Origin of the sequence: Phytohabitans houttuyneae (genome assembly GCF_011764425.1) — a bacterium.
GTDB classification, from domain to species: domain Bacteria; phylum Actinomycetota; class Actinomycetes; order Mycobacteriales; family Micromonosporaceae; genus Phytohabitans; species Phytohabitans houttuyneae.
In genome coordinates, this window is record NZ_BLPF01000005.1 from 113,946 (window position 1) to 171,616 (window position 57,671).

45 protein-coding genes and 5 pseudogenes (2 of these 50 cut by a window edge) are annotated in these 57,671 nt (G+C 72.0%); 28 read left to right on the forward strand and 22 right to left on the reverse strand.

From position 1 onward, the window contains the following. Positions 1-192 carry the final stretch of a triose-phosphate isomerase gene (tpiA, locus tag Phou_RS49280; protein ID WP_173071771.1) on the forward strand. Its footprint begins 600 nt before the window's first position, so only the last 192 of its 792 coding nucleotides appear in the window; its start codon lies off the left edge, out of view; the stop codon is at positions 190-192. A 24-nt stretch (positions 193-216) separates the two neighbouring features. On the opposite strand, the gene Phou_RS49285 is transcribed toward tpiA, so the two are convergent. Further along, a complete protein-coding gene (locus Phou_RS49285; protein ID WP_173071773.1) occupies positions 217-3,258 on the reverse strand; it encodes a BTAD domain-containing putative transcriptional regulator in 3,042 nt (1,013 codons plus the stop codon). A 351-nt stretch (positions 3,259-3,609) separates the two neighbouring features. Here Phou_RS49285 and secG point away from each other — a divergent pair, with 351 nt between their 5' ends. Further along, positions 3,610-3,864 carry a preprotein translocase subunit SecG gene (secG, locus tag Phou_RS49290; protein WP_173038233.1) on the forward strand — a complete coding sequence of 85 codons (255 nt, stop codon included), beginning with the start codon at positions 3,610-3,612 and terminating at the stop codon, positions 3,862-3,864. Positions 3,865-3,968: 104 nt separating this feature from the next. Further along, positions 3,969-4,313, forward strand: coding sequence for an RNA polymerase-binding protein RbpA (locus tag Phou_RS49295; protein ID WP_173071775.1), 345 nt, complete (start codon positions 3,969-3,971; stop codon positions 4,311-4,313). A 620-nt stretch (positions 4,314-4,933) separates the two neighbouring features. On the opposite strand, the gene pgl is transcribed toward Phou_RS49295, so the two are convergent. The 6 genes and pseudogenes from pgl to tkt form a co-directional block, all read right to left on the reverse strand. After that, complete coding sequence (gene pgl / locus Phou_RS49300) at positions 4,934-5,704, reverse strand: 6-phosphogluconolactonase (protein ID WP_173071777.1); 771 nt, start codon at positions 5,702-5,704, stop codon at positions 4,934-4,936. A 244-nt stretch (positions 5,705-5,948) separates the two neighbouring features. Continuing rightward, positions 5,949-6,916: pseudogene (locus Phou_RS49305) on the reverse strand (glucose-6-phosphate dehydrogenase assembly protein OpcA); the annotation flags it as partial. A 64-nt stretch (positions 6,917-6,980) separates the two neighbouring features. After that, entirely contained in the window at positions 6,981-8,498 is a 1,518-nt protein-coding gene (gene zwf / locus Phou_RS49310) for a glucose-6-phosphate dehydrogenase (RefSeq protein ID WP_173071780.1), read from the reverse strand. Positions 8,499-8,510: 12 nt separating this feature from the next. Then, on the reverse strand, positions 8,511-10,124 hold the full coding sequence (locus Phou_RS49315) for a phosphoglucose isomerase-related protein (protein WP_246274860.1): 1,614 nt from the start codon (positions 10,122-10,124) through the stop codon (positions 8,511-8,513). Continuing rightward, positions 10,117-11,228 (reverse strand): annotated as a pseudogene (gene tal, locus Phou_RS49320) (transaldolase). Before tal ends, Phou_RS49315 begins: the two are co-directional and overlap by 8 nt. A 15-nt stretch (positions 11,229-11,243) precedes the next feature. Beyond that, entirely contained in the window at positions 11,244-13,376 is a 2,133-nt protein-coding gene (tkt, locus tag Phou_RS49325) for a transketolase (RefSeq protein ID WP_173071784.1), read from the reverse strand. Between the two features lie 377 nt (positions 13,377-13,753). Here tkt and Phou_RS49330 point away from each other — a divergent pair. The 13 genes and pseudogenes from Phou_RS49330 to Phou_RS49390 all read left to right on the forward strand — a co-directional run. Continuing rightward, a pseudogene (locus Phou_RS49330) lies at positions 13,754-14,628 on the forward strand (heme o synthase); the annotation flags it as partial. A 219-nt stretch (positions 14,629-14,847) separates the two neighbouring features. Then, positions 14,848-15,183, forward strand: a complete 336-nt coding sequence (locus Phou_RS49335; RefSeq protein WP_173071786.1) for a hypothetical protein — start codon at positions 14,848-14,850, stop codon at positions 15,181-15,183. A gap of 8 nt (positions 15,184-15,191) precedes the next feature. Then, complete coding sequence (locus tag Phou_RS49340; protein WP_173071788.1) at positions 15,192-16,097, forward strand: ATP-grasp domain-containing protein; 906 nt, start codon at positions 15,192-15,194, stop codon at positions 16,095-16,097. A gap of 52 nt (positions 16,098-16,149) precedes the next feature. After that, positions 16,150-19,341, forward strand: coding sequence for a S8 family serine peptidase (locus tag Phou_RS49345; protein WP_173071790.1), 3,192 nt, complete (start codon positions 16,150-16,152; stop codon positions 19,339-19,341). 25 nt (positions 19,342-19,366) lie between these two features. Then, positions 19,367-20,281 carry a COX15/CtaA family protein gene (locus Phou_RS49350; RefSeq protein WP_173072165.1) on the forward strand — a complete coding sequence of 305 codons (915 nt, stop codon included), beginning with the start codon at positions 19,367-19,369 and terminating at the stop codon, positions 20,279-20,281. 283 nt (positions 20,282-20,564) lie between these two features. After that, positions 20,565-21,260: a helix-turn-helix transcriptional regulator gene (locus tag Phou_RS49355; RefSeq protein ID WP_173071792.1), complete on the forward strand. Its 696-nt coding sequence runs from the start codon at positions 20,565-20,567 to the stop codon at positions 21,258-21,260. Beyond that, positions 21,261-22,679 (forward strand): Fe-S cluster assembly protein SufB, encoded by a 1,419-nt coding sequence (gene sufB / locus Phou_RS49360; RefSeq protein WP_173071794.1) that lies wholly within the window; start codon positions 21,261-21,263, stop codon positions 22,677-22,679. Further along, positions 22,680-23,834 (forward strand): Fe-S cluster assembly protein SufD, encoded by a 1,155-nt coding sequence (gene sufD, locus Phou_RS49365; RefSeq protein ID WP_173071795.1) that lies wholly within the window; start codon positions 22,680-22,682, stop codon positions 23,832-23,834. Further along, positions 23,831-24,178 (forward strand): bifunctional 3-phenylpropionate/cinnamic acid dioxygenase ferredoxin subunit, encoded by a 348-nt coding sequence (locus tag Phou_RS49370; RefSeq protein ID WP_173071797.1) that lies wholly within the window; start codon positions 23,831-23,833, stop codon positions 24,176-24,178. The genes sufD and Phou_RS49370 overlap by 4 nt, the downstream gene beginning before the upstream one ends. Continuing rightward, positions 24,175-24,948, forward strand: a complete 774-nt coding sequence (gene sufC / locus Phou_RS49375) for a Fe-S cluster assembly ATPase SufC (protein ID WP_173071799.1) — start codon at positions 24,175-24,177, stop codon at positions 24,946-24,948. The genes Phou_RS49370 and sufC overlap by 4 nt, the downstream gene beginning before the upstream one ends. Before the next feature lie 84 nt (positions 24,949-25,032). Next, positions 25,033-26,325 (forward strand): cysteine desulfurase, encoded by a 1,293-nt coding sequence (locus Phou_RS49380; protein WP_173072167.1) that lies wholly within the window; start codon positions 25,033-25,035, stop codon positions 26,323-26,325. Continuing rightward, positions 26,325-26,816 carry a Fe-S cluster assembly sulfur transfer protein SufU gene (gene sufU, locus Phou_RS49385; RefSeq protein ID WP_173071801.1) on the forward strand — a complete coding sequence of 164 codons (492 nt, stop codon included), beginning with the start codon at positions 26,325-26,327 and terminating at the stop codon, positions 26,814-26,816. Before Phou_RS49380 ends, sufU begins: the two co-directional genes overlap by 1 nt. Positions 26,817-26,827: 11 nt before the next feature. Further along, a pseudogene (locus tag Phou_RS49390) lies at positions 26,828-27,151 on the forward strand (metal-sulfur cluster assembly factor); the annotation flags it as partial. A 192-nt stretch (positions 27,152-27,343) separates the two neighbouring features. Here the strand turns inward: Phou_RS49390 and Phou_RS49395 are convergent. Next, positions 27,344-30,250, reverse strand: coding sequence for an AfsR/SARP family transcriptional regulator (locus tag Phou_RS49395; RefSeq protein ID WP_173071803.1), 2,907 nt, complete (start codon positions 30,248-30,250; stop codon positions 27,344-27,346). Between the two features lie 224 nt (positions 30,251-30,474). On the opposite strand from Phou_RS49395, the gene Phou_RS49400 reads away from it, so the two are divergent. Further along, a complete protein-coding gene (locus tag Phou_RS49400; protein WP_173071805.1) occupies positions 30,475-31,101 on the forward strand; it encodes a LysE/ArgO family amino acid transporter in 627 nt (208 codons plus the stop codon). Here Phou_RS49400 and Phou_RS49405 read toward each other — a convergent pair. Both Phou_RS49405 and Phou_RS49410 read right to left on the reverse strand, forming a co-directional pair. Next, positions 31,093-34,224, reverse strand: coding sequence for a penicillin acylase family protein (locus Phou_RS49405; protein WP_173071807.1), 3,132 nt, complete (start codon positions 34,222-34,224; stop codon positions 31,093-31,095). The two genes, Phou_RS49400 and Phou_RS49405, sit on opposite strands and share 9 nt — an antisense overlap. A gap of 73 nt (positions 34,225-34,297) precedes the next feature. Further along, a complete protein-coding gene (locus Phou_RS49410; RefSeq protein WP_218579665.1) occupies positions 34,298-34,972 on the reverse strand; it encodes a DNA alkylation repair protein in 675 nt (224 codons plus the stop codon). A gap of 28 nt (positions 34,973-35,000) precedes the next feature. Here Phou_RS49410 and Phou_RS49415 point away from each other — a divergent pair, with 28 nt between their 5' ends. After that, the gene (locus Phou_RS49415; RefSeq protein WP_173071811.1) at positions 35,001-35,645 is read left to right on the forward strand and encodes an acVLRF1 family peptidyl-tRNA hydrolase; all 645 of its coding nucleotides are present in this window, start codon (positions 35,001-35,003) and stop codon (positions 35,643-35,645) included. 1,406 nt (positions 35,646-37,051) lie between these two features. On the opposite strand, the gene Phou_RS49420 is transcribed toward Phou_RS49415, so the two are convergent. Genes Phou_RS49420 through Phou_RS49435 form a run of 5 tightly spaced genes read right to left on the reverse strand, consistent with a single transcriptional unit; the run spans position 37,052 to position 41,390 of the window. Then, positions 37,052-38,260, reverse strand: a complete 1,209-nt coding sequence (locus tag Phou_RS49420; protein ID WP_173071813.1) for a cytochrome P450 — start codon at positions 38,258-38,260, stop codon at positions 37,052-37,054. 16 nt (positions 38,261-38,276) lie between these two features. Beyond that, positions 38,277-39,296 (reverse strand): LacI family DNA-binding transcriptional regulator, encoded by a 1,020-nt coding sequence (locus tag Phou_RS49425; RefSeq protein WP_218579666.1) that lies wholly within the window; start codon positions 39,294-39,296, stop codon positions 38,277-38,279. A gap of 20 nt (positions 39,297-39,316) precedes the next feature. Then, positions 39,317-40,360: an MFS transporter gene (locus tag Phou_RS49430; RefSeq protein ID WP_218579667.1), complete on the reverse strand. Its 1,044-nt coding sequence runs from the start codon at positions 40,358-40,360 to the stop codon at positions 39,317-39,319. Continuing rightward, positions 40,276-40,476 (reverse strand): hypothetical protein, encoded by a 201-nt coding sequence (locus Phou_RS51975; protein ID WP_218579668.1) that lies wholly within the window; start codon positions 40,474-40,476, stop codon positions 40,276-40,278. Before Phou_RS51975 ends, Phou_RS49430 begins: the two co-directional genes overlap by 85 nt. Then, entirely contained in the window at positions 40,473-41,390 is a 918-nt protein-coding gene (locus Phou_RS49435) for an ABC transporter substrate-binding protein (protein WP_173071817.1), read from the reverse strand. Before Phou_RS49435 ends, Phou_RS51975 begins: the two co-directional genes overlap by 4 nt. A gap of 136 nt (positions 41,391-41,526) precedes the next feature. Here Phou_RS49435 and Phou_RS49440 point away from each other — a divergent pair, with 136 nt between their 5' ends. The 7 genes from Phou_RS49440 to Phou_RS49465 are packed head-to-tail and all read left to right on the forward strand — an operon-like array spanning position 41,527 to position 48,117. Next, complete coding sequence (locus tag Phou_RS49440; protein WP_173071819.1) at positions 41,527-42,750, forward strand: amino acid ABC transporter substrate-binding protein; 1,224 nt, start codon at positions 41,527-41,529, stop codon at positions 42,748-42,750. Between the two features lie 13 nt (positions 42,751-42,763). Continuing rightward, entirely contained in the window at positions 42,764-43,645 is an 882-nt protein-coding gene (locus Phou_RS49445) for a branched-chain amino acid ABC transporter permease (protein ID WP_173071821.1), read from the forward strand. After that, the gene (locus Phou_RS49450; RefSeq protein WP_173071823.1) at positions 43,642-45,396 is read left to right on the forward strand and encodes a branched-chain amino acid ABC transporter ATP-binding protein/permease; all 1,755 of its coding nucleotides are present in this window, start codon (positions 43,642-43,644) and stop codon (positions 45,394-45,396) included. Before Phou_RS49445 ends, Phou_RS49450 begins: the two co-directional genes overlap by 4 nt. Beyond that, positions 45,383-45,655: an ATP-binding cassette domain-containing protein gene (locus Phou_RS54860; RefSeq protein ID WP_281365211.1), complete on the forward strand. Its 273-nt coding sequence runs from the start codon at positions 45,383-45,385 to the stop codon at positions 45,653-45,655. The genes Phou_RS49450 and Phou_RS54860 overlap by 14 nt, the downstream gene beginning before the upstream one ends. Further along, positions 45,652-46,101, forward strand: a complete 450-nt coding sequence (locus Phou_RS54865; RefSeq protein ID WP_281365212.1) for an ATP-binding cassette domain-containing protein — start codon at positions 45,652-45,654, stop codon at positions 46,099-46,101. Before Phou_RS54860 ends, Phou_RS54865 begins: the two co-directional genes overlap by 4 nt. Further along, positions 46,094-47,206 carry an alpha/beta hydrolase family protein gene (locus Phou_RS49460; protein ID WP_218579669.1) on the forward strand — a complete coding sequence of 371 codons (1,113 nt, stop codon included), beginning with the start codon at positions 46,094-46,096 and terminating at the stop codon, positions 47,204-47,206. Before Phou_RS54865 ends, Phou_RS49460 begins: the two co-directional genes overlap by 8 nt. Positions 47,207-47,214: 8 nt before the next feature. Next, the gene (locus Phou_RS49465; protein WP_246274861.1) at positions 47,215-48,117 is read left to right on the forward strand and encodes an NAD(P)-dependent oxidoreductase; all 903 of its coding nucleotides are present in this window, start codon (positions 47,215-47,217) and stop codon (positions 48,115-48,117) included. A 21-nt stretch (positions 48,118-48,138) separates the two neighbouring features. On the opposite strand, the gene Phou_RS49470 is transcribed toward Phou_RS49465, so the two are convergent. The 6 genes and pseudogenes from Phou_RS49470 to ypfJ (Phou_RS49490) all read right to left on the reverse strand — a co-directional run bounded on the left by Phou_RS49470 (position 48,139) and on the right by ypfJ (Phou_RS49490) (position 53,431). Beyond that, the gene (locus Phou_RS49470; protein ID WP_173071829.1) at positions 48,139-48,999 is read right to left on the reverse strand and encodes a hypothetical protein; all 861 of its coding nucleotides are present in this window, start codon (positions 48,997-48,999) and stop codon (positions 48,139-48,141) included. Between the two features lie 47 nt (positions 49,000-49,046). Next, entirely contained in the window at positions 49,047-49,619 is a 573-nt protein-coding gene (locus Phou_RS55205) for a molybdopterin cofactor-binding domain-containing protein (protein WP_246274893.1), read from the reverse strand. A 311-nt stretch (positions 49,620-49,930) separates the two neighbouring features. Continuing rightward, a pseudogene (locus Phou_RS49475) lies at positions 49,931-51,055 on the reverse strand (molybdopterin cofactor-binding domain-containing protein); the annotation flags it as partial. Further along, positions 50,995-51,441, reverse strand: a complete 447-nt coding sequence (locus Phou_RS49480) for a (2Fe-2S)-binding protein (RefSeq protein ID WP_173072169.1) — start codon at positions 51,439-51,441, stop codon at positions 50,995-50,997. The pseudogene Phou_RS49475 and the gene Phou_RS49480, both read right to left, overlap by 61 nt. A gap of 15 nt (positions 51,442-51,456) precedes the next feature. After that, positions 51,457-52,473, reverse strand: a complete 1,017-nt coding sequence (gene ypfJ, locus Phou_RS49485) for a KPN_02809 family neutral zinc metallopeptidase (protein ID WP_173071831.1) — start codon at positions 52,471-52,473, stop codon at positions 51,457-51,459. Between the two features lie 49 nt (positions 52,474-52,522). Then, positions 52,523-53,431, reverse strand: coding sequence for a KPN_02809 family neutral zinc metallopeptidase (gene ypfJ, locus Phou_RS49490; RefSeq protein WP_173071833.1), 909 nt, complete (start codon positions 53,429-53,431; stop codon positions 52,523-52,525). Between the two features lie 181 nt (positions 53,432-53,612). Between ypfJ (Phou_RS49490) and Phou_RS49495 the strand changes: the two genes are divergently transcribed. After that, positions 53,613-55,211 (forward strand): ABC-F family ATP-binding cassette domain-containing protein, encoded by a 1,599-nt coding sequence (locus tag Phou_RS49495; protein WP_173071835.1) that lies wholly within the window; start codon positions 53,613-53,615, stop codon positions 55,209-55,211. A 471-nt stretch (positions 55,212-55,682) separates the two neighbouring features. Here Phou_RS49495 and Phou_RS49500 read toward each other — a convergent pair whose 3' ends face one another. Beyond that, entirely contained in the window at positions 55,683-56,495 is an 813-nt protein-coding gene (locus tag Phou_RS49500; RefSeq protein WP_246274862.1) for a hypothetical protein, read from the reverse strand. 502 nt (positions 56,496-56,997) lie between these two features. Between Phou_RS49500 and Phou_RS49505 the strand changes: the two genes are divergently transcribed. Both Phou_RS49505 and Phou_RS49510 read left to right on the forward strand, forming a co-directional pair. Then, on the forward strand, positions 56,998-57,225 hold the full coding sequence (locus tag Phou_RS49505; RefSeq protein WP_085066491.1) for a helix-turn-helix domain-containing protein: 228 nt from the start codon (positions 56,998-57,000) through the stop codon (positions 57,223-57,225). A 46-nt stretch (positions 57,226-57,271) separates the two neighbouring features. Continuing rightward, positions 57,272-57,671: the 5' portion of an enoyl-CoA hydratase/isomerase family protein gene (locus Phou_RS49510; RefSeq protein WP_173071839.1), read on the forward strand. 365 nt of this gene lie beyond the right edge of the window; the window shows 400 of its 765 coding nt (coding positions 1-400); it begins with the start codon at positions 57,272-57,274; its stop codon lies beyond the right edge, outside the window.

Below are 57,671 nucleotides of genomic sequence, written 5' to 3' on the forward strand. Positions count from 1 at the left end.
CGGATCGCGGAAAAGTTCGGTGCGTCCACGGCCGAGGTCGTGCGCGTGCTGTACGGCGGGTCCGTGAAGGCCAACAACGTGGCCAGCATCATGGCCCAGCCCGACGTCGACGGCGCACTCGTCGGCGGGGCGAGCATCGACGCCGAGGAGTTCGTGCAGATCTGCCGCTTCCCGGAGCACATCCAGCGTTGAGCGGGGGCGGGTCCCGGCCCGCCCTCAGCCAACGAGCCCGGCCAGCTTGCCGCGGACCTCGTCCGCCTCGGGCTGCTCCAGCTCGTCCAGCAGCACAAGGGCCTGTCGCCACGCGCGGCGGGCCTTTTCGCGTTCGCCGGCGGCCTGGTGCGCGTCGCCGAGGCGGGTGAGCGTGCCGGCCTCGTGGGACCGGTCGCCGGCCGCGCGGAACATCTCCAGCGCCTGCTGGAAGCTCGCCACCGCCTCGCGCTGGTTGCCCAGGTGGTGGTGCGCGTAGCCGATGCTGTCCAGCGTCGCCGCCACGCCGGGCCGGTGGTCGAGCTCCCGCAGCAGCGCGAGCGCCTGCTCGCAGTACTCCAGCGCCTCCCGGTGCTCGCCGTTCTGCGCGTGGTACCAGCCGACGTTGTTGAGCGCGTTCGCCTCGCCGACCCGGTGGTCGCCGGCCCGGTACAGGTCGAGCGCCTTGCGCGCGTGGTACAGCGCGTCCCGCTGGTGGCCCTGCGCGCCGCACATGAACGCGAGGTTGCGATGGGTGTTGGCCTCACCGAGCCAGTCGCCGATCTCGCCGAAGATGTCGAGGGCGCGCCAGTAGTGCACGTGCGCGTCGACGAAGCGCCCTACCCGCGCGTACGCCCGGGCCAGCCCGCGATGCGCGTCGGCCTCGTCGGCGCGGTGGCCGAGGCGGCGGGCGGCCGTGAGCGCGAACTCCTGCACCTGGGTCCAGTCGTGCCAGTGCCCCTGCCGGTCGAGGTACGTGGTGACCGCCCACGCCAGCTGCCACGTGTGCGTGTCCCAGCCGTCCGTGTCGGTGCGCTCGACGACCGCGAGCAGCGTGGTGTGCTCGGCCGCGAACCAGGCCAGCGCATGCCGCTGGGTGCCCATCTCGTCGATCGTGACGCCGGGCTGGGGCTTGGTGCGGGTGATCTGGTCGCGGTGCGGGTTGAGCTGGGCGTCCGCCGCGTACGCCGTGTGCAGGTAGTGGTCGAGCAGCCGCCGCACCGCCGCGTGCCGCTCCTCGGACTCGTGGGTCTGCGCCGCCAGCTCGGCCGCGTACGCGCGGAGCAGGTCGTGGAACGCGTACCGCCCCGGCGTGTGCTCGGCCAGCAGGCGGGCGCGTGCCAGCTCCGCGAGGTACGGCCGCACCTCCGCCGCCGGTAGGCCGGCGAGGCTGGCCGCGGCGGACGTGGACAGGTCGGCCGCGGGGTGGAGGCCGAGCAGCCGGAAGAGGCGGGCGGCCGGCTCGCTCAGCGACCGGTACGACCACGAGAAGACCGCGCGCACGTCGGTGGCCGGGTCGGTGCCGGAGAACGCGTCCAGCCCTCCGCGCGCCTGCCGCAGCTCCTCGGCGAGCGCGGCGAGGGAGAGGCCGGGCCGCGTCGCCGCGCGTGCGGCCACGATCACCAGGGCGAGGGGGAGGGCGGCGCAGGCGGTGACGATCGCGGCGACCGCCGCCGGCTCGGCCGCCACCCGGTCCGCGCCGAGGCGGCGTGCGAGGAGGCGCGCGGCCTCGTCGGGGTCCAGCAGATCCAGCGGTACGGGGTGCGCGCCCTCGGCCGCCACAAGTCCCGCGAGCTGGTTGCGGCTGGTCACGATCACGAGGCAGCCGGGTGAGCCGGGCAGCAGCGGGCGGACCTGGTCGGCGTCCAGCGCGTTGTCGAGCACCACGAGCATGCGACGGCCGGCCAGGAGGCTGCGGTACAGCGCGGACTGGGCGTCAAGCCCCACGGGTATCCGCTGCCCGGGGACGTGGAGGGCGTCCAGGAAGCCGCGGACGGCCTCGTCGGGCGGCACCGGGCCGGCGGGGTCGAAGCCGCGCAGGTTGACGTACAGCTGGCCGTCGGGGAAGCGGTCGGCGACCCGGTGCGCCCAGTGCACGGCCAGCGCGGTCTTGCCCACGCCGGCCGTGCCGTCGATCGCCGAGATCACCACCGCGGTGCCCTGGCTGGCGCCTTCGCGCGGGAGCAGCGCGTCCAACCGTTCCAGATGGGCGGCGCGGCCCGTGAAGCCCGGCACCGCCGCCGGCAGCTGACGGGGTCGCGGGTCGGCGCGGCGGACCACCTGCTCCTGCCGCAGGATGCGCAGGTGGATGTCGCGCAGCTCGGCGGAGGGCTCGACGCCGAGCTCGTCGGCGAGGCGGCGGCTCACCTCCGCGAACAGCGACAGCGCGGCCGCGCGCTCCCCGGAGCCGGCCAGCGCGACCATGAGCTTGGCGGTCACGCCCTCGTGCAGGGGCTCGTCGGGCACCAGCTCCTGCAGCCGGGCCACCGCGGCCTCGTGGAGGCCGAGGTCGGCGGCCAGGTCCGCGTAGGCCAGGGCGGCGCGCACCCGCTGCCGCGACGTCGCCACCGCCGCGGGGTGGGAGCGCAGCCGCGGGTTTACACCGGCGAGCACCGGGCCGCGCCAGCAACGCAGGGCCCGATCGAGCAGGTCGACAGCGGTCGGCGCATCGTGGGTACCGGTGCCCCGCTCGACGAGCTCCTGAAACTGCGCCAGGTCCAGCTCGGCCGGGCCGAGGTCGATCGCGTATCCGTCGCCGGCCAGCCGGATCACCTTGCCGGGGGAGCGCGGCTCGCGGTCGGGGTCGAGGCGGGCGCGGAGCCGTCCCACGTACGTCTGCACCATGCTCAGGCAGGTCTTCGGCGGCTCGTCGCCCCACAGCACGTCGACGATCTCGTCGCGGCTCACCACCCGGCCGGGCTGGAGGGCGAGCAGCGCGAGGAGGTCGCGCTGCGGGGTCGGGCCGAGGTCGACCGCCGCCGAACCGGCGCGTACCGACAGCGGACCCAGCACCTCGACGCGCAGCCGCCGGTCGCTGTCCGGCGCGGGGCGGGGGCCGGGCAGAGCGGCGAGGAGCCGGTCACGGTCGAACGCGGCGAGCCCGAGCGCCTCGGCCAGCCGGCGCAGCGACGGGGCGCGGGGCGCGTCGACCCGCTCGTGCTCGATGTCTCGGATCGTGCGTACGCTGACGGCGGCGCCGGTGGCCAGCTCCTGCTGGGAGAGTCCGGCGGCCAGGCGATATCGGCGGAGCAACGAGCCCACCGTCGACTCGGCGTTCTGGGGCGCCATATCCGACTTGTTCCTCGCAAGCGTCCGGGCCGGTACGCGGGCCATCCTGCCGCTTTCTGCCGGGCGAGCAAACCGGCTTTCCGGCTGGAAAGCGTTTCCGCCGGTCAACCAGGGTGGCAGCGCCCGCCCAGTCAGTTGTCGCACGTTGTGTCAACGGCGGGCGGCGGTTCATATGGTCATGCTGGCCGGTCGGGCCGGTTCGCACCGGATATGGGGGCGGTACGGGCCGGCCCGCCCGGATACGCTTCCGCTATCCTTGGTGGGCTTACGGTGTCCATCGTCGATGCGGCCCTACGGACGGTAGGGTTCGGCACGCCGGTGGGCTTAGCGTCGAGAGGACTGACCGCCACCATGCCGATCGCGTTCGCATACACGTTGATCGTGTTGCTCGTCATCACCAGCTTCCTGCTGATGCTGCTGATCCTGCTGCACCGCGGCAAGGGCGGCGGCCTGTCGAGCATGTTCGGCGGCGGTGTGAGCACCAGCCTCGCCGGTTCGTCCGTCGCGGAGAAAAACCTCGACCGCTACACCATTCTGGTGGGTATCGTCTGGTTTGCCTGCATTGTCGGCCTAGGCCTTTGGCTCAAACTCGCAATGAACTCTTAGGGCCCTCAGCACCGTACGTAGTCATAGACTCTCCGCGGTCTGATTTATCCCCTGGTTCCCCGTCGCGACGTCGAACCCTCACTCGACGACAGGAGCGAAGAGCCGTGCCACATGGCAGTGCCATTCGCGGCACCCGTGTCGGTTCGGGCCCCATCCGGCCCACCGAGCGGTGTGACCCCGCCCCCCGCCGGCCCGTGACGTACTGGTGCGCAAAGGGCCACTCGATCGAGGTCCTGCTTGCGGCCGAGGTCGCGCCGCCGGCCACGTGGGACTGTCCCCGCTGCGGCCAGCCGGGCGGCCTCGACCAGCTCAACCCGCCTGGCCCGTCGCGCGCCGAGCCTTACAAGTCGCACCTCGCGTATGTGAAGGAGCGCCGCTCGGAGGCCGACGGCGAGGCCTTGCTCGCCGAGGCGTTGGCCGCTTTGCGCCGCCGACGCGGCGAGAGCTGATTCGGTCTGCGCTTTAGCCCCTTGCACCGCGCTTGTGGGCCCGCACCGTTCTTATCCGCTGCGCGTCGCCCTCCAGCGTGGGTCGCCCTTTTGAGCGCTCTCGCTGCTCCGTGTCGTCGGCGGCTCTTCGGCGCTTTGCGATTTCGGCTCTCGGCGTTGCCAGCGGTTCCTGGCGCTCCCGTGATCAGCGTTGACACGTGATCAGCGGCTCCAACTCTCGCGCGGTCAGCGGGCCCCGCGCTCCGTGGATCAGCCGGTCAACAGGCCCCGCGCTCCGTGGGATCAGCGATTCATTGCCCGCGCCCTTCGCGTGGCCATGGTCCCACCCGCGTTGACCATGGCCTGCGCAACAGTTTTGGGCGGTTTGTTCCCGCAGAAAGGGCAGCTCGTGCTCACCCCCCCCCGCCCGCCCGACCTAGCCGGTGGGGTGGGTAGAGGCAACCCGACAGCGTGGTCAGCCTGCGCACCTACGTCAACTCCCGCTACGTGTGCGCCGCACGCCATGGTCACGCGGGTGAGGGGCCTAGGTGCGCGCGCTGCGAGCGGCCGGGCGCGCGCCGCAGGTGGAGCTGGGCGCGCGCCGCTCCGTGTGGACCGCGCGTGGCTAGAAGCGGGCCGGGCTAGCGGAGGCTTCGGAGCCTCGGCGCTACCGCGGCCGCCGCGGCGCGGTCGAGTAGCCACAGGGTGCGCTCCACGCCGTGCACGCCGGACGCGGGCACCTGCACCGGGCCACCGCCGGCCATGGCCATGCCCACCGCGTCGGCCTTTTCCGGGCCGGCTGCCATCAGCCAGACCTCCTCGGCCGTGTTGATGGTCGGCAGCGTCAGGCTCACCCGGACCGGCGGGGGCTTGGGCGAGCCGCGCACCGCGCTGACCACGCGGGTCTCGTACGCGGCCGGGTGCTCCGGGAAGATCGACGCCACGTGCCCGTCCTCGCCCACGCCCAGCATCAGCACGTCGAAGTGCGGGAGCTGTGCGGTGCCCGGCTTGGCGGCGGTGGCCAGCGCCTTCGCGTAACGGGCTGCGGCCGCCTCCGGGTCGTTGCCGTCCGGGCCGTCGGAGGGCGGCATCGGGTGTACCCGGGCCGGGTCGAGCGGGAGCGCCTCCAGTAGCGCCTCGCGGGCCTGGGTCTCGTTGCGGTCCGGGTCGCCGGAGGGCAGGAAGCGCTCGTCGCCCCACCACACGTCGACCCGCGACCAGTCGACGGCGTCGCGGGCGGGCAGGTCGCGCACGGCCTCGTAGACCGCCGCGGCGATCCGGCCGCCCGTCAGCACGATCCCGGCGAAGCCGCGGGCCGCCTGCGCGTCGATGAGCTTGACGACGAGCCGGGCCGCGGCGGCCTGGGCGAGCACCTTCGCGTCCGCGTGGACGACGACGTTCGTCTCACCCATCGACGGAACCACCCTCCGGAGCGGAGCCCGACGCGCCGGAGCCCGAGACAGCGCCCGAGCCCGAAGCGCCCGAGCCCGAGACAGCACCCGAGCCCGAAGCAGGCGAGCCCGAAGCAGCCGAGCCTGAAACAGCGCCCGAACCCGAAACAGCGGCCGAGCCCGAAGCGGGCGAGTCCGAAACAGCGGCCGAGCCGGAAACAGCGGCCGGACCCGACGCCGGCGATACCGCGGCGGCGACCGGAGTGCGCGATGCGAGCACCGGGTCCTTCCAGATGTGCACCCGCTTGTGCGGGCGACTGTCCAACTCGGACACACGTGCCCACGCCCCAGCGCGTCGGCGTAGATCTGGTCCGAGTCCAGGCGGCGCAGCTCCTCCGCCAGCTCCTCGCCCGTGGGGCGGCGCACCAGCGGCAGGTTGCGGTCCGCGTGGCCGCTGCGCGAGAACGTCGCCATGCTGTCCTCGCGCGTCAGCGAGAGCACGTCGCCGCTGGCGCACTTGAGCGTGACCGAGCGCAGGCGCGGGAAGTCGTTGGTCGCCACCAGCTCGGGCTGGATGCCCAGCCGCGCGGTGAGCCAGCCGCTCATGAGCGCCGCGGTCGGGTCGGATGCCGGCGCCACGATCGTCGCGCCGGTGACCCTCGTGTCGAGCGTGTCGAACGCGCCGGCCAGCAGCGTGCGCCACGGCGTGATGCGGGTCCACGCCAGGTCCGTGTCGCCCGGCGCGTAGTCGCTGGCCCGCTGCCGCAGCGCCGCGATCCGGTCATCGGCCTGCCCGGTGTCGGTGATCCGCCGGTCGGCCACGACGCCGAGGAAGTCGTTGGCGATCAGCTCCGGCGGCTCGCCGTGCCACCACGTCACCACCGGTACGTCCGGCACGAGCAGTGGCATCACCACCGACTCGGCGTGCAGGGCGAGCCGGCCGTACATGCGCATGACCACCGCCTCGCACGGGCCCAGCCGGCCGCCGACCACGATCTCGGCGTCGAGGCGGTTGATGGGACGCTCGAAGTCGGAGCGGACCACCATCAGCAGGCGGCACGGGTGCTGCGACGCGGCGATCGTGGCGGCCGCCTCGGCCTCGCGGACGCGCTTTTCGTCCACGACGACGATCAGCGACAGCGCCATGCCGCTGGCGACGCCGCCAGCGCTGCGGCGCTCCGCGGCGAGCGCCTTGACGACCTCATTACCAGTGGTGTCCCACAAGCCGATCATGCCGTCACCTCGCTCCGCCCGGCGTCGCCCTGAAGTTGCCCGCTGGTTTGCTCGCTGCGCTCGCTCATGCACGCCTCCAGTGACGGCCCTCGCGGGCCAGCATCTCGTCCGACGCGCGCGGGCCCCACTCGCCGGAGCGGTACGGCTCGGGCTTGTGGCCCTTCCACGCGTCTTCCAGCGGATCGATCACTTGCCAGCTCTGCTCGACCTCGGCGGCGTCCGGGAAGAGCGTGCGGTCGCCGATCAACACGTCGAGCACCAGCCGCTCGTACGCCTCCGGGCTCTGCTCGGTGAACGCCTCGCCGTACTGGAAGTCCATCGCGATGTCGCGCAACTCCATCGTGGTGCCGGGCACCTTGGAGCCGAACTTGAGCACCACGCCCTCGTCGGGCTGTACCCGGATCACCAGCTGGTTGTGCCCCAGCGCCTCGACGTCGGTCGGGTTGAACGGCAAGTGGGGCGCCTTCTTGAACAGCACCGCCACCTCGGTCACCCGCCGCGGCAACCGCTTGCCCGCGCGGATGTAGAAGGGCACGCCGGCCCAGCGGCGGTTCTGGATGCCGAGCCGCACCGCCACGTACGTCTCCGTCGTCGAATCGGCGGGCACGCCGTCTTCGTCCAGGTACCCCTTGGCCCGCTCGCCGCCGACCCAACCCTGCAGGTACTGCCCGCGCACCGTGCCGTCGTGGATGTCCTTGGGCAGGCTGATCGCGCGCAGCACCTTCAGCTTTTCGGCGCGGATCTCGGAGGCGTCGAAGCTCGTCGGCTCCTCCATCGCGACCAGCGCGAGCAGCTGCAGCAGGTGGTTTTGCAGGACGTCGCGGGCGGTACCGGTGGCGTCGTAGAAGCCGGCCCGGGTGCCGATGCCGACGTCCTCGGCCATCGTGATCTGTACCGAGTCGACGTACTTGGAGTTCCACACCGGCTCGAACAGGGAGTTGGCGAAGCGCAGAGCCATGATGTTCTGCACGGTCTCTTTGCCCAGGTAGTGGTCGATGCGGAACACGTCGTGCCCGGTGAACACGTCGTCGACCAGGTCGTTGAGCGCCTTGGCCGAGGCCAGGTCGGTGCCGAACGGCTTCTCCACGACCACCCGTCGCCAGCCGCCGCACTTTTCGTTGTCGGCCATGCCGGTGCGGGCGAGCTGCTTGAGCACGGTGGGAAACGCCGACGGCGGGATGGAGAAGTAGAACGCGGCGTTGCCGCCGATGCCGTGCGTGTCGCGCAGCTCGTTGAGCGTGTCGTTGAGCCGGTCGAAAGCGGCGTCGTCGTCGAACGCGCCGCCGACGAACTTGATGTTGCCGGCGAGCCGCGCCCACACCTCCTCGCGCCACGGTGTCCGCGCGTGTGCCTTGGCGTTGTCGTACGCCACCTGCTCGAACGTGCCGTGGTCCCAGTCGCGGCGGGCGAAGCCGAGCACCACGAAGCTGGGCGGCAGGAGCCCGCGGTTGGCCAGGTCGTAAATGGCCGGAAGGAGCTTCTTGCGAGCCAGGTCGCCGGTCACCCCGAAGATCACCAGAGCGCAGGGCTCGGGGATCCGCGGCAGCCGCCGGTCCTGGGGATCGCGCAACGGATTACCCACGGGGCTATCCTTTCAGTTCCCTAGGGACCGGGCAGCGTCCAAAAGCTGAACGATGCCCGACGCCCGGTCCGTAAGGTGCAGGCGAACCACCGGGCGTCCGCGGCGCACCAGCGCCTGCCGATCGCCTGCGGCCTGCGCGGCCTGGAGCTGGCCAAACGTGTACTGCCGGCCGGGCACCGCCAGATCGGTGGTGACCGCGCCGGTGATCTGGAGGAACGCGCCGAGCGGCGGTCCGTCCTTGTGGTAGAGCGACGTGGAGTGCAGGAAGCGCGGCCCCCACCCGAAGGTCACCGGCCGGCGGGAGAGTCCGGCCAGGATGGGTCGCACCTGTGCGGCGTCGGCGTCGGCGTGCCGGTCGAGGTAGGCCATGACCGCCACGTAACCGTGCGGCCGCGCCTCCAGCAGGATGGCGCTGAGCGCCCCGGCCAGCGTGGACGTGCCGGTGCCGTAGACCTCCACGGCGCCCTCGACGAACGACGGCTCCTCCTCGGGCGGGCCCTCGGTGAGGATCCGCGCCATGTTGTCCTTGGACTCGCTTTTGCTGGGCATGCCGAGCGGGTCGATGCCGATCACGCGGCCGGCCAGTGCCGTGGCGAACTCCCAGGTCAGAAACTGGGCGCCGAGCGGGCCGTTGACCGCCACGTCGGGGCGTACGCCGCCGCCGGGCACCGCGCCGACCGGCAGCGAGCCGCCCAGCGTCACGGTGAGCACGTCGTTGCCCTCGATCGGCGCTCCCGGCGACTCGAGCACGACCGGCAGCATGCCGGTGCCCTCCTTGCCGGTCGACTCGGCGAGCAGCTGCTCCGCCCAGTCGTCGAGGCCGACGATGCCGGTGCCGTCCGGTACCAGCGCGATCTTGTCCTTGCCCGCGGTCGTCGCCGCCCCGAGCGCCGCGCCCAGCGCGAGCGCCGGGTTGTCGCCGCCGGTGGAAAGCGCGGGCAGCAGCTCCTCGGCCTGGTCGAGCAGCTCGGCCACGTCGACGCCGGCAAGCGCCGCGGGCACGAGGCCGAACGCGGTCAGCGCCGCGTACCGCCCGCCCACCTCGGGGTCGGCGAGCACCACGGTCGCGCCCATCTCCCGGGCCGCCTCCTCCAGGGGCGAGCCGGGATCGGTCACGATCACGAAGTGCCGCCCGGCCTCGGCGGGAGAGAGCCCGGCGTCGAGGAACGCGCCGAGGTACGCCCGGCGCACGCTGTCGGTCTCGATCGTGGTGCCCGACTTGCTGGACACGACCACTACCGTGCGTTCGAGCCGATCGGCGATGGCCCGCCCGATCTGGCCCGGGTCGGTGGTGTCGAGCACGGTCAGCGGCCGGCCGAGCGTACGCGCGATCACCTCGGCCGCGAACGACGAGCCGCCCATTCCGGCGAGCACCACGCGGTCGAGGTCGGCCAGCTCCTCCCTCAGCTCGGCGAGCAGAGGGAGCAGCTCACGGCTGCGCCGGTGGGTGTCGATCCAGCCCAGCCGGATCTTCGCTTCGGCCTCCGCGTCGGGGCCCCACAGCGTGGGGTCCTTCCGCGCGAGGAGCCCCGGGACCCCGTCTCTGACGAGGGCCGCCCGGGCCGCGGCGCCAATGGCATCCGCGCCCCAGACGGCGAGTCCCGCGGCCGCCTCGACTTCACGCATTGGTGGCATTGGAAAGCTGTGTCTCCACCGTCTGCAGCAGCTCCAGCCAGCTTGCCTCGAACTTTTCCACGCCCTCGCGCTCCAGCGTCTCGACCACGTCGTCGTACTCGATGCCGAGCTTGGCGAGGTCGTCGAGCACCTTGCGGGCGTCGTCGTAGGCGCCGGTCACCGTGTCACCCCGGGTCTCGCCGTGGTCGGCGTACGCGTGGATGGTCGGCTCGGGCATGGTGTTGACGACGCCGGGGGCGACCAGCTCCTCGACGTAAATGACGTCCCGGAAGTCCGGGTTCTTCGTCGAGGTGGATGCCCACAGTGGACGCTGCGGGTGCGCGCCCGCGTCGGCCAGCGCCTGCCAGCGCTCGGAGCTGAAGACCTCGGCGTACCGCTCGTACGCCAGCTGGGCGTTGGCGATCGCGGCCTTGCCCTTCAGCGCCTTCGCCTCGTCGCTGCCCACCTTGTCCAGGCGCTTGTCGACCTCGGTGTCGACCCGCGAGACGAAGAACGACGCCACCGAACCGATCTTCGTCAGGTCGTGGCCGTTGGCCTTCGCCTGCTCGAGCCCGGCCAGGAACGCGTCCATCACCTCGCTGTACCGCTGGAGCGAGAAGATCAGCGTGACGTTGACGCTGATGCCCTGCGCGAGCGTGGCGGTGATCGCCGGCAGGCCCGGCTGGGTCGCCGGGATCTTGATGAACAGGTTGGGCCGGTCGACAAGCCACCACAGCGACTTCGCCTCGGCGATGGTCTTCTCGGTCTCGTGCGCCAGGCGCGGGTCGACCTCGATCGACACCCGCCCGTCGACGCCCGCGGAGGCGTCGTACGCCGGTTTCATCACGTCACACGCCCACCGCACGTCGTACGTGGTCATCATGCGCACCGCCTCTTCGACGGTGATCCCCCGCAGGGCGAGGTCGCGCAGCTGGCCGTCGTACGCCGAGGCGTCGCTCAGCGCCTTCGCGAAGATGGTGGGGTTGGTGGTCACACCGACCACGTGCTTCTCACGGCGCAGCTGGTCGAGCCCCCGGACTCCAGCCGGACCCTGGACAGGTCGTCGATCCAAACTGCCACGCCGGCGGCGGACAGTTCACCAAGCCGGTCAGTCATGAGTACCAATCTCCCTCAGCTACCCGTTGTGAATCCTGTGATCTCGCCGACCTTGGCCAGCGACGCGTGCGCGGCGGCCACGACATGGTCGGCGGTGAAGCCAAACTGCTCGAACAGCACCTGATAGGGCGCGCTCGCGCCGTAGTGCTCGATGCTCACGACCTCGCCGCAGTCGCCGACCAGGTCGCGCCAGGACATCGCGATCGCGGCCTCGACGCTCACCCGTGCCTTTACCCCGCGGGGGAGGACCGACTCGCGGTAGGCGCTGTCCTGCTCGCGGAACCACTCCTGGCAGGGCATCGACACGACCCGGGTGGGCGTGCCGTCGGCCTCCAGCCGCTCCCGCGCGGTCACGGCGAGCTGCACCTCCGAGCCGGTGGCGATGATGATCACCTGGGGCTGGCCGCCGGACGCCTCGATCAGCGTGTACCCACCCCGGGCCACGCCCTCGACGCCGGCGACCTCGCTCCGGTCGAGGACCGGCAGCGCCTGCCGGGTCAGCGCCAGCGCGGTGGGCCGGTCGGTGTGCTCCAGCGCCAGCCGCCACGCCTCGGCGGTCTCGTTGGCGTCGGCCGGGCGCACCACGTCGAGGCCGGGGATCGCGCGCAGCGCGGACAGGTGCTCGATCGGCTGGTGCGTCGGGCCGTCCTCGCCGAGGCCGATGGAGTCGTGCGTCCAGACGTAGATGGCCGGCAGCTTCATCAGCGCGGCGAGCCGGACCGCCGGGCGCATGTAGTCGCTGAAGACCAGGAACGTGCCGCCGTACGGCCGCGTGCCGCCGTGCAGCAGGATGCCGTTGAGGATCGCGCCCATCGCGTGCTCGCGGATGCCGAAGTGCAGCGTGCGGCCGTAGATGTCGCCGGGAAACTCCTTGGTCGCGTGCTCCGGCGGCACGAAGGACGGCTCGCCCTTCATCGTGGTGTTGTTGCTCTCGGCGAGGTCGGCCGAGCCGCCCCACAGCTCGGGCAGCACCGGCGCGAGCGCCGAGAGGATTTTGCCGGAGGCGGCCCGGGTCGCGACGCCCTTGGGGTCCGCGGGAAACTCCGGCAGCGCGTCGGTCCAGCCATCCGGCAGCGAACGGGTGGCGAGCCGGTCGAACAGCGCCTTGCGCTCGGGGTTGGCGGCGGCCCAGGCGTCGAACTTCGACCGCCACTGGTCGTGTGCCGCGCGGCCGCGGTCGACCACCTCGCGGGCGTGGGCGAGCACCTTTTCATCCACGGCGAACGACTGCGCCGGGTCGAAGCCGAGCAGCTTCTTCGTGGCGCCGACCTCCTCGGCACCGAGCGCGGAGCCGTGCGCCTTGCCGGTGTTCTGCTTGTTGGGCGCCGGCCACGCGATGATCGTGCGGAGCGCGATGAACGAGGGGCGCTCGGTCTCCGCCTTGGCCGCCTCGAACGCGGCGAACAGCGCCTGCACGTCCTCGTGGTACTCACCCTCGTCGGCGTGGTGGCCGCCCCGCCAGTCGACGGTCTGCACGTGCCAGCCGTACGCCTCGTACCGCTTGGCGATGTCCTCGCTCTTCGCGATCCGGGTGTCGTCCTCGATCGAGATCTCGTTGTCGTCCCACAGAAGGATGAGGTTGCCCAGCTTCTGGTGGCCGGCGAGCGCGCTCGCCTCGTGGCTGATGCCCTCCTCGAGGTCGCCGTCCGAGGCGAAGGCCCAGATGTGGTGGTCGAACGGGGACTGGCCGGGCTCGCTCTCCGGGTCGAACAGGCCCCGCTCGCGCCGCGCCGCGAACGCCATGCCGACCGCGTTTCCGACGCCCTGGCCGAGCGGGCCGGTGGTCGTCTCGACACCCACCGTGTGCCCGTGCTCGGGGTGACCCGGGGTGAGGGATCCCCACTGCCGCAGCGACTTGAGGTCATCGAGGCTCAGCCCGTAGCCGGAGAGGTAGAGCTGTATGTAGAGGGTGAGGCTGGAGTGACCCATGGACAGCACGAAGCGGTCCCGACCCGGCCAATGTGGATCCGTCGGATCATGACGCATCAGCTTGTTGAACAGCAGGTACGCCGCCGGTGCCAGGCTCATCGCGGTGCCGGGGTGGCCGTTGCCGGCCTTCTCCACGGCGTCCATGGCCAGGACCCGTACGGTGTCGACCGCTTTGCGGTCGAGCTCGGACCAGGGTAGTTGGGCTTCGTTCGCGGTCACGATGTGCGCTCCTCGGCAATGCGGCAACCCTCTTGCGATGACCCTATCTACCCGTGCTAAACGTGCGCGGGGTGACCGGCCGACGCGTGGGACAACAAGCTGTGACCGGCGGCACGCTCCGTCTTAACTACGTGGGGTCTGTATTAACTACGTGGGGTCGTAGTAGGTGGCGTTTTTCCAGCGCGTACCCTGTCGGACGGTGCGTTGACCTTGTTGTCCGCGCTGTGCGTCACCCGCCCAACGCCCGGAAGGTGAACCGCCACGTGAGTACGATCACCGAGCGCCCCCACCCGCCGGCCACCGCCCGGCCGTTGGTGCCGGTCGCCCCGCGCGACCTGGTACCGCCCCGGCAGCGCGTGCGCGCGGGCGACGTGGTCGCCGTGATTAAGGCGTACGTGGCGCTGACCAAGCCGCGCATCGTCGAGCTGCTGCTGGTCACCACCGTGCCGGCGATGATGCTCGCGGCCGGCGGTATCCCCTCGCTGTGGCTGGTGGCCGTGGTGCTCGTCGGCGGCTCGCTCGCGGCCGGCGCGGCGAACGCGCTGAACTGCTACATCGACCGCGACATCGACCAGGTGATGAAGCGCACGTCGCGCCGCCCGCTCCCGGCGCACCGGGTCTCGCCGCGCAGCGCACTGGTCTTCGGCCTCGTCCTTGGCGTCGTGTCGGTGGCGCTGATGGCCGCCTTCACCAACTGGCTGGCGACCGGCCTCACCCTCGCGGCGATCGTCTACTACGACGTGGTCTACACCCTGTGGCTCAAGCGCAGCACCCCGGCGAACACGTTCTGGGGCGGTGTGTGCGGCGCGGCGCCGGTGCTCATCGGCTGGGCGGCGGTGACCGGTGGGCTCTCCGCCACCGCGTGGGGGCTGTTCGCCGTCGTGTTCTTCTGGCAGATGCCGCACTTCTACGCGCTCGCGATCCGGTTCAAGGCCGACTACGCCCGCGCCGGCATCCCGATGCTGCCGGTGGTCGCCTCGCAGCGCCGGGTCAACGTGGAGATCCTGCTCTTCAGCTGGCTGACCGTGGCCGCGTCGGTCGCCGTGTGGCCGCTGGGCCGCGGCGCGCTCGGCCTCAGCCCGATCTACGGGGTGACCGCTGTCGTCACCGGCGTGCTGCTGCTCCGCGAGGCGTACGCGCTGGTCGGTCGCGCCAAGCGGGGGAGCAGATGCGTCCCATGCGGCTGTTCCACTGGACGATCACGTACCTGACGATCCTCTTCGTCGCGGTGGCTGCTGACGCCCTCGTCTAATGTCCCTTTCGCTCGAATTAGACCCGGAATCGCCCGACCGCCTCGACCATCGATGAACGCTTGAAGTAGCGTCCCTTTTGTCCCGCCCCTTTGGACTGATTTAAGTCCATAAATCGGGCAAAACCACAGGGATACGGGGATTAAACGTCGGGTAATTGGCATCACAAAAAAACGTGAGAGGGCCGTCGCCGGTAGGTGCCTCTGCTTACGCTCGGTCGCATGGCAGATGGTTCCGATACCAACCTGATCGCCGGCCCGACGGCCACGGCGCAGGCCTCCAGCGGCCTCGTCGCGGGTCTCCGGGCATTCGCCGCCGGTCACGGCGGTGCAAAGGCGGTCATCGAGTACGTCGGCAAGCGTGGCGCCCGCATCGTCCTCGTCGGAGGCGACGGGGAGTGGGCTGACCAGTTCGCCGACGGCACCGACGTGGCGCGCCAGGCGTGCGTCAAGGCAGGCGTCGAGGTGGAAAACGAGTGGGAGCGCGAGCTCATGGACCAGATGCGCCCGAGCAACGACCTGTGGAGGTCGATGGGCCGGCGATCACTCGCTCGTTAGCCGTTGTGTTGAACGAAGTTTCTGTCCCAGCGACCCGGGAGCGATCCCGGGTCGCTCTCGTTACGTGTGACCGCATCCCCGAGCTGGACGCGGACGACCGGCTGGTCGTGCCGGCGTTGCGCGAGCGCGGCGTCGAGGTCGTCCCGGTCGCCTGGGACGCGGCCGTCGACTGGGCCTCCTTCGCCCTCGCCGTGATCCGCTCGCCGTGGGACTACGTGGCCCGGCGCGAGGAGTTCGTCGCCTGGGCCGCCAAGGTGCCCCGCCTGGCCAACCCGGCCGACGTCGTCAGCTGGAACACCGACAAGCGGTACCTGCGCGAGCTGGCCGCCGCTGGCGTGCCCGTCGTGCCCACCACCTGGGTCGAGCCGGGCGAGGCGTGGGAGCCGCCGCTGGTGGGCGAGTTCGTGGTCAAGCCGGCGGTGGGCGCGGGCAGCCTCGACTCCGGGCGGTACAACCTGGTCAAGGCCGAGCACCGCGAGCTCGCCGCCGCGCACGTCGCGCGGCTGCAGGCGGCCGGGCGCCTGGTCATGGTGCAGCCGTACCTGGTCGCCGTCGACACGTACGGGGAAACCGCGCTGCTCTTCTTCCCTGACGATGGCCAGTTCGTTTTCAGCCACGCGGTCCGCAAGGGCGCGATGCTCACCGGGCCGGACGAAAACGTCGAGGGCCTCTACAAGGAGGAGTCGATCCGGCCCCGCACGCCGCTCGACGCCGAGCTGGAGATCGCGCGCAAGGCGCTCGCGGCCGTCCCCGGGGGCGCCGACCGCCTGCTCTACGCGCGGGTCGACCTCATACCCGGCCCCGACGACCTGCCGGTGCTGGTCGAGCTGGAGCTCACCGAGCCGTCGCTGTTCCTCGGCACCGCCGCGGGCGCGCCCGAGCGATTCGCGGAGGCCATCACCTCGCGCCTCTGAGCCCATCCGCGTATAGTCGTCCATCGATGTCCGTTTCGGTGGAGGTGACATAGTGCGGCGGGTTATCGGGCGAGCGGCGGCATTGGTCATGCTGTGCGCTGCTGTTGGTGTTGCACCCGCTGCCGCGTCGGTCCTCGCACCGGCCACGGCCCCCGCCGACTCGCGGGGCGTCACGCTCGTCTCCGGCGACGTCGTGACGGTGACGGCCGGCGACAAGGCGTCCGTGCGGCCGGCACCCGGCCGCGAGGCGATGCCGTTCGTCACCCGCCGCGACGGCGACGGCCACATCCATGTGGTACCGGCGGACGCGCTGCCGCTGCTGCGCGCCGGCGACCTCGACCCCCGCCTGTTCGACGTGACGACGCTGCTGTCGTTCGGCTACGACGGGCGGATCGAGCTGCCGCTGATCGTGGCGTACGCGGGCGACGACGAGCGCGCCCGCGTCGGCGAGCGGGTGGCGGAGGTCGGCGCCCGGGTGACCCGCGAGCTGCCCACCGTCGACGCGCTCGCGGTGGCGGCGCAGTCGGCGCGGCTGGCGTCGTTCTGGGGCACGTTCACCGTCGGCGGGCCGGCCGAGCGGCGGCTCACCATCGGCGTCGACACGATCTGGCTCGACGGCCTGCGCCGGCCCTCGCTCGCGCAGAGCGTGCCGCAGGTGGGCGCGCCGCAGGCGTGGGCGGCCGGCTACGACGGGACCGGCGTCACCGTCGCGGTGCTCGACAGCGGCATCGATGCCGCCCACCCCGCGCTCGCCGACCGGGTGACCGCGCGGCAGAACTTCACCGAGGAGAACGAGGACAGCAAGGACCGCACCGGCCACGGCACGCACGTGGCCTCCACCGTGGCCGGTACCGCCGGTGTGGCGCCCGGCGCGCGCCTGCTCGACGGCAAGGTGTGCGTGGTCGGTGGCTGCGCCGAGTCGTGGATCCTCGCCGGCATGCAGTGGGCGGCCGACCAGGGCGCCAAGGTCGTCAACCTCAGCCTCGGAGGGCCGGACACGCCCGGTCTCGACCCGATCGAGGAGGCGGTCGGCACGCTGACCGCCGAGCACGGCACGCTGTTCGTGGTCGCGGCCGGCAACGTGCCCGGTACCGGAACGATCGCCTCCCCGGCCAGCGCGGACGCCGCGCTCGCGGTCGGCGCGGTGAGCAAGTCGGACGTCCTGGCCGCCTTCTCCAGCCGCGGCCCGCGCGTCGACGGCGCCATCAAGCCGGACATCACCGCGCCGGGCGTCGACATCGTCGCCGCCCGCGGCGCCGACTCCGGGCTGCCGGGGCAGGGCGAGACGGCCCTTTCGGGTACCTCGATGGCCGCGCCGCACGTCGCCGGTGCCGCCGCGATCCTCGCCCAGCAGCACCCCGACTGGACGCCGGCCCAGCTCAAGGGCGGGCTGATGAGCGCGGCGCGGCCGGTGCTCGGCGACGCGTTCGCCGAGGGGGCGGGGCGGCTCGACGTGGGTCGCGCGGTGGCCCAGTCGCTGACGGCGAGCCCCGCCAGCGTCAGCTTCGGCCGCCTGGCGTGGCCGCACGTCGACGACCAGCCGGTCACCCGGGTCGTCTCGCTGCGCAACGCCGGTGACGCCGCGGTGGACCTCGACGTATCCGTGGACGGGCCGCGGGTGTTCACCGTCGCTCCGGCCTCGGTGAGCGTTCCGGCCGGCGGGTCGGCCGAGGTGACGGTGACGGCGGATGGCACCGTCGACGGCGGCGAGGGCCTGCTCACCGGCCATCTTGTCGCCGGCGCGCTGCGGCTGCCGCTCGCCGTGGACCGCGAGGTGGAGAGCTACGACGTGACAGTCGCGCACGTGGGGCGGGACGGCGCGGCCGCCGACGGGTACGTGACAGTCCTCGCCTCCGCCGACGGCAAGATCGCACAGAGCCTGCCCGCCTCCGCCGGCACGGTCACCACCCGCGTGCCCAAGGGGCGGTACGCGGTGCTCAGCGCGATCACCGGGCCGGACGGCAACGGGTACGCCACCACGATCGTCGGCCAGCCCACCCTGGACGTGGCCGGCGCGACCACCGCGACCCTCGACGCGCGGCAGGGCGCGCCGATCTCCGTGACGCTGCCGAGGGCCGACGCGGTACAGGAGTTCGCCGAGGTGGCCGCGGTGTCGATCGCGCCCGGCCGCACGGTCGAGGTCGGCACGCTGGGCCGCACGTTCGGCGGGCTCTACACGGCGGGCATCGGCGGCACCGGGGCCGGCTTCGTCAACCGGGTCTCCGCGACGTACGGCTTCGACGGTGGCGCGTACCTGCTCGGCTGGCTCACCGAGGACCGCATGCCGACCGGCTTCGGGCGCACGCTCACCGCCGCCGACCTGGCCACCGTCCGCGCGGACCACGGCCACGAGGCATCGGGTACCACCGGGCAGAAGATGGCGTGGCCGGTGCTGCCCGACACCGTGATGGGCGGCTTCGCCTACGCGATGCCCGTCGCCCTGCCCTCGGCGCGCACCGAGTACTACAACGTCGAGGGGCGTGTGCGGTGGTTCCGCTCGTTCGACGAGATGACCACCGACCAGTACGTGACGTCCACCGTCGCGCCGCCCGTGGCGTACCGGGGCGGCCAGGCGTACCAGGAGCAGTGGAGCCGCGGCGTCTTCGGCCCGACGGTGGCCTCCCCGGCGTACGAGCACCAGTGGGTGACCCGCCGCGGCGACACGCTCCTGGTGCTCGCCCCGCTGTACGGCGACGGCGCAGGCCGGGCCGGCTACTCCTCGATCGCCGCCGGCCGGATCACGCTGTACCGCGCCTCGTCCGTCGTCGCGTCCGCCGACGAGCTGACGGCGGAGTTCGAGGTGCCGCCGGAGGCGGCCGACTACCGCCTGGAGATGAGCGCCGAGCGCAGCGGCCCGGCCACGCTCTCCACGCGGGTCAGCGTGGCTTGGACGTTCCGCTCGGCGCACGTCACCGGTGACGCGGCGGCGCGGCTGCCGCTGTCCACGGTGCGGTTCGCGCCGCGGGTCGACGAGGAGAACGCCGCGCCGTCCGGGCAGACCGTGACGGTACCGGTGAGCGTGGTGGCACAGCCCGACTCGGCGGCCGGCGCCAACCGCAGCCTGGCGGTCGAGGTCTCGTACGACGACGGCGCGACCTGGGCGCCCGCCCCGGTGGTGGCCGGCCAGGCGACGCTCACCCACCCGGCCCGCGACGGCTACGTCTCGCTCCGCGCGACCGCGGCGGACAGCGCCGGCAACACGGTGACGCAGACGGTGATCCGGGCGTACAAGCTGGCCGGGTGAGGGCGCTCCGGAGCTACTACGTACGATAGTTTCCGTGCTCCGCCGCCTCGCCCTCGCTTCCATCGTCGCCAACGTCGCCATCGTGGTGACGGGCGGCGCGGTGCGGCTGACCGACTCCGGGCTGGGCTGCCCCACGTGGCCGCGCTGTACCGACGAGTCGTACACGACGACCGCCGAGATGGGCGTCCACGGCGTCATCGAGTTCGGCAACCGCCTGCTGACCTTCGTGGTCGCCGCGGTCGCGGTCGCCGGCGTGGTGGCCGCCTGGCGCCACCGGGGCCGCCTGCGGTGGCTCTCGGTCGCCGTCTTCCTGGGCATCCCCGCGCAGGGCGTGATCGGCGGCTTCACGGTCCTCACCGACCTCAACCCGTGGGTGGTCGGCCTGCACTTTCTCGCGTCGATCGCCGTGATCGCCCTGGCGTACGCCTTCTGGCGCGCCACCGACCCACCCGAGCCCGCGACACCGGTCCCGCCCGCGCTGCGCCCGCTGGCCTGGGCCGTGGCCATCGCGAGCGCCGCCGTGCTGGTGGTCGGCACGTGGGTCACGGGCAGCGGCCCGCACTCCGGCGACCACGGTGCCGCCCGCAACGGCCTGGACCCCGAGACCATCTCCCAGGTACACGCCGACCTGGTGTTCCTGCTGATCGGCCTGACGGTGGCCGCGTGGATCACTCTGCGCGCGATGGGCCAGCGCACTGCCGCCCGCGCGGCGGCGGTGCTGCTCGCGGTCGAGCTCGGCCAGGGCCTGATCGGCTTCGTGCAGTACTTCACCGACCTGCCGGTCCTGCTGGTCGGCGCCCACATGCTCGGCGCCTGTTTGGTCTGGCTCGCCACGCTGTCGCTCGTCTGGTCCCTGCGCCCCGCGTCCACACCACCCGCCGCCCAGACCGACGCTCCGGCCCACACCCAGCCGGTCCCCATCCCCGCCCACGTCCCGTAGCTCCGTCCCACCGCACCGAGACCTCCGGACCACCGCGGACATCGCGGTAGCTCAAATCCTGGTCCTGAAGCGGGTCGGCGAGCGCCCCCGGCCGCGGAAGAGTGCCCAGCCGCGGCGGGGGGCCGGCGGCCACGTAGCATCGCAGTGCGGCGCGGTCCAGGCCGCCCACAATGGGGCGAAGCGGACGACTCGCACGATCGGGGGATTCTGGGCTCACCCCGGTGGGGTGGATCACGCCGACCCGGGTTTGCGGGCGCTCGCGGAAATACGTAACGTGGGCGTTGTGAAAAACGTGGCGGCGCTCCCTGAGCACCCGGCGGCGGTCGACGGGCGCACCCGTGACCGCGTTGCCCGGCTGCTCCTGGCGCACGGCTCGGCCACCGCGGCCGAGCTTGGCGCCGAGCTGGGGCTCAGCTCCGCCGCCATCCGCAAGCACCTTGACGCCATGCTGGCCGACGGGGCCGTCGTCTCGCGCGAGCGCCCGGTTCGGGGCCACCGAGGCCGCGGGCGACCTGCCCGCGTGTTCGTGCTGACGGACGCCGGCAAGCAGGACTGCGGCACCCACTTCTACGACGGCATGGCCACCGCCGCGCTGCGCTGGATCTCCCGTAACAACGGGGCGGCAGCGGTGTCGGAGTTCGCCGCCGAGCAGGTGTCCGGGCTGGAGGCGCGCTGCCGCGCCGCGATGGAGGGGGCCGGTGAGGACCCGCTCGCGCGTGCCGAGGCGCTCGCCGACGCCCTGACCGCGGAGGGCTACGCTGCCAACGCGTCGACCATCGCGTCCGGCGGCCAGCTCTGCCAGCACCACTGCCCGGTGGCGCACGTGGCCGCCGAGTTTCCCCAGCTGTGCGAGGCCGAGACCGCGGTGATCTCCCGCCTGATCGGCACCCACGTGCAGCGCCTAGCCACCATCGCGCACGGCGACGGGGTGTGCACCACGCACATTCCGGCACAAACAATCACGGTGAGGACCGAATAGATGACCGAGCAGATGACCCAAGCGGAGCAGCTCGCCGTCCTCGGTAACTACGAGTACGGCTGGGCCGACTCGGACGTCGCCGGCGCCGCCGCACAGCGGGGTCTCAACGAGGCGGTCGTCCGCGACATCTCGGCGAAGAAGAACGAGCCGGAGTGGATGCTCGACCTGCGGCTCAAGGGCCTGCGGCTGTTCGGTCGCAAGCCGATGCCCGCCTGGGGCGCCGACCTCACCGGCATTGACTTCAACAACATCAAGTACTTCGTGCGCTCCACGGAGAAGCAGGCGGCCACCTGGGACGACCTGCCCGCCGACATCAAGAACACGTACGACAAGCTGGGCATCCCCGAGGCGGAGAAGCAGCGCCTCGTGGCGGGTGTCGCCGCGCAGTACGAGTCCGAGGTCGTCTACCACAAGATCCGTGAGGACCTTGAGGAGCAGGGCGTCGTCTTCCTCGACACCGACACCGCGCTCAAGGAGCACCCGGAGCTCTTCAAGGAGTACTTCGGCACGGTGATCCCGGTCGGCGACAACAAGTTCGCCGCGCTCAACACCGCGGTGTGGTCCGGTGGCTCGTTCATCTACGTGCCGAAGGGCGTAAACGTGGAGATCCCGCTCCAGGCCTACTTCCGGATCAACACGGAAAACATGGGCCAGTTCGAGCGGACCCTGATCATCGTCGACGAGGGTGCGTACGTGCACTACGTCGAGGGCTGCACCGCGCCGATCTACTCCTCCGACTCGCTGCACAGCGCGGTCGTCGAGATCATCGTGAAGAAGAACGCGCGCTGCCGGTACACGACGATCCAGAACTGGTCGAACAACGTCTACAACCTGGTCACCAAGCGCGCCGTGGCGCACGAGGGCGCGACCATGGAGTGGATCGACGGCAACATCGGCTCCAAGGTCACGATGAAGTACCCGGCCGTGTACATGACCGGCGACCACGCCAAGGGCGAGGTGCTCTCGGTCGCGATGGCCGGCGAGGGGCAGCACCAGGACGCCGGCGCCAAGATGGTGCACGCCGCGCCCAACACGTCCTCCACCATCATCAGCAAGTCGATCGCCCGTGGCGGCGGCCGCACCTCGTACCGGGGCCTGGTCCAGGTGCTCGAGGGCTCGCACCACAGCAAGAGCACGGTGAAGTGCGACGCGCTGCTGGTCGACACGATCTCGCGCTCCGACACGTACCCGTACGTGGACATCCGCGAGGACGACGTCTCGATGGGTCACGAGGCGACCGTCTCCAAGGTCAGTGAGGACCAGCTCTTCTACCTGATGAGCCGGGGCCTGACCGAGGACGAGGCGATGGCGATGATCGTGCGCGGCTTCATCGAGCCGATCGCCAAGGAGCTCCCGATGGAGTACGCGCTGGAGCTCAACCGCCTCATCGAACTGCAGATGGAAGGAGCCGTCGGCTAGATGACCGACACCCTGGCCGCAGGTGCACCGAAGACGCTGAGCCCACCCAAGAGCAAAGCGCAGGCGCTGCGGTCGTACGACGTCGCCGATTTCCCCGCCCTCACCGGCCTGGAGGAAGACTGGCGCTTCACGCCGCTCAAGCGCCTCCGCGGCCTGACCGGCGACGTGGTCGGTGGTCCCGCTCCCGCCATCGGGTACACGTCGCTTCCGGCCGGCGTCAGCGTGTCCACTGTGGACAAGACTGATGCGCGGATCGGTAGCGTGCTGACGCCGTTCGACCGGGTCAGCGCCCTCGCCTACGGCCGCGTGACCCAGGCGTCCGTGATCGCGGTCGACGCCGAGTCGGTGCTCGACGCGCCAGCCATCCTCAAGGTGGTCGGCGACGGCGCGGTGAGCTTCGGGCACACGTTCATCGAGGTCGGGCGGTTCGCCGAGGCCACGATCGTGCTGGAGCAGACCGGTTCGGTCACGCTCGCCGACAACGTCGAGGTCGCGATCGCCGACGGTGCGAAGCTCACTTTCGTCACCGTGGCCGACTGGGCCCCCGACGCCGTGCAGGCGCAGCACATCCGCTTCCGGCTCGGCCGCGACGCGCGGGTGACGCACGTGCAGGTGTCGCTCGGCGGTGACCTTGTGCGGCAGTACACAAGCGTCGACTACACCGGGCGCGGCGGCGAGGCCGAGCTCTACGGGCTGTACTTCGCCGACGCCGGCCAGCACCTCGAGCACCGCCAGCTCGTCGACCACAGCGTGCCGGACTGCCGCAGCTACGTCGGCTACCGCGGGGCGCTGCAGGGCGAGGGCGCGCACACCGTGTGGGTCGGCGATGTGCTGATCCAGGTGCAGGCGACCGGCACCGACACGTACGAGATCAACCGCAACCTCGTGCTGACGGACGGTGCGCGGGCGGACTCGGTACCCAATCTGGAGATCGAGACCGGCGAGGTGGCCGGCGCCGGCCACGCGAGCGCGACCGGCCGATTCGATGACGAGCAGCTTTTCTATCTGATGGCCCGGGGGATCCCGGAGTCCGAGGCGCGCAAGCTCGTCGTGCGCGGCTTCTTCGCCGAGCTGATCAACAAGATCCCCGTCGAGGAGCTGCGCGAGCGGCTCGGCGCCTCGATCGAGGAGCGCCTGCTGAAGGCGGGCACATGATCAAGGTCTGTTCCGTGGAGGACGTGCCCAAGGGCTCCTCAGTCGCCGCCGCCATCGACGGCGTCGAGGTCGCGCTGGTGCACGCCGAAGACGACAACTTCTACGCCATCCACGACATGTGCTCGCACGCCGAGGTGCCGCTCTCGGAGGGTGAGGTCGACGGCTGCACGCTCGAGTGCTGGCTGCACGGCTCCCGCTTCGACCTGCGCACCGGCCAGCCCACCGGCCTGCCGGCCACCGAGCCCGTCCCGATCTACCCGGTCGAGGTCCGCGACGGCGACGTCTATATCTCAGTTGACGAAAATGGCCGGCCCAAACCTAGCAATGGAGTACACCCGTCATGAGCACCCTGGAGATCCGCGACCTGCAGGTGTCGGTCAAGCTGCCCGAGGGTGAGCTGAAGCCGATCCTCGCCGGGGTCAACCTGACCGTCCGCGCTGGTGAGACGCACGCGATCATGGGGCCGAACGGGTCGGGCAAGTCCACCCTGGCGTACTCGATCGCCGGCCACCCCAAGTACCAGGTCACCGCCGGCACCGTCACCCTCGACGGCGCCGACGTGCTGTCCATGACCGTCGACGAGCGGGCCCGGGCGGGCCTCTTCCTCGCCATGCAGTACCCGGTGGAGGTCCCCGGCGTCTCGGTGGCCAACTTCCTGCGCACCGCCAAGACCGCGATCGACGGCGAGGCGCCGAAGCTGCGCACCTGGGCCGGTGAGCTGCGCGGCGCGATGGAGCGGCTGCACATGGACCCCGCCTTCGCCCAGCGCAACGTCAACGAGGGCTTCTCCGGCGGTGAGAAGAAGCGCCACGAGATCATGCAGCTCGAGCTGCTCAACCCGCGCGTGGCGATCCTCGACGAGACCGACTCCGGCCTCGACATCGACGCGCTGCGCGTGGTCAGCGAGGGCGTCAACCGCGTCCGCGCCACCGGCGAGACCGGCCTGCTGCTGATCACGCACTACACCCGGATCCTCCGGTACATCCAGCCCGACTTCGTGCACGTCTTCGTGGCCGGCCGGATCGTCGAGGAGGGCGGCCCGGAGCTCGCCGAAAAGCTCGAAGCCGAGGGCTACGAGCGCTACCTGGCAGGGGCCGGACCGGCCACCGCCTGAGGGGTTACACATGAGCGAGCTTGCGAGCGAATCATCCAACTCAGCGAATTCGTGGCCGCGGGCGGCGAGAAGCCGGGAGACCGGATCATGACCATCACGATCCCGGAGGGCATGCCGCAGTACGGCGACGTGCCTCGCTTCGACGTGGAGAAGGTGCGCGCCGACTTCCCGATCCTGGGTCGGGAGGTCAACGGCCACCCGATGGTGTACCTGGACAGCGGCAACACCTCGCAGAAGCCGCGCCAGGTGATCGACGCGATGACGGAGCACCTCGAGCGGCACAACGGCAACGTGGCCCGCTCGGTGCACCAGGTCGGCACCGAGGCGACGGAGGCGTACGAGGGGGCCCGCGCCAAGGTGGCCCACTTCGTCAACGCCGCGCGCCCCGAGGAGATCGTCTTCGTCAAGAACGCGACCGAGGCGATCAACCTCGTGGCGTACGCGATCTCCAACTCGCCGAAGGGCTCGCGGCTCGCGATCGGCCCCGGCGACGAGATCGTGATCTCCGAGATGGAGCACCACTCCAACATCGTGCCGTGGCAGCTGCTGTGCGAGCGCACCGGCGCGACGCTGCGGTGGTTCCGGGTGACCGACGCCGGCCGCCTCGACCTCGAAGACCTGGACGAGCTTGTCAACGAGCGCACCAAGCTCGTGTCGTACGCGCTCGTCTCCAACGTCCTCGGCACCATCAACCCCACCTCCGCCATCACCACGCGGGCGCACGAGGTGGGCGCGCTGGTACTGCTCGACGCCTCGCAGGCCGCGCCGCACATCCCGGTCGACGTGGCTGATCTGGGCGCCGACTTCCTGGCGTTCACCGGGCACAAGATGTGCGGTCCCACCGGCATCGGCGTGCTGTGGGGACGGCACGAGCTGCTGGAGGCGATGCCGCCGGTGCTCGGCGGCGGCTCCATGATCGAGACGGTCACGATGGAGCGGTCGACGTTCGCGCCGCCGCCGGCCCGGTTCGAGGCGGGCACCCCGCCGATCGCCGAGGCCGTGGGGCTGGGCGCCGCCGTCGACTACCTCACCGGCATCGGCATGGAAGCCATCCGGTGGCACGAGAAGGAGCTCGCGGCGTACGCGCTGGACGCCCTCGCCACCGTGCCCGGCCTGCGCATCTTCGGTCCCACCACGCCGGTGGGCCGGGGCGGCACGATCTCGTTCGGGCTCGACGGGATACATCCACACGACGTGGGGCAGATCCTCGACTCGGTCGGCGTGGAGGTGCGCGTCGGCCACCACTGCGCCCGTCCGCTCTGCGTGCGGTACGGGGTGCCCGCCATGACCCGGGCGTCGTTCTACCTCTACACGACGGCTGGCGAGGTCGACGCGCTGGTGCGCGGCCTCGAGCAGGTTCGGAAGGTGTTCGACTGATGGAGTTCGAGCAGCTGTACCAGGAAATCATCCTCGACCACTACAAGCACCCGCACGGCCGTGGGCTGCGCGAGCCTGGTGCCGGCTCGTCGGTGGGCGAGGCGCATCACGTCAACCCCACCTGCGGTGACGAGGTCACCATCCGGGTGGCCACCGACGGCGACGAGCTGACCGACATCTCGTACGACGGCATGGGCTGCTCGATCAGCCAGGCCTCGGCGAGCGTGCTGCACGAGCTGCTGCGCGGCCAAGAAGCCGGCCGGGCGTTCAAGATCATGGACGGCTTCGTCGAGCTGATGGGCGGCCGGGGCCAGGTGACGCCCGACGAGGAGCTGCTCGGCGACGGCATCGCCTTCGCCGGCGTGGCCCGCTACCCGGCGCGCGTGAAGTGCGCGTTGTTACCGTGGATGGCGTTCAAGGACGCCGCGGTGCGGGCCGGCGTGACCGGCTCGCCTTCGTCCGCCGCTGCATCGGAGGTACAGGGATCATGAGTGACGTGACGAAGTCCGCCGTCGCGGACGTCGAAGAGGCGATGAAGGACGTCGTCGACCCCGAGCTGGGCATCAACGTCGTCGACCTCGGCCTCGTCTACGGCATCCACGTCGACGACGAAAACGTGGCGACGCTGGACATGACGCTGACGTCGGCGGCCTGCCCGCTCACGGACGTGATCGAGGACCAGACGCGTTCCGCGCTGACCACCGGCCCGGGCGGCGGCCTGGTGAAGGACTTCCGCATCAACTGGGTGTGGCTGCCGCCGTGGGGCCCGGACAAGATTACGGACGAGGGCCGCGACCAGCTGCGGGCGCTCGGCTTCAACGTCTGACGACCTTCGCGGGGCGGGTGGGCGGCCGCGGCACGTTGGTTGCCCGGCCGGCGCCGAGGGTTGGCCGCGCCGCTAGCCGAGGCGCCGGGGCCGCCTTTGCCGTACATCAGGTAGCCGCCGCGCTGGAGGACCGCGGAGGGTGAGGCTGCGGGAGCAACGGTCCGGACCACCGCGGACATCGCGGTAGCTCGGCTATGTGGCGGGCGTCGCGGCCGCGAGGTCGGCGCGGACCTTGTCGGCCTCGGGGACGCCGAGTGCCTCGAAGACGGCCAGCGCCCGCTCCCACGCCGCCCGCGCCGCCTCCTGGTCGCCCAGCTCGGCGTGGGTCAGGCCCAGCTCGCTGAGGCAGAGGCCGGCGCTGCGGCGCTCGTCCACCTTTTCGGCCAGCTCCAGCGCGGTGCCCAGCCGATCGAGGGCCTGGGTGTGCTGGCCGCGCAGGCGGTACACGCGGCCGAGCTGGGTCAGGACCGTGGCCTGGCCGACCGCGATTCCCAGGTCGACGAACATCGCGTAGCTCTGTTCGTAGCACTCCTGCGCCTGCGGGTACGCGCCCTGCCGCTCGTAGACCTGTGCCAGGTTGCTCAGCACCGCGGCCTGGCTGCGCCGGTTGCCGTTGCCGCGGAAGATGCCGAGCGCCTCGCGCAGGCTCTCCACCGCGGGGCCGTGCTCGCCGAGTCCACAGTAGACTTCGCCGAGGTTGTTGAGGCTGATCGCCGCGCTGTGGCGGTCGTCCAGGTCGCGGCTGATGGCGAGGCTCCGTTCGAGGCTGGCGGCCGCCTCGGTGAGCTGGCCGAGGCTGTCGTAGACGGTGCCGAGCCCGTTCAGGCAGGCCGCCTCGCCGGGCCGGTCACCCGCGGCCGCGTAGCGGTCGAGGGCCTCGCGCAGGCGGTCGAGCGCCTTCGGGTACTCGCCGCGTACCTCGAACGCCGCACCGAGGTCGCGGCTCGCGTGCGCCTCGGCGATCGGGTCGGCGGCGCGGCGGGCGACCGTGCGGGCCACCTCGTTGACCTCGACCCAGTCGTTGAGGTAGCCGCGTATGTGGAAGAAAGCGAACATCGCGCGGGCCAGGCTGCTCGCGGCGGCGGCGGGCAGCGTGGGGGTCTGCGCGATCTGGTGTACGGCGGCGAGGAGGTTGGCCCGCTCGGACTCCAGCCAGTCGAGGGCACCGGCCACATCGGAGAACGGCGTGCCCCGCTCGGCCCACTCGCCGGCGGTCTCCGGCCGCGCGTCCGCGGGGCGCAGCAGCCGGAACGCTTCCCACGCCGTGGTCGAGTACCAGCGCAGGAGCCGCACGAGCGCGTCGGGGTCCGCTGTGGACACTGAGCGGCCGAACAGGCGGAGCAGGTCGTGCAGCCGGAAGCGGCCGGGCGCCGGGCTCGCCAGCAGCTGGCAGTCGACGAGCCGGTCGAGTATCCGCTCCGCCTCCAGCGGCGGCAGGTCGAGCAGTGCGGCGGCGGCCGGCAGGCTGAGGTCGGCCGCGTCCGGCAGCGCGATCAGCGCGAACGCCCGCGCCGCCGCCCTGTCGTCCGCCTCCGCGCCGTCGCGCAGCAGCTCGTAGCTGACCTGGAAGCTGGAGCGCACGCCCAGCTCGCCGAAGCGCAGCTCGTCCAGCCGGCGGCGGGTGTCGGAGAGGCGGTCGGCCAGCTCGCGTACCGGCCATGACGGGCGGGCGGCCAGCCGCGCTCCGGCGATCCGCAGCGCGAGAGGCAGGCAGCCGCACCAGGCGGCCACCCGCTGCGCGCCGCCCGGGTCGGCGGCCACGCGGTCCGCACCGGCGAGCCGGCTGAGCAGCAGCATCGCCTCGGCCGGCGGGAGCACGTCGAGGTGTACGTGCGCCGCGTTGTCCAAGGTGGACAGCACGGGCCGGCTCGTTACCAGCACCGCGGTGTGCGTGCCGGCGGGAAGCAGCGGGCGTACCTGCTCGGCGTCGTGCGCGTTGTCCAGCACGACGAGCAGCCGCCGCCCCGCCGCGGCCGCGCGGAACGCCGCGCTCGCCTCGTCCACTGTGGTCGCGTCGGTGTCCCGGACGCCGAGCGCGCGCAGAAACCGGCCGAGCACCTCCAGCGGCGGCAGCGGCCGCAGTCCCGCCGTGGCGCCCTGCAGGTCGACGTAGAGCTGCCCGTCCGGGAAGTGGTGCGCGAGCCGGTGCGCCAGGTAGACGGCGAGGGCCGACTTGCCCACCCCACCCGGCCCCGCGATCGCGACAAGTGGCGCGGGACGCAGCGGCGACGTCGCGAGCCGGGCGCGGGCGGCGGTGACCTCGCGGTGCCGGCCGGTGAACGCCGCGATGTCGGGTGGCAGCTGCCGTGGCGCCGGCGGGCTCCCGCTGACCGCGCCGGCTGCGCCGGGCGGGTCGAGCGCCGGGTCGGCGGTGAGGATCTGGCGCTGCAGCCGCTGCAGGGCGTGGCCGGGTTCGACGCCGAGGTCGGCCACGAGCCGGCGCCGCAGCTGGCGGAACATCTCCAGCGCGTCGGCCTGCCGCCCGGACCGGTAGAGCGCGAGCATCGCCAGCTCGTGCAGCCGCTCGCGCAGGGGCTGCTCGGCGGTGGCCGCAGCGAGTGCGGGCAGCAGCGTACCGGCGTGGTCACCGATCGAGAGCCGCGACTGCGCCCAGTGCTCCAGCACGGTGAGCCGCCGCTCGGCGAGATCGGCCAATGTGGACTCCGCGGCGGCGCCCAGCTCGAGCCCGTCCAGCGGGCGGCCGCGCCAGAGACCGAGCGCCCGCTCCCACCGGTCGGCCGCGGTGGCCAGGTCACCCCGCGCCGCGGCGCGGTGCCCCTCGCCGACGAGCCGGTCGAACAGCAGCATGTCGAGGTCGTACGGGTCGACGGCGATCTGGTAACCCGGCGGGCGGGCGATCAGCCCGGTCAGGTGGAGCGAGGTGCGCAGGTTGGAGACGTGGGTGCGCAGCGCGCCGGCGGCCGTGCGGGGCGGCTTGAGCGGCCACAGCGCCTCGGTGAGGGTGCTCACGCCGACCGGCCGGTTGGCGTGGAGCAGGAGCAGGCCGAGCAGCGTGCGGGGTTTGGTGGCGGTGAGCTGCACGGGCCGCCCCTGCGGCCCCGCGACCTCCAGCGGACCGAGAATGCGGAACGTGACCATTGCCCACCTCGCTCCGTCGCCCCCTACCCCTCGACCAGATGCACGCGCCTGGCGCCGGATGGTTCAGCGATCAACCACTTAAATTCGGTCGCCCGGACCCGGCTGGTGACGCAGACTGGCACCGTGATCGAGTCGAAAACCTTCCGCGTCCCTGTCGCTGCCGTCCTCGCCGGCACGCGACAGCAGCGTGGCGGGCTGCCGGCTGCGATCCCGCACCCACGATCATGATCGCCGCGTTTCTGGATGGCGTGATCGCCGGCTACGGCGTGGCCGTCCCGGTCGGCGCCATCGCCATTTTGATCATGGGGCTCGCGGCCCGCACGTCCTTCCGCGTCGGCGCGGCGGCGGCCATGGGCGTGGCCACCGCCGACGGGCTGTACGCGATCGTCGCCGTTGTCGGCGGCGCGGCCCTCGCCGGCGTGATCGAGCCGGCCGCGACACCGTTGCGCTGGGTGGCCGTGGCGGTGCTGCTCGGGCTCGCCGCCCGCACCGCGTACACGGCGGTCCGGCACCACCGCGACCCGGCCCGCGCGGCCCGCTCGGACGCGGGGCTCGCCTCGCCGCTGCGGGCGTACGGCGGGCTGCTGGCGCTCACGCTCCTCAACCCGATGACGATCGTCTACTTCGGAGCGCTCGTGCTCGGTCGGCAGGCGTCGGACAGCCTGAGCGCCGGGGGAGAGGCGCTCTTCGTGGCGGGCGCGTTCCTCGCGTCGGCGAGCTGGCAACTCGTCATCGCCGGCGGCGGCACGCTCGTAGGGCGGCTGCTGACCGGGCCGCGTGGCCGGCTGGCAACCGCCCTCGTGTCGAGCGCGTTGATCATCGCGTTGGCGGCGGGCACCGCCCTAGCGTGAGTACACCTCCATCTCGTACAGCGAATAGCCGTAAGAGGTCGCCCGGCGGGCGCCCGCCATGCGGACGTAGCGGGCGTCCCGCGCGGTGAAGGCGTCGTTGTCGGTGCCGCCGTTGCCGGCGGCGGTCGACCACGCGGTGGTCCAGGTGACACCGTCGGTCGAGGTCTCGATGCGGTACCCGGACGCGTACGCCGCCTCCCACCGCAGGATGACCCGGCCCACGCTCCGGACCGATCCCAGGTCGACGGTCAGCGACTGGTTGTCGGTCCAGGAGCTGGCCCACCGGCTCCCCGGGTCGCCGTCGAAGGCCCGCGACGCCGCGTGCGGCCATTGCGAGCCGGTCGCGGTGGCCGGGCGCCCGGCGGCGAGGTTGGTCACGTCCTGGCCGCGCCCGGCCGGAAACGAGACCACCTGCTGGTACGTGGGACGGTTCTGCCACGCGATGACCGGCATGGTGATGCCGCCGAGCGGGGAATGCACGATCGCGTCGGCGCACCACTGGTCGCCGGCGGCGCAGTGCTCGTCAGCGGGGTACACAGTGGACGCCGGCTGCGCCGCCGCCGCGCGGAGCGTGTCGAGCAGCACCGTGCGGCAGGCGGTCAGGTCGCCGTTGCCGCAGTACGCGCGGCCCGGCCCGCCCTGCACCGGCTCGCCCAACACCCGCCGGATGTCCTTGTCCACATAGCCCCACCAGCCGTACTGGAACGCCGAGCCCTTGTGCGGCTGGGAACCGTCGTCGGAGGGCGACTCGTCGATCTGGATGGCGTTGACCAGCGCCTGGTACAGGTCGGCGCCAAGGCCGGGCTTGAACTGCCCGTCCACAAGGAGCGGCCACCACGCGTCGAAGACCCGGATCGCGGCGGCGTGCTGGTACGCCTTGGACCCGGCCGAGGTCTCCTTGCGGTTGGCGCCGGCCTGCTGCCACGCCTTGAGCTGGGTGACCGCCGCGGCGAGCCCGGCGTCGGTGACCGGCTGGCTCTCGATGAGCCGGAGCAGGTCGTCGAGCACCTCCTTGCCGCGCAGGTCCACAGTGGCCGCGTCCTCCACAAGCCGCACGACCGCGGCGCGGTCGAGCTTCTGCCCGGCGCCCAGCGCGGCCTTCACCGGGGCGTCAAGCAAATCGCCGCGGTGCACCGAGCCGAAGCTGAAGTTGCCGTCCGCCGCGCTGAAGTCACGGGCCTGCTTGTTGTTCCAGGAGATGTAGTAGTCCTGGTTTGTCGACTGTGGATGAGCGGAGACCGGCGCGAACCCCGTCCACTCGTACTGCGCGGCCATCGGCAGGTTGGGGTTGGAGCCGGCGGCACGCACCGGGTTGCGACCGGAGTTGAAATACGCCGACTGGGTCGAGTTGACGTAGAACCAGTTGAACGCGTACTCCACGTTGGATGCCGCCGCGACGAAGGCATTGGCGTCGCCCATCGCCGCGGGGTCGTTGAATATCTGGAAGCCGATCGCGGACTGCGCCTCCCGGCCGTACGTGGAGCGGCGCTGGGTGAACGCGTACGGCTGGCCGCCCACCGTGCCCCGCCACGCGACGAGGCCGAGCGCGGTGCGCCAGGCGATGATGCGGTACGAGCCGGCCGGCGTGCTGTCGGCGACGGTGGGGCGCCAGGAGTTGACGTGTGACAGCTCCTCCATCGCCTTGCACTGTCCCTGGTGGAGGTAGCGGTTGGTGGCGAGCGTCGGTGCCGAGCCGTCGGTGGTGCACAGCGGCAACGCGTAGGTGTCGGTGATGTCCTGCACGGCCGACGTGGCGCTCCACGCGTAGTCCTGGCCGCGCCCGAGCAGCACGTACAGGCTCACGCCGGCGAACGCGACGCCATGCGCGCTGATGCCCGGCCCCTGCAGCTCCTGCATCAGCAGCAGCTGCGGCGAGAAGTAGCCGGTCTGCGGCCCGAAGACCGCCACCGGGTTGCCGGAGGTCGTGTGCTGGCCGGAGACGACGACGGCGTTGGACATGCCGCGGTGGGCCGCGCCGATCTGGAGCTCCGCGAGAGCGACGGCGCCGTCGGTGGCGGATCCGGTAGCGTCCCTGACCACCGGCTCAGGGCGGACCGAGCCGGCGTCCGGCATGACCACGCTGGGCGCGTCGTCGGGTGCCGAACCGTAGGGGAAGCTCTGACCGTTGTGGAGGGTCAGCACCGTCTCCGGGTCGTTCTGCGCGCGGAACCCGCGCCACACCGCGTCGCCGTCGGCCGGCCCGTACTTGGCCCGCGCGGCGATCCGCACCAGCGCGGACTGCATCTCGTTGCCGCCGCCACCGCCGAAGAGGCCGCCGACGACGCCGGCGATCGCGATGAGGTCGGTCATCGCGAAGCGCTCCGGCCCGCCCGCGTTCGTGATCGCGTCGAGGTGGCCGGTGAGCACGTACTCGCCGGGGCAGTTGCGCCCCCGCATGCAGGCGTCGATGTAGGCGTTGATGCCCGCGATGTACGCCTCGACGTCCGCGTACAGCTGCTCGCCCCGCGCACCCTGCTGGCGCAGCGCGGCGACCTGGGCCTGGAGGTCGGCCTCCGTGTAGGGGGAGTTGCGCCAGACGCTCTGCTCCAGCGCGCGGTTGCCGGCCGCACCGCCGGCGAACGGGGTGAGCGTCCCCCGCCCGACGTGCCGCAGCAGGTCCATCGTGAAGAGGCGGTCCTCGGCACCGGCGTACCCGGCGCCGAACATCGTGCCGGCCCGCGTGGTGCCGGTGATGTGCGGGGTGCCGGTGGCCCGGTCGCGCACCACGGTCACGTCGGAGCGCGGCTGGTAGGTGCGCTCGGCCTGCCCGGCGGGCACGCCGAACGAGGCGTTGTTGAAGTAGCTGTTGATCTGGTCGTCGTTGAGGCCGGCGTAGTTGTAGACGAGGTTGGCGTACTCGTCGAGCTGGTCCGCCGAGTGCGCGGGGCGGGTGCCGAGCGCCTGGTGGGCGAGGATCTCGACGAGCGTGGCGTTGCCGTTCTGGCCGGGCGGGAGGATGTCGGAGCACTGCTCCAGGCAGTAGTCGTTGGCAGCGAGCACGGCGGCTCGCGCCTGCGCGGCCTTGGCCTCCGCCGTGGCGGTGGCCGGTGTGGGGACGATGAGGCTGGTCGTCGCGGTGAGCAGCGCCGCGGCGAGGACCGGGAGGGTGGCGGGTCTGCGCATGGCGATCCTCGTGATTGTAAATATATGAGGAACATTCGTGTACCGGATGGTAACTTGTCCGGCCCACTTATGCCTAGAGGTTCTTCAATGCCTCTCGCGCCGACAGGGGTGCCAGCCGGTGCGCCGACACGAACGCGCGGACCGCCGCCGGGTCCGTCTTGGCGTACTCCCGCAGCGCCCAGCCGATCGCCTTGCGTACGAAGAAGTCGGTGTGCCCGGCCTGCCGCGTGCAGTAGCCGAAGAGCCGACCGGTGTCGGTCCGCTCCTTGTAGCGCAACTGGTGCAGGATCGCCGTGCGCACCAACCACATGTCGCGGTCGACAGCCCACTCGTCCATCGTGGACGCCAGCTCCGGGTGCTCGGACACGAGCGTGCCCACCAGATGCGCGGCGAGCGCGTCCACTGTGTCCCACCACGGCTTGGTCACGACGAGGAAACGCGCCGTCTCCAGGAATCCCGCCGAGCAGACCCGCGCGTGCCGCCGCAGCAGGCCGCAGGCAAAGTACTGGTACTCCCGCTCGGGCAGGGCCCAGCACGCCTCGGCCACGTCGCGCAGGTCGTCCTCGGTGGGGCGCGGCAGCCCCGCGAGCACCTCGCGCGAGAGCACCCGCTGCGCCGGCGACTGGACGCCGAGGAAGGGAAACAGGTCCCGCATGTAGGCCGCCATCGCCCGCGCCCGCTCCGGGTCACGCGCCGCACCGTACACGCGGGTGAGGCGACCCAGAACCTCGGTGGCGAGCGGCGTCATCGCCCGATCATGCCGTACCGTCGGGCCCATGGGCAGTCGACCGGCCGCGGGCGGCGGGCGCTGGGTCGACGTCGACCCCGAGCGCCTGCCAAGGTGGGTCGAGGGCTTCGCCGCCCGCCACGGCACGCCGGAGCCCACGACCGCCGACTTCGGCATCACGCTGCGCGCACCGGACGGCGCGGTGGCCGAGCTGCACGCCCCGCCCGGCGTCACCGCGTACACCGACCTGTCCACATTCCAGTCCGCGACGCTGGAGTCGCGACTGCTGGGCCTGTTGCTGGCCCGCAAGGGCGCGGTGGCGGTGGGCATCGCGCTAGGCGACCGCCTGACAGCATCCAAAGTGGACACCAGCTACGTGCAGAGCCGCACGGCCGCGGGCGGCTGGTCCCAGCAACGGTTCGCCCGCCGCCGCGAAAACCAGGCCAAGGCCGCCGCCGGCGACGCCGCCGACCTGGCCGCCCGCGTGCTGCTGCCCGCGGCCGGCGAGCTGGCCGCCCTGGTCTGCGGCGGCGACCGCCGCACGGTCGACACGATCCTCACCGACCGCCGGCTCGCCCCGCTGGCCGCCCTCCGCGCCGACCGCCACCTCCAGGTCCCCGACCCGAGGCACGCCGTCCTGCTCGACGCCGCCAAGGCCGCCCGCGCGGTGGAGATCCACCTCCCACCCGAATAGCCCCTCGAAACCTCGAGCTACCGCGACGCCCGCGGTGGTCCGGACCGTTGCTCCCGCGGCCTCACCCTCCGCGGTGGCCAACCTGCCCCCGGCCGGCTACGCCGCCCCGCTGCGCTTCCGCCCGCCCGGCCCGCTTCGTCACGCGCCGCGCTGCCCGGCGCTGCTCCGTGCCGCGCTGCTCCGTGCCGCCCCGCCCCGTGCCGCTCCGCGCTGCGCCGTGCCGCCCCGCCCCGTGCTGCTCCGCGCTGCTCCGCGCTGCTCCGTGCCGCTCCGTGCCGCGCCACCCTGCCCGTGTCGCCGCCTTGCGCCAACCCGCCCCTGCGCCACCCTGCGCCGTGGTGGGCTGCCCGCGCCAACCCGCCGTGGCCGCCCCGGGCCGCGCAACGTTGCAGCGCGTGATCACGGTCTGCCAGCGTTGACCATGGTTTGGGCGGCAGTTTTTGGGCGAATTGCTCCTGCTCAAACCATGGTCGCGAGGGCCCGACGCGAGGGCCGGACGGGACGCCCGGACGGGAGGGGCAGACGCGAGGGCTGTGCGCGTGGGGCGGGACCAGCTTCCCGCCGAGCCCCGCAGGCGGCGCGAGGGCCGGGTGCGAGGCCGGGGCGCGAGAGCTGTGCGAGGGGGCGCACACGGGGCCGTGCGCGAGGAGCGATATGGGCCGTGCAGGAGGAGCGATGTCGGGGAGTGGGCGCATTCGTGCGCCCAGGTTGAGAGGCACCTGCGGCGCGACACCACGCGGCCGGTGAGCTGCGGGAGTGTCGGTGCCGAGCGGGTTCGCAGCGGACGGCGCGCAGGACGTTGGCCTGGCCGAGCGGGTGGCCCTTGCCCCTCGCATCCAGACGTGTGCTGTCGCTGCGATCGTCCATCACCGACAGTGACGCCCGCCTCGCGGTCAGGGTGCCCTCTTAAAGTCCGACCCGAGTGAGACGTGAGCTGCCGCTATGCCGCGGTGCCGCCTCACCCTCTGCGGTCGCCCGGCTCAACCCACGAGCCCGATCCGGCAGATCTTGGCAAGTTAGCGTCGAAATAACGCGCTAACTCGCCAAGATCTCGAAGCTCACGCCGCCTGCGCCTGATCGACAGTTACAGACCGCGACGAGGGTGGACTCATGCGCTCCCGCCTCCAAGATCTGCAGAAGCACGGGTAGGGGAAGACCAGACCGGTGGATCTTGTTTCTTGCCGGGTCAATGCCTAACCCCGTAAACCGGCCACCGCGGCGCGGACACCGTGAGCTGGTAAGGACGCCGGAGGCTGTCGTACGGCGAGCAATCCCAACTCCTAAAGTCGAGCAACGCCAACTCGCCAAGATCTGCGGGAGCGGGGTGAGCTGGGCCACCGCGGAGGGTGAGGCCGCGGGAGCAACGGTCTGGACCACCGCGGGCGTCGCGGTAGCTCAAAAATCGCTCATGGGGTGATCACGTCGAGGGATTCCAGGCCGCGGAAGAAGTAGCTCGCGATGTACGTCGGCTCGTAGCCGGCGGCCAGGCGGAGGTCGGGCAGGCGGGCGAAGAGCGTCTCCACCGCGACCCGGATCTCGGCGCGGGCCAGCGGCGCGCCAGGGCAGAAGTGCAGGCCCTTGCCGAAGGCTACGTGGTCGCGCACGTTCGGGCGGTCGAGGTCGACGGTGTCGGCGTCGGGAAAGTGGGCCGGGTCGCGGTTGGCCGAGCCGAACAGGAGCAGCAGCAGCGAGCCCTTGGGCAGGAGGGCGCCGCCCAGCTCGACCTCGCGGGTGGTGATGCGGAAGAGGCCGCGGTGCGGGGCGTCGCGGCGTAGGGCCTCCTCGATGACCTTCACGATCGTGCGGGTGGGGTCGTCGGTGATGCGCGCGCGGATCGACGGGTCGCGCAGGGCGATCAGGATGGTGGCGGTGATCGCGTCGCGGGTGGTGTCCAGGCCGGCCACCCGCTTGCCGCGGATGTAGTTGTGCAGGTAGTCCTCGGCGAGGCCGGGGTGGCCGTCGATGCCGTGCACCAGGGTGGAGATCATGTCGTCGCGGGGGTGGGCGCGGCGGTCGTCGATGAGCGTCTGGATGTAGCGGGTGTAGTCGCCGAGCCGCCGGGCGGCGGCGACGCGGTCCTCGACCGGGATGAAGTGGTTCCACAGCAGGTTGAGGTCTTCGGTCCAGGCGTGTACGCGTGCGGTGTCCTCGGGCGGGAAGCCGATCGCGGCGCCGATGATCGTCTGGACGAAGGGGGCGGCGTAGGCGCTGACCAGGTCGGTCGTGCCCGGGGTGAAACCGTCGATCAGCTCGTTCGCCCGGCGGTGCATCAGTGGCAGCAGTGCGCGCACCCGGGCGCCGCTGAACGCGGCCTCGGTGAGCGCGCGGACGTGGGCGTGCGCGGGCGGGTCGGTGTTGACCAGCACGGTGGTCTCCGGCACGTTGCCGGCCTTCAGCTCGGCGACCACCTCGGGCGGGTTGTCGTAGATCCACGGGAGGGAGGCCGACGAGGAGTACGTCCGCGGGTCGTCGAGGACGGCGGTGACGTCGGCGTAGCGGCTGACCATGTAGGCGCCGATGGATTCGCTGAAGGTGACGGGCCGCTCGCGCGCGGCCCGGTAGAACAGGTGCGGGTCCTCCCGGTGCGGGCTGACCATGGGATTGAAGTCGAGCATGGAGCCCCCTGCCTGATCACGGTCGCGGGGGCGCGGTCGACCCCCTCACCACCAGTGTCAGGGGAAGCAGCACCGATCGGGGATGTCGATCTGGCTCCTGAATTTCAGTGAGCAGCAGGCGCGCGGCTTCGGCGCCGAGCTCGTAGTGGGGGATGCGCACGGTGGTCAGCGGTGGGCTCAGCTTGTCCATGAACGGCGTGTCGTTGAAACCCACCACGCTCACGTCGTCCGGGCAGCGGAGGCCGCGTGCCGCGAGCGCGTCGTAGCAGCCCAGCGCGAGCAGGTCGTTGCCGGCGAGCACGGCGGTGAAGTCCACATCGGAGTCGAGCAGGGCGGTGAGCGCGGCGGCGCCGGCCGATTCGGTCCACGATGTACAGACGATCAGCCGCTCGGGGTCGTCGGGGAGTCCGTGGTCCTGCAGCGCCTGCCGGAACGCGCGCAGCCGGCCCCGCCCGGTGGAGAGGTCCTGCGGCCCGGCCAGGTGGGCGATCCGCTGGTGGCCGAGCTCGACCAGGTGCCGCACGGCCAGCGCCACACCTGTCGCGTCGTCGGCGGTGACCGACGGGATCGCGGCGGTGGCGATGCGGCGGTTGACCAGCACGACCGGGCTGCCGGCGGCGGTGAGCTCGTCGAGCAGCGGGTGCTCCAGCCGGGCGGTGGCGAAGACGAAGCCCTCCACGTTGCGTACCCGCATGGACTCGACGGCGTCCGCCTCGCGGGCCGGGTCGTTGTCGGTGTTGACGATCCAGGCGCTGTACCCCACGGGCCGCAGCACGTCTTCGACGCCGCGCGCGATCGGCGGGAAGAGCGGGTTGGTCAGGTCGGGAATGACCAGCCCGATGCTCGCCGAGCGGGAGGTCTTGAGGCTGCGCGCGATCGGGTTCGGCCGGTAGCCGAGCGAGCGCGCGACCCGCTCCACCCGGTCGGCGGTCTCGGCGTTGACGAGGTGGCGGGTGGCCGGGTTGAGCGCGCGCGAAGCGGTGGCCCGGTGCACCTGGGCGTTGTCCGCCACGTCCTGGAGGGTCGGCTGCCGCACCTTCGAATGGTAAGAGCGCGTCATGAGCGCACCGCCACCGGTGAGCGCCACCGGGACCGCGCGAGCGCGCCGAGCACACCCAGCGGGACCAGGAGCACCGCCGCCACCCCGAACACAAGCCCGAAGCGGCCGGCCTCCACCGGCGGGCCGCCGGCCACCGCGCCGAGCGCGCTGCCGGTGAAGAGCGCGCAGGCGAACAGCGAGACCGAGGCCAGCCCGGCCTCCGGCACCACCTCGGTCGCCCAGGTCTGCAACGTGGAGTGCATCGAGGCCCAGGCGGCGCCGAACAGCAGGCACACCACCGCGGCGGCGACCGGTGCCGTGGTGAACGCGGCGAGCAGGCAGCCGACCGCGGCCAGGCCGGCGCCCGCCACGATGAGGGCGGCCGCGGGCACGCGCTGCTGGACGCGGCCGACGATCGGGGCGCAGACGAGCACGGCCACCCCGTACGCGGCGGTGACGCCGCCCGCGACCGCGGTGCCGCTGCCGGTGGCGCCGACCGCCGCGGGCAGGAACGTGAGCGCGCCCATCAACAGGGCACCCTCCACGGTGGCCAGCAGCAGGAGTACGCGCGCGGGGCGGGAGCGCAGGACGGCGCGGAGCGGCGCGAAGAGGCCGTCGGCGGCGGCCCGGGGCGCCGGCAGCTCGGGCACCCGGCCGAGCACCAGGCAGGCGACCAGCGCGGTGGCGCCGGTGAGCAGGAAGGCGGACCGCCAGCCGACCGTGGCCGCCAGCACACCGGCTCCCGCCGTCGCACCGGCCGTGCCGAGCGCGACGCCGGACATCAGGGCGGTGATGTCGCGGTGCCGGCGCCCCGGTGCGGCGGTGGCGCCGGCGTAGAAGAGCGCCGTGGGTACGGCAGCGCTGAAGGCACCGCCCGCGACGAGCCGGAATGCCACGAGCGAGGTGGCGTCGACGGCCAGCGTGGTACCGGCGGTGGCGACGGCCGCCACGAGCATCGCCAGCCGCAGCGACCGGATCACGCCGACGCGGGCGCTGATGAGGCCCCAGAGGGGTTGGACCAGCCCGTACGCCAAGAAGTAGGCGCCAGCCGCGCTGGCCACCCGGACACCGGGATGTCGAGGTCGCGCGAGATGGCCAGCAGCATGGGCGGCATCGCGAACCGGTCGAGCGTGCTGGCGAGCGCGGTGAACTGGAGCAGCCGGGTGTGCCGGGTCATGCCGGTGACGGTCCGCTCAGGAACCGCTCGTCGACGAGGCCGGAACCGGGTGCGGCGAGCGCGTCGAGCTCCGGGCCACCGGCACCGTGGCTGCTGCGCAGCCAGCACAGCGTCTCCAGCGAGCGGGCGTCGAGCCGGCCGGTGGGCACCAGGCCCTCGCGGGGGTCGACGAGCGTGCGCAGGTACCGCGAGACACCGTCGGCGTCGAGGCCGAGGCGCTCGGCGGCCACCTCCGCGGCCGGGCGGGCCAGGCGACCGGCGACGAGCGCGGCGGCGGTGGCGAGCAGCGCCGAGGTGAGCGCGCGCAGGGCCGGCGCACGACGCTCCACGGTGGAGCCGAGCGCCGCGAGGACGGAGCCGACGTAGGGCCCGAGGGTGGAGGCGCGGCTGATCCGGGCGCAGCCGGCCACCTCGGCGCGCAGGTCGCTGCCCGCGTTGAGCACGCTCATCGTGCACTCGCCGGCGGCCAGCGCGGCGGCCCGGCGCGGGGTGGAGCCGATCGCCCGCACGTCGTAGTCGAGGCCGGCGTGCAGACCGAGGCGGGCGAGCAGCGCATACGCCACGAAGGCGAAGCCGGAGCGCGGCACGTCGACGGCGAGCACGCCGCCGCGCAGGCCGGCACCCGGGTCGGCGCCGCCGGAGCGGATGCCCGGGCGGGCGAAGAGGGACAGGCCCAGGCCGCGGTCGACGGCGGCGATGATGCGCACGCCCGCGTGTGGATGGGCGAAGATGTTGTCCGGGCTGGTCAGCACCGCGTCGAGGTCACCGGCGACCAGCGCGGCAAACTGCTGGGGCGACGAGGTGGCAGGCACCTCCTCGACGGCGAGGCCGGCCCGGTCGAGGGCACCGGTGGTGGCGGCCACGCCGAGCAGCACCGAAGGGCTGAAGACCCCCAACCGCAGCGTGACCCTCACGACCGACACCCTACCGCAACCGATTGCATCACCTGTATGTCGATGTCTTGTGCGCTATTGACAGGCAGTGGCGTGGCTCACATGATGCGAGGATCGCAATCGATTGCGGTAGGAGATCCGAGCCAAGGAGGGCCCCATGGCTGGCCTGCTGTCTCGCCTCGCGCTCCTCACGACCGCCGCGCTCGCCACCGCCGTCGCCGGCTGCGGGGAGCGGCCCAGTGCCTCCTCCGCCGACTCGGACAAGCCGATCAGGATCGGCATCTCGCTGCCGCTGACCGGCGACTTCTCCCAGCCGGGCACCCAGGCGAAGCGGGGGTACGAGGTCTGGGTCAACATGGTCAACGCAAAGGGCGGCCTGCTCGGCCGGCAGGTCGAGCTCAAGATCACCGACGATGCCAGCAATCAGGACACGGTGGTCGCCGACTACACCCGGCTGATCACACAGGACAAGGTCGACCTGCTGCTCGGCACGTTCTCGTCCCTGCTCAACTACCCGGCCTCGGCCGTAGCCGAGAAGAACGGCATGCTCTACGTCGAGCCGGCCGGCGGCGCGCCCCGCATGTTCGAGCGCGGCTTCAAATACCTGATCTACGCCCAGCCGGCGACCGCGCCGAAGCAGGCCGACGTGATGCTCGACTGGGTCGAGTCGCTCGCCGCCGACCAGCGGCCGAAGACCGCGGCGTACCCCACGCAGGACGACCCCTTCACCCGCCCGGTCATCGAGACCCTCCAGGCCGGCCTCGAGGCGCTCGGCGTGCGCACCGTCTACTCCACGGTGTACCCGCCGGACGCGACGAACTTCCAGACCATCGCCAGCGCGCTGGCCGCCCGCAAGCCGGACCTCGTCGCGCAGGGCGCGGTCTTCGAGGACGGCGTCGGGCTGGTCCGCTCGCTCAAGCAGCTCGGCTTCTCGCCGAAGGTGCTCTTCCAGACCTCCGCGCCGAGCAACGCCGGGCAGTACAGCGATGGCGTCGGCGCGGCCAACACCGAGGGCGTCTTCTACACGGTCAGCTGGAACGAGAAGGCCAAGACACCGCTGAACGGGGACTTCGTCGCGGCGTACGGCAAGGCGTACGGCGGGGAGACACCGGCCGAGGACGCGGCGGACGCGTTCGCGGCGGCGCAGGTGCTGCAGGCGGCCGTCGAGGCGGTGGGCAGGATCGACCAGAAGGCGCTCGCCGACTGGCTGCACGCGAACTCCGTCGACACGATCCTCGGCAAGCTCAACTGGGACGAGACGGGCGCGCCGCAGTCGCAGTTCCTGCTCGCGCAGTGGCAGCGCGGCAAGGTCGAGATCGTGCTGCCGGCGGACCGGGCGACCACCACGACGGTCATCCACCCGAAGCCGGGCTGGCAGTGAGCCTGGAGGGACAGTGACGCAGCTGGTACAGGCGGTCGCGCTGGGCGTGCTGATCGGCGGCGTGTACGCGCTGCTCGCCTCCGGCCTCACGCTCATCTTCGGCGTGATGCACGTCGTCAACGTGGCGCACGGCGCGCTGCTCGTGCTCGTCGCGATGCTCACCTGGTGGATGTGGCGCCACACCGGCATCGACCCGATCGTCGCGTCGGTGGTCACGACGCCGCTGATGTTCGGCCTCGGCTGGGCGCTCTACAGAGGACTCGTGGTGCGCATCCGGGGCGCGCCGGCGTCGATGTCGGTACTGCTCACGTTCGGGCTCGCGCTCACCATCGAGGGCGTGCTCAACGTGACCGCCGGCAACAAGTTCCGTTCGGCGACGCCCGGCTACTTCGAGGAGTCGTACCGGATCCGCGGTGTCTCGCTGCCCAAGCCCCAGCTGTACGGCTTCCTCGCCGCCGTCGCCGTGCTCGCGCTGCTCTACGTCGTGCTCACCCGCACCTGGACCGGCCGCGCGATCCGGGCCACCGCGCAAAACCCGGACGGCGCCGCGCTGATCGGCGTGAGCGCCACGGCCACGGCCGCCCTGGCGTTCGCGATCGGCACGGCGACCACCGGCGTCGGCGGCTCCATCATGTCGGTGCTGTACCCGTTCTTCCCCGCCTCCCACTACGACTGGATCTCCCGCCTGCTCAGCATCATCGTGCTCGGCGGCCTGGGCAGCCTGCCCGGCGCGCTGGTCGGCGCGCTCGTGCTCGGGCTGGCCGAGACGCTCACCGCCACGTACGGCTCGCTGCGCTGGTCCACATTGGTCTTCTACGTGGTGATCCTCGCTGTGCTGCTCGTGCGCAAGCAGGGCATCTTCGGGGCGCGGCTGCGTGAGGACGTGGCGTCGTGAAGTGGGCGGCCCTGCCGCTGGCGGCACTGGTGCTGTATCCCGTGATCCGGCCGTTCGACGCGTACCAGCAGACCGTGCTGCTGCTCGCCTTCCTGCTGGCGGTGCAGGCGGTGAGCTGGAACATCATCTCCGGGTACGCCGGCTACGTCTCGCTGGGGCACAGCGCGTTCCTCGGGCTTGGCTCGTACACGGCCGGCATCGTCGGCGTCCACACCGGACTCAACCCGTTTCTCGCCGCACCACTGGGTGGGATCGTGGCGGTGCTCGGTGCGCTCGTGCTGGGCGCGGTGGTGCTGCGGGCGCGCGGGCACGCGTTCGTCATCATCACGATCGCGCTACTGCTCGCCATGCAGGTCGTGGCCACGAACTGGTCGTCGCTGACCAACGGGTCGAACGGGATCACGCTGGAGCTGCCCTTCTGGTCGCGCGACTTCCAGAACGTGCCCTTCTACTACTTCTTCCTGCTGCTGATGTTCGCGGCGATCGGGTTCAGCTGGGCTATCCGGCGCACCAAGTTCGGCACCGGGCTGGTGGCGATCCGGGAGGACGAGGGCAAGGCCGCCGCGATCGGCGTGGACACGACCCGGTACAAGATCGTCGCCTTCTGCTGCAGCACGTTCTTCGTGGGCATGGCCGGCGCGGGGTACGCGTACTTCCTCACGTTCCTCAACCCGGTCGGCGCGTTCGGCATCCTCGGCAGCGTCACGATCGTGCTCGCCGCCCTCGTCGGCGGGCGCGGCACGCTGTGGGGACCGGTGATCGGCGCGTTCATCGTGCAGATCGCGAGCGAGCTGGCCACCGTCTACGGTGGAGGATCGCAGAGCCGGGTGCTGCTCTTCGGCGTCGCGCTCGTGCTCGTCGTCCTCTTCCTGCCGGCCGGCCTGCTCCCCGCCATCGCCGCGCGCGTGCGCCGCGGGTCCACGGTGGAGTTCATCGACCAGTCGGGCGCGCTGGCGTCGGCCCGCGTGGAGGTCCACGTGCCGGAGGCACCGCCCGGGCCCATCCTCGAGGTGCGGGGCGTGTCCAAAGGCTTTGGCGGGCTCGTCGCGGTCGACGGCACTGACGTCACCGTCCAGCGGGGGAGCGTCACCGCGCTCATCGGGCCCAACGGCTCCGGCAAGACCACCCTTTTCAACCTGGTGACGGGCGCGATGCGGGCGGACGCCGGCGAGATCTGGTTCGACGGGCGGCGGATCGACCGGCTGCCGCCGTGGACCCGCGGGCACCTCGGGCTGGGCCGCACATTCCAGGTCACCCGCCTCTTCCGGAGCATGACCGTCCTGCAGAACGTGGTCGCCCCGCTCCCGGACGCCCGCTGGCGCACGATGCTCGCCGGCGCGGTCCGCGGGCACGAGGCCGACCGGGCGCGCGAGCTGCTCGGCTTCGTCGGGCTCGCGCGCTTCGCCGACCAGCCCGCCGGCTCCCTCTCGTACGGGCAGCAGAAGCTCGTCGAGCTCGCCCAGGTGCTGATGATGGAGCCGAAGCTGGTGCTCCTCGACGAGCCCGCGGGCGGGGTCAACCCCAGCCTCGTCGGCCGGATCTGCGACATCGTGCGCGGCCTCAACGAGCAGGGCGTCACGTTTCTGGTCGTGGAGCACAACATCCCGATGGTGCTCGGGCTCTGCGACCCGGTCGTGGTCTTCTCCCGCGGCCGTCCCATCGCCGAGGGGCCGCCCGCCGCGATCCGCAACGACCCGCTCGTGCTCGACGCGTACCTGGGTGAGGAGGCGGGCGCCGATGCTTACGCTTGACGGCGTCGTCGCCGGCTACGGCGCGGGTGACGTGCTCCAGGGCGTCGACCTCGAATGCCCGGTCGGCTCCATCACCTGTGTCGTCGGTCCGAACGGCGCCGGCAAGTCCACCGTCCTGCGCGTGGTGAGCGGCCTGCTGCGCCCCCGCGCCGGCACGGTGACGCTCTCCGGACGGCCGATCGGCGGCCTTCCCGCCGACGAGATCCTCCGCCTCGGCGTCACGCAGGTGCCGCAGTTCAACGCGATCTTCCCACGATGAGCGTGCGGGAGAACGTGCTCATGGGCGGCTTCCTCATCCGCCGAGACCGGGCGCTGCTGCGCCGGCGGTACGCGGCCGTGGAAGAGCTCGTCCCGCTGGTCGCCGAGCGCCGCGCCGACCCGGCCGGCAACCTCTCCGGCGGCCAACGGCGCATGGTCGAGATCGGACGGTGCCTGATGCTCGACCCGTCGCTGATCCTCCTCGACGAACCGTCGCTCGGGCTCGACCCGAAGGCGCTCTCCGCGGTGGCCCGGCTGGTCCGGCGCCTGAACGAGGGCGGTACCACCGTGCTGCTCGTTGAGCAGAACGTGCGGCTGGGACTGGGCATGGCGACGCTCGGCGTGGTGATGGAGGGCGGCCGCGTCCGGCTCGCCGGCACCGCCGCCGAGATCCTCCGGCACCCGGAGATCGCGACGCTCTACCTCGGAGGTGTCCCCAGTGGATGAGCTCGTCGCGTCGGCCATCGCCAACTGGGCGCCGCGCTTTACCACGAACGGCGTGGCCGTCGCGGACTTCGAGCGGGTGGCGCAGTCCGTCGCCCGGTGGGAGGACTGGGGCGCGAGCTGGTCCTGCGTCGCGGCCGAGCACGAGGCGCTCGGGTTGGAGGCGACCGCGCAGGGCCGGTACCGCTCGGCCGCGCAGCACTACGCGCAGGCGGCCGTCTACTACCACTTCGGCAAGTTCCTCTTCGTGCGCGACCTGGCGCAGATGCGGGCCACGCACACCGCGGCCGTGCGCTGCCTCGACGCCGCCCTGCCACACCTCGACCCACCCGGGCGGCGGGTCGAGATCCCGTACGGCGGAGCACGTCTGGTCGGCGTGCTCCGGCTGCCCTGCCGGCCCGGGCCGCACCCGGTGGTCGTGCTGGTGCCGGGGCTCGACTCGGCCAAGGAGGAGTTCCGGTCGACCGAGGCGCTCTTCCTCGAACGGGGTGTCGGCACCTTCAGCGTCGACGGGCCGGGGCAGGGCGAGGCCGAGTACGACCTGCCGATCCAGGCCGACTGGGCGGCACCCGGCGCCGCCATCCTCGACGCGCTGTCCACTCAGGACGGCGTCGACGCGGAGCGGCTCGGGGTCTGGGGCGTGAGCCTCGGCGGCTACTACGCGCCCCGGATCGCCGCCGCCGACCCTCGGGTGCGCGCGTGCGTGGCACTCGCCGGCCCCTACGACTTCGGCGAGTGCTGGCAAGCCCTGCCGGCGCTGACCCGCGAGGCGTTCCGCGTGCGCTCCCGCTCCGCCGACGACCGCGCGGCCCGCGCCGCCGCGCGCACGCTCACCCTCGCCGGACACGCCGACGCGATCCGCTGCCCGCTGCTCGTCGTGACCGGCAAGCGCGACCGGCTGTTTCCGTGGCAGCACGGCGAACGGCTGGCCGCCGAGGCGAACGGTCCCGTCACTCTCCTGCTGCTGGTCAACGGCAACCACGGCTGCATGAACGTGGCCGCCCTGCACCGCCACCGCACGGCTGACTGGGTGGCCAGTCAGCTGGGCGTGGCCTGCGAACGGGCGGCACAAGGTACAACCGCACTGAGAGGGAACGCACCGTTATGACCCACCACATGACGGTCGGCTGGATCGGCACCGGGCGGATGGGGTCGGCGATGGCTCGGCGGCTGGCCCGCGCCGGCTTCGACGTCACCGCCTGGAACCGCACCCGCGCCAAGACCGAGGCCCTGACCGGCGACGGCATCCGCGCCGCCGACCACATCACCGACCTTGCCGACTGTGACGTCGTGTTCACGATGGTGTCCACGTCGACCGACCTGGAGGCGGTGCTCACCGACCTCTTCGCCCGCACCGACGCCGCACCGTCCACTGTGGTCGACTGCTCGACGGTGAGCGCGGAGGCGTCGGCCGCCGTGCGCGCCGCCGCGCAGGACCGGGGCGTTGACTTCCTCGCCGCGCCGGTCAGTGGCAACGGCAAGGTGGTCGCCGCCGGCAGGCTGAGCCTCGTCGTCTCCGGCCCCGAGCCCGTCTACCACCGCGTGGAGCCGCTGCTGGCCGCGCTGGGCCGTTCCACCACGTACGTCGGCGACGGCGAGACCGCCCGCCTGGTCAAGCTCTGCCACAACCTCCTGCTCGGCGTCGTCATCCAGTCGGTCGCCGAAATCACGGTGCTGGCCGAGCGGGGCGGGGTGTCGCGCGCCGCGTTCCTGGACTTCCTCAACCACAGCGTGATGGGCTCGATGTTCACCCGCTACAAGACGCCGGCGCTGGTCAAGCTCGACTACACGCCGACCTTCACGCCGGTCCTGCTGCGCAAGGACTTCGACCTCGGCCTGGCCGCCGCGCAGGACCTCGGCGTACCGATGCCGGTGGCGGCGCTCACCCAGCAGATCATCCAGGGCGTGATCAGCGGCGGCCGCGGCGCCGACGACTTCGCCGTCCTGCTCGAACAGCAGGCCGCGGCGGCCGGCCTGGACCTCAAGCCCGAGTCCGCCGAGGTCGACGACGGACTGTGACAGGGACCGGAGCGGTCGGCGCTACAGCGGGTTGCCGTGCTCGTCCACGGCGATGGCGCGCTTGATTTCGAGGTTGGCCAGCGCGGTGGCGGTCAGGTCGAAGGCGGACCAGTCCGCGGGCGGCTGCTCGGCGGCGTGGCGTTCCTCGGCCTCGTGCTCACCGACGGCGCGGTCGGCCTCTTCGACGGCCGCGCGCAGGGCTTCGACGCCGGCGGTGTCGCGGCGGGCCTCGTCCACGAAGGAGCGCAGGTCCGCCACGTCGAACTGCGCGCCAAGGTCAACCGGGTAGCGCTGGCGCTCCTCGCCGGGCGGTGCCCAGACCAGGCCCCGGGCGGCGACGAACGCGTCGACCGAGGCGAGCTGCCGGACCAGGTCGGCCACCTCGGTCAGGCGGTCGCGGTAGAGCTCGCGGGCGAGTGTGGAATGGCCCAGGAGCCGGTCGAACATGTCGTCGAGCGGGCCATCCAGCTGCGTGGACAGGCCGTCCCACACGGGCTGGTAGACGAGTGCGTGGTGGAGGGTTTCGCCGTCCAGTGTGACGGCCGGCGCGAAGCCGGCCGGGTCGTCGTCCAGGAAGCCGAGGCTGTTGCGTTCCACCACCTCGAGCAGGCGGTCGATGTCGTCGGTGGGCTCCAGCGGCTCGTCGTCGCTCACCGCGAGACGGCCGTCCGCGAGGCGATCGACGGCGTACCGCCAGAGCAGGCCGGCGTGTGCGTCCTCGACCACCGAGTCGATCGTGCCGTAACAGTTGTAGATGCCCCGCAGCCCCAGCGCGGCCGGCCGGTAGCCGTCGCCGACCCTTGTCAGCAGGACGGCCGTGGCCGGGTCGTTCGCCGTCAGCGGCAGGCCGGTGACCATGCACCGGAGGTCCCACATGCCCATTCGTGCCTCCCCGTTTCGACCGGCGGACTTTTCGGCCGGCGGACAGCTTAGGCGTCGATGGCGGCGACGATCCGGTCGGGGGTGAGGGGGAGGTCGCGGACGCGTACGCCAAGGGCGGCCGCCAGGCCGTTGCCGATCGCGGCGGCCGTCGGTCCCTGGGCCGCCTCGCCGGCGCCGACGCTCGGCTCGTCGGGGCGCCCGAGCAGTGCCACGTCGACGCCGGGCACCTCGCTGAAGCGCAGGATCGGGTAGCTCTCCCAGTCGGCGCTGGTCACCCGCCGGCGGTCGAACCTCACCCGCTCCTTGAGCGTCCAGCTCGCGGCCTGCACCGCGCCGCCCTCGATCTGGTTGCGCACGCCGTCCGGGTTGACCACGCGGCCCACGTCGACGGCGATGGCGAGGCGGCGTACCCGGACGTCGTGCTCGGCCTCGACCTCCGCGACCACCGCGCAGTACGCGCCGCGCTCCTTGTAGCGGGCCAGGCCCAGCCCGCGGTTGCCGCCGCCCCACCCGCCCAGCTCGGCGGCGGCGAGCAGCACCGCGCGGGCGCGCGGGTCGGTGAGGTGGGCCAGGCGGAAGTCGAGCGGGTCACGGCCGGCCGCGGCGGCGAGCTCGTCCATGAAGGACTCGATGGCGAAGACGTTGAGGAACGCGCCGAGCGAGCGCAGCGACGAGGACCGCAGCGGGGCGCGCAGCGCGCGGTGGGCGCGGATCGAGCGCTCCGGAAAGGCATAGATGGGTACCGCGTTGCGAGCGATGCCGGCCCCCGCGAAAGGGGCGGGTCGGCGGGCGGCGGCAGCGGATGCGGGTCGGCGAGGTGCGCGGCGGCGAGCAGGCCGGGGCTGCCCGCGTAGCCGGGGCGGGAGACGTGGCCCTGGCTCCACACGTCGTACGACCAGCCGGTCACCATCCCCGCGCCGTCCACAGTGGCCGCGACGTCCGCGACCATCGCGGAGCCGAAGGGCGCCCAGGTCAGCTCGTCCCGCCGGCTCCACCGCACCTGCACGGGGCGGCCGGGCACCGTGCGGGCGAGCAGCACCGCGTCGAAGGCGGCGTCGTCGGCGGCGTTGTGCCCGTACGCACCGGCGCCCTCGACATGCCGCACCTCGACCCGCTCCGCCGGAAGGCCGAGCGCCTGCGCGATCGCGCGGCGCAGCGGATGCGGGCCCTGCGTGTGGCTCCACACCCGCACCGTGCCGCCGTCCCACTGAGCCACGGCACAGCTCGGGGCGATGGAGGCGTGCGCGATGAAGGGCCGGGTGTACGTCGCCCGGTGCGCCGCCTCTCCCACCCGGCCGTCGACCACTGTGGACGTCTCCAGTGGACCCTCGCGCAGATACGAGGCGAGCGCGTCCTCGTCGGGCAGCGTGTCGGCCTCCGCCCAGCGGGCCGTGGAAGCGAGCGCCTCGGCGGCACGCGCGACCGACGCCTCCGTGGCGGCCACCACGCCCAGGAAGCTGCCGTCGACGACGGTGCCGGGCAGGGTCGTGTCCACCGACACGAGCCGGGCGCCGGGCGACGGCGGGCGGATCACGCGCCCGTAGAGCTGGCCGGGCAGGCGCAGGTCGTGCACGTAGCGGGGTCGACCGGCCACCTTGTCGGGCAGGTCCAGCCTGGGCACGCTCGTACCCACCACCCGCAGCTGCGCCGCGCTCTTCGGGCTCGCCACACCGTCCGCGTCGCGGTCCCACGTGGTGGCGCCGGCGGCACGCAGCGCGCGTACCTCCGCGCATGCCTGCCGGAGCGCGGCGCCGGACTCGGCGACGGAGAGGCTGCCCGCGGTGATCCCCTCGTCCGGGCCTTCGGCCGTGCCGGGCGGGACCATGCGGATCCGGTCGAGCGGCACGTCGAGCTCGTCGGCGGCGATCTGGGCGAGCGCCGTGAGGATGCCCTGTCCCAGCTCGACCTTACCGACGCGGATCTCGAAGGTGCCGTCCGCGGCGAGCCGTACCCAGTCGGAGAGCCGGGGGTTGGCGGCGAGCGACCGGGGGAGTGTCACGCGCCGGCCGCTCGCAGGACCGCGCGGACCATCCGACCGTGTGCGCCGCAGCGGCACAGGTGGCGGTCGAGCGCGCCCTTGACCGCCTCCTCGTCCGGGTGCGGCTCGCGGGCCAGCAGGGCGGCGGCGCTGACCAGGACGCCGGAGACGCAGTAGCCGCACTGGGCCGCCTGCTCCGCCACGAACGCCGGAAGCAGCGGGTGCCCGGCCAGGCCCTCCACAGTGGTCACCGCCTTGCCCGCGGCCGACCACAGTGGAACATCGCAGGCCGGCGCCGGATGGCCGTCCAGCAGTACGAAGCAGGCGCCGCACAGCCCCGTGCCGCACCCGAAGCGGCTGCCCACCAGGCCGAGGTCGCCGCGGAGGACGTCGAGCAGGGACGTGTCCGGGTCGGCCTCGACGGTGTGCCGCTCCCCGTTGATCGTCAGCTCATGGCAATCGATTGCACCACTCTACCGTCAGAGCGCGTTGCCGAACGTGTCGCAGCGCTTCGGGTCGCCGGTCCGGTACCCCTGGTCGAACCACTGCTGCCGCTGCTGCGCGCTGCCGTGGGTGAACGCCTGCTCGTTGACCCGCCCGCCGGCCTTGCGCTGGATCGTGTCGTCGCCGACGGCCGCCGCCGCGGTCAGCGCCTGCTGGATGTCCTGCTGGGTGACGTTTGTGAACAGCGGCTGCCCGCCGGCATCGGTCGTGGTCGTGGCCGCGCGGGCCCACACGCCGGCGTAGCAGTCCGCCTGGAGCTCCAGCATGACCGACAGCGCGTTGGTGTTGCCCGGGTCGCGCTGCTGCTGGCGGCGCATCTGCGCCTCGGTGCCGAGCAGCGTCTGCACGTGGTGGCCGTACTCGTGCGCCATCACGTACGCCTGCGCGAACTGCCCCGGCGCCCCGAACCGGGTGGCCAGCTCGTCGTAGAAGCTCAGGTCGATGTAGACGTGGTTGTCCGCCGGGCAGTAGAACGGGCCCACCCCCGCGTCGGCGGAGCCGCAGCCGGTGCTGACCGCGCCGGAGAAGTACCGCGTGGTGGCCGTCTGGTACGGCCGGCCGAAGTTTTCCGGGAGGCCGCGCTGCCAGTAGGCCTGGATGGAGTTGACGAAGGCGAGGTTGACGCAGGCCGGGTCGTCGAACCGGTTGGTGTTCTGGCGCGAGCAGGTCTCGTCGAGCGGGGCGCTGCTGGCGGTGTCCGCCTCGGTGCCGGTGAGGCCGCCGAGGCTGCCGAGACTGCCGAGACTGCCCAGGCCGCCCTGCCCGAGACAGCCGAACCCGCACAGGCACAGCAGCACGACGAGCACGATCGCGATCCCGGCCTTGCCGGCGGGGAGCTTGACGCCGGAGCCGCCGAGGCCACCGCCGCCAAGCCCGCCGCCGCCGCTTCCACCGCGCCCGCCGGGGAGGCGGAACCGGCCGCCTCCGCCGCGCGAGCCACGCATGTCCTCGACCTGGCTGGGATCGAGGTTCGCGTCATCGTTCAGCTCCACGCCCTCATGCTAGGGCGACAAAAGCCTCAAAAGGGTCATTCAGTTGGAGTTACAGCGCGTTACCGAACGTGTCGCAGGACTTCGGATCCCCGGTGTCGTACCCGCGGCCGAACCACTCCTGCCGCTGCGCCGAGGTGCCGTGGGTGAACTGCGACTCGTCGATCCGCCCGCCCGACTTCTTCTGGATGGCGTCGTCGCCGATCGCGGCCGCGGTGTCCAGCCCCTCCTTGATGTCCTGCTGCGTGATGCTCTTGAAGATCTTCTGGCCGCCGGCGTCGGTCGAGCCGGTCATGTTCTTGGCCGCCGCACCCGCGTAGCAGTCCGCCTGCAGCTCCAGCATCACCGACAGCTGGTTGGCGTTGTCGGGGTCGCGCTGCTGCTGGCGGCGCATCTGCGCCTCGGTGCCGAGCAGCGACTGCACGTGGTGGCCGTACTCGTGGGCCAGCACGTACGGCTGCGCGAACTCGCCCGGTGCGCCGAGCTGCGTCGCCAGCTGCTCGTAGAAGGTCAGGTCGATGTACACCTGGTGGTCCGCGGGGCAGTAGAACGGCCCCACGCCCGAGTCAGCCGAGCCGCAGCCGGTGTTCACGGCCTGGCTGAAGAGCACGGTGTCGGCCTGCTGGTACGGCTTGCCGAAGTTTTCCGGCAGGGCCTTCTGCCAGTACGCCTGCACCGCGTTCACGTAGAGCGTGTTGCGGCAGTCGAGCTGGTCCAGCGCGTTCTCCGTCGTGCATTTCTGCTCCAGGGCGGTGTTGTCGCCCTGCCCCTCGCCCCCGCCGCCGATCTGGGTCAGGCCGGCGCCGCCGCCGGCGACAGCCACCAGAAGTGCCACGACGAGGCCGATCCACCCACCCTTACCGCTCGGCAGCGGGATGCCGCCGAGTCCGCCTCCGCCGCCCGATCCGCGCCGGTCCTCGACCTGGCTGGTATCGATACGGGCATCTTCGTTGAGTTCCACGCCGAACCCGGTACCCAGTGATCTTGATTCTTACTCGGTTGGGGCACTCTTGCGGGCCGGGTAGAATCGCTCCCGTGCTGCTCTGCGAAGGCTGAGCCTCTCTGAGCCGACCGGGTCGACGACCGGCCGGCTCATTAGCGCGCCCTGAGTCAGCCTTCGATCACGAGAGCGAGTTGCCACCATGATCACCGCCACCGGCCTGGAGCTTCGCGCGGGCTCGCGGATCCTGCTGTCCGACGCCACGCTCCGCGTGCAGCCCGGCGACCGGATCGGCCTGGTCGGCCGCAACGGCGCCGGCAAGACGACCACCCTCAAGGTGCTGGCCGGCGAGGGCACGCCCTACACGGGCGCCGTCGACCGGCGCAGCGCCGTCGGCTACCTGCCGCAGGACCCGCGCACCGGCGACCTCGACGTCACCGCGCGGGACCGCGTGCTGTCCGCACGCGGCCTCGACACGCTCCTGGCCGAGATGAAGGCCATGGAGGGCAGACTGGCCGACGACGAGCGCGCCCTCCGCCGGTACGGCGCGCTTGAGGACCAGTTCGCCTCCCTCGGTGGGTACGCGGCGGAGGCCGAAGCCGCGCGCATCTGCGCCAACCTCGGGCTGCCTGACCGGGTGCTGGCCCAGACGATCGGCACCCTCTCCGGCGGCCAGCGGCGGCGCATCGAGCTCGCCCGCATCCTCTTCCGCGACGCGGGCGAGGACGGTGCCGGCATCCTGCTGCTCGACGAGCCGACCAACCACCTCGACGCCGACTCGATCACGTGGCTGCGCGGGTACATGGCGGCCCACAAGGGCGGCCTCGTCGTGATCAGCCACGACGTGGCGCTGCTCGACACCGTGGTCAACAAGGTTTGGTACCTGGACGCCAACCGCGCGGTCGTCGACATCTACAACGTGGGCTGGAAGAAGTACCTGGAGCAGCGCGAGACCGACGAGCGGCGGCGCAAGCGGGAGCGGGCCAACGCGGAGAAGAAGGCCGGCGCGCTCATGGCCCAGGCCGACAAGATGCGGGCCAAGGCCACGAAGACGGTCGCCGCGCAAAACATGGCACGCCGCGCCGAAAAGCTGCTGTCCGGCCTGGAGGAGGAGCGGGTCTCGGACAAGGTCGCCAAGGTGCGCTTCCCCACGCCGGCCTCCTGCGGGCGCACACCGCTGACCGCCACCGGTCTGTCCAAGTCGTACGGTTCGCTGGAGATCTTCACGGACGTCGACGTGGCCGTCGACCGCGGCTCCCGGGTCGCGATCCTCGGCCTCAACGGCGCGGGCAAGACCACGCTGCTGCGCATCCTCGGCGGCTTGCTGCCGCCGGACACCGGCGAGGTGGTCGCGGGGCACGGGCTGCGGATCGGGTACTACGCGCAGGAGCACGAGACGCTCGACGTGGAGCGCACTGTCCTGGACCACATGCGCAGCGCGGCGTTCGAGCAGTCGGACACCGACCTCCGCAAGATCCTCGGCGCGTTCCTCTTCTCCGGCGACGACGTCGACAAGCCGGCCGGTGTGCTTTCCGGCGGCGAAAAGACCCGGCTGGCGCTGGCCACGCTGGTCTGCTCCGGCGCCAACGTGCTGCTGCTCGACGAGCCGACCAACAACCTCGACCCGGTCAGCCGCGAGCAGGTCCTCGACGCGATAGCCCGGTACCCCGGCGCGATCGTGCTGGTCACCCACGACCCGGGCGCGGTGCAGGCGCTCAAGCCCGACCGCGCGATCCTGCTCCCGGACGGCGACGAAGACGCGTGGAGCGACGACCTGCTCGAGCTGGTCGAGTTGGCCTGACCGGGTCGCCCTTGTCGATCCGCGCCGGCTGGCCCCGGCACTGATCGCGCCCGGCTTCGCGTGGTGATCGCGGCTTTCCGGCGACAAATCACCCATCTTGTGCCGTTTAGGGCATGATCACCGCTGTGAACGCCATGATCACGCCCGTGGTCCAGCGGGCCTCCGGTGGGCACCCGGCGGCGCGACCCTGCGGATGCCACCCCAGCGCGTCGGCCGAGTGCACGCCACCCCGGCGCACATCGGCCCCCGCGGGTGCCCCCAGCGCGCGTTTGCCCTGCGAGTAGCCACCCCACCGCGTGTCATCCCCGGGCGCGCAACGGCCCAAGGAGTGCCACCGGAGCGGGCGCCAACCGCGCCCACCCGACGCCAGTCCACCAGCGGGAACCCCGGCGGGCGCCGCCCCACCGGGTGATCGTGGAGGCCGGGATCAGCCAAGCAGGCCGGACGCGAGTATCAAAGATAAAGCCCGCCTCACTGAAGCACCGCCCGAAGCACAACAGCCGCCCCGGCTCCCACAGCGACCAGCAGCAGTGGGCTCGGCACCGGGGGTCCGGCCTGGCGTTCCGGGGCCGTGGCGGCGACCGTCAGCCACGGAAAGAACGTCAGCCACGCGTGCTCGACGCCACCGCGGGCGAGCCCGGCGAGCACAGTGGACAGTACGGCCGCGCCGGCGCCGACCAGGAAAGGCCAGCCGGGGGTGTTGCGCATCTTGCGCAGGCTGGCCACGAGCGCCGGGCCGGCGGCCAGCACCAGCACCGCCAGGCTGAGCACGCCCCACCAGATGACCGGCCGCTCGTGCTGGGCGGCCAGCAGGCCGTCGACCCAGCGGAAGCCGAGCAGTTGCGCGATTGCCACGGGGACGAGTGCGCCGAGGCCGGTGACGAAGTTGAGCGCTGCCCGCCGTCTCGCAAAATAAAGACAAACCAGAGAAAAGCCCATCCAAGCGACAGCGAACGAGAACATCGCCGCCACCCCCAGCAGCAGCCCGGCGGTGAGTGCGCCGGCACCCGCCTTCGGGCCGGTTCGGCGGTGGTCGCTGGCCCACGCGCCGGCCGCCACCATGGCCGCCACCAGCACCGCGACCAGGGCGTCGAGGCTGGCGGCGACCCATATGGCGTACGGAGCGAGCACCACCACGGGCAAGTAGCGGCGGGCTTCCAGGTCGCCGCAGCCGTTGCGCACCGCGACCAGGACGAGCGGCACCAGGAGCGCGCCGACGGCGGTCAGCAGCAGGCCCACGGCGAGGGGGTCGGTGACGCCGGCGCGGTGGATCCAGCGCAGCACCAGAGCGGGTCCGGGCGGCTCTCCGGGGTGATTCGCTGGACCGAACAAGCCGTGAACACCGTTGACAACGGCCAATGCGACGGTCCACATTAGGCCCGCCAGATAGCCAGTGAGCAGCACGATTGGCCACGATGCGCGGTCCCACCAACCTCGGGCGGCGACAGTGAACACGATGGCGGCGACCGCTGGTGCGAGCAGTGACGCCGGTCTGACGTTAGACCTGTACGTGCCGAGGAAAGGCGCGGCATCGGTCCCGAGTGGAGACGCGAACCGAACCGCCAGCCAGGTGAACGCGAGTCCGGCGGCGGCAAGTGCCAGCCACACGAACAGGTCCCACCGCGTCACCCGCGCTTCGCTCATCACGGCGCCCTACGGTATCGGGTAGGCGACAAGGTGTGCGTGTCGCTTGGCGAAGGGTTGATATCTAGCGCATGATCGTTCGAGGCGGTCTAATAGACAGGACCGCAAAGAAACCGCACAGTCTGGGACGTGAGGAATCGACATGGCAGCCACCGGCACAGCCACCAGCACTGAGAAGGGTCGCCGGATCGTCGGGGCCGAGCGGCAGACGCTCGCTAAAGACCTGGTCAAGCGGTATACGTCCGGCGAGAGCATTCGTGCTCTGGCGGCCTCCACCGGCCGTTCGTACGGGTTCGTGCACCGGGTCCTGACCGAGTCGGGCGTGCAGCTCCGCCAGCGCGGCGGTGCGCGTCGCCGCAAGAAGGCGTGAGAGCCTTTCGCCTGTTCGGCACCCTGCCGCTGTCGGAAACCCCCCGATGACCGACGACAGCGGCGTTCGGCTGGAATGCGCCGGGCCGGTCGCAACTGTGACGTTGTGCCGGCCCGACGTGCTCAACGCGCAAACGCCGGCGATGTGGACGGCGTTGTCGCGCTTCTCCCGCGACCTGCCCGGTGATGTGCGGGTCGTAATCGTGAAGGCCGAGGGACGGGCCTTCTCCGCGGGGTTGGACCTTTCACTAGTGAGTGGTGAAGGGACGAATTCTTTCACGGAGTTGGCCCGCCTCACCCCTGAGGAAAGCGTGGATCGCATTCACGCCTTTCAAATGGGATTCACGTGGTTGAGACGCCCTGACATCGTTAGCATCGCCGCCGTCCAGGGTCATGCGATCGGCGCCGGATTCCAGCTCGCCTTGGCGTGTGATCTGCGCGTACTCG

What these genes read in the sequence shown, in the direction of transcription:
- pgl (WP_173071777.1), bottom strand. Translation starts at nt 5,704, where the DNA reads ATGGGTGAGACGAACGTCGTCGTCCACGCGGACGCGAAGGTGCTCGCC.
- Phou_RS49465 (WP_246274861.1), top strand. Translation starts at nt 47,215, where the DNA reads ATGACGGTCGGCTGGATCGGCACCGGGCGGATGGGGTCGGCGATGGCT.
- Phou_RS49285 (WP_173071773.1), bottom strand. Translation starts at nt 3,258, where the DNA reads ATGGCGCCCCAGAACGCCGAGTCGACGGTGGGCTCGTTGCTCCGCCGA.
- sufB (WP_173071794.1), top strand. Translation starts at nt 21,261, where the DNA reads ATGACCGAGCAGATGACCCAAGCGGAGCAGCTCGCCGTCCTCGGTAAC.
- Phou_RS49395 (WP_173071803.1), bottom strand. Translation starts at nt 30,250, where the DNA reads ATGGTCACGTTCCGCATTCTCGGTCCGCTGGAGGTCGCGGGGCCGCAG.
- secG (WP_173038233.1), top strand. Translation starts at nt 3,610, where the DNA reads ATGCCGATCGCGTTCGCATACACGTTGATCGTGTTGCTCGTCATCACC.
- Phou_RS49400 (WP_173071805.1), top strand. Translation starts at nt 30,475, where the DNA reads ATGATCGCCGCGTTTCTGGATGGCGTGATCGCCGGCTACGGCGTGGCC.
- Phou_RS49405 (WP_173071807.1), bottom strand. Translation starts at nt 34,224, where the DNA reads ATGCGCAGACCCGCCACCCTCCCGGTCCTCGCCGCGGCGCTGCTCACC.
- Phou_RS49410 (WP_218579665.1), bottom strand. Translation starts at nt 34,972, where the DNA reads ATGACGCCGCTCGCCACCGAGGTTCTGGGTCGCCTCACCCGCGTGTAC.
- Phou_RS49370 (WP_173071797.1), top strand. Translation starts at nt 23,831, where the DNA reads ATGATCAAGGTCTGTTCCGTGGAGGACGTGCCCAAGGGCTCCTCAGTC.
- Phou_RS51975 (WP_218579668.1), bottom strand. Translation starts at nt 40,476, where the DNA reads ATGACCCGGCACACCCGGCTGCTCCAGTTCACCGCGCTCGCCAGCACG.
- Phou_RS49505 (WP_085066491.1), top strand. Translation starts at nt 56,998, where the DNA reads ATGGCAGCCACCGGCACAGCCACCAGCACTGAGAAGGGTCGCCGGATC.
- Phou_RS49495 (WP_173071835.1), top strand. Translation starts at nt 53,613, where the DNA reads ATGATCACCGCCACCGGCCTGGAGCTTCGCGCGGGCTCGCGGATCCTG.
- sufD (WP_173071795.1), top strand. Translation starts at nt 22,680, where the DNA reads ATGACCGACACCCTGGCCGCAGGTGCACCGAAGACGCTGAGCCCACCC.
- Phou_RS49470 (WP_173071829.1), bottom strand. Translation starts at nt 48,999, where the DNA reads ATGGGCATGTGGGACCTCCGGTGCATGGTCACCGGCCTGCCGCTGACG.
- Phou_RS54865 (WP_281365212.1), top strand. Translation starts at nt 45,652, where the DNA reads ATGAGCGTGCGGGAGAACGTGCTCATGGGCGGCTTCCTCATCCGCCGA.
- Phou_RS55205 (WP_246274893.1), bottom strand. Translation starts at nt 49,619, where the DNA reads ATGGACGAGCTCGCCGCCGCGGCCGGCCGTGACCCGCTCGACTTCCGC.
- sufU (WP_173071801.1), top strand. Translation starts at nt 26,325, where the DNA reads ATGGAGTTCGAGCAGCTGTACCAGGAAATCATCCTCGACCACTACAAG.
- Phou_RS49440 (WP_173071819.1), top strand. Translation starts at nt 41,527, where the DNA reads ATGGCTGGCCTGCTGTCTCGCCTCGCGCTCCTCACGACCGCCGCGCTC.
- Phou_RS49315 (WP_246274860.1), bottom strand. Translation starts at nt 10,124, where the DNA reads ATGCGTGAAGTCGAGGCGGCCGCGGGACTCGCCGTCTGGGGCGCGGAT.
- Phou_RS49335 (WP_173071786.1), top strand. Translation starts at nt 14,848, where the DNA reads ATGGCAGATGGTTCCGATACCAACCTGATCGCCGGCCCGACGGCCACG.
- Phou_RS54860 (WP_281365211.1), top strand. Translation starts at nt 45,383, where the DNA reads ATGCTTACGCTTGACGGCGTCGTCGCCGGCTACGGCGCGGGTGACGTG.
- Phou_RS49420 (WP_173071813.1), bottom strand. Translation starts at nt 38,260, where the DNA reads ATGCTCGACTTCAATCCCATGGTCAGCCCGCACCGGGAGGACCCGCAC.
- Phou_RS49415 (WP_173071811.1), top strand. Translation starts at nt 35,001, where the DNA reads ATGGGCAGTCGACCGGCCGCGGGCGGCGGGCGCTGGGTCGACGTCGAC.
- sufC (WP_173071799.1), top strand. Translation starts at nt 24,175, where the DNA reads ATGAGCACCCTGGAGATCCGCGACCTGCAGGTGTCGGTCAAGCTGCCC.